This is a genomic window from Halomonas sp. SIMBA_159 (assembly GCF_046536035.1).
In the GTDB taxonomy this organism is placed as follows: domain Bacteria; phylum Pseudomonadota; class Gammaproteobacteria; order Pseudomonadales; family Halomonadaceae; genus Vreelandella; species Vreelandella venusta_A.
In genome coordinates, this window is record NZ_JAWJBT010000021.1 from 1 (window position 1) to 56,834 (window position 56,834).

52 protein-coding genes (1 of these 52 running past the window's edge) are annotated in these 56,834 nt (G+C 56.0%); 37 read left to right on the forward strand and 15 right to left on the reverse strand.

The genetic code is table 11. The annotated features are described in order from the left end of the window. Together R0J87_RS14260 and R0J87_RS14265 are read left to right on the forward strand one after the other, a co-directional pair. On the forward strand, positions 1–1,683 hold a 1,683-nt coding region (locus tag R0J87_RS14260), incomplete at its 5' end, for a type I secretion C-terminal target domain-containing protein (RefSeq protein ID WP_498886932.1). 103 nt (positions 1,684–1,786) lie between these two features. Next, positions 1,787–2,110, forward strand: a complete 324-nt coding sequence (locus R0J87_RS14265) for a tryptophan synthase subunit beta like protein (protein WP_498886933.1) — start codon at positions 1,787–1,789, stop codon at positions 2,108–2,110. A 60-nt stretch (positions 2,111–2,170) separates the two neighbouring features. Here the strand turns inward: R0J87_RS14265 and R0J87_RS14270 are convergent, their stop codons facing one another. The 5 genes from R0J87_RS14270 to R0J87_RS14290 form a co-directional block, all read right to left on the reverse strand. After that, a complete protein-coding gene (locus tag R0J87_RS14270; protein ID WP_498886934.1) occupies positions 2,171–4,078 on the reverse strand; it encodes an EAL domain-containing protein in 1,908 nt (635 codons plus the stop codon). A gap of 13 nt (positions 4,079–4,091) precedes the next feature. Then, on the reverse strand, positions 4,092–4,805 hold the full coding sequence (locus tag R0J87_RS14275; protein ID WP_404342620.1) for a transglutaminase-like cysteine peptidase: 714 nt from the start codon (positions 4,803–4,805) through the stop codon (positions 4,092–4,094). Positions 4,806–4,884: 79 nt separating this feature from the next. Then, positions 4,885–5,187: an addiction module antidote protein gene (locus R0J87_RS14280; RefSeq protein ID WP_044630743.1), complete on the reverse strand. Its 303-nt coding sequence runs from the start codon at positions 5,185–5,187 to the stop codon at positions 4,885–4,887. Further along, positions 5,184–5,483 carry a type II toxin-antitoxin system RelE/ParE family toxin gene (locus R0J87_RS14285; protein WP_498886937.1) on the reverse strand — a complete coding sequence of 100 codons (300 nt, stop codon included), beginning with the start codon at positions 5,481–5,483 and terminating at the stop codon, positions 5,184–5,186. Before R0J87_RS14285 ends, R0J87_RS14280 begins: the two co-directional genes overlap by 4 nt. Positions 5,484–5,565: 82 nt before the next feature. Beyond that, positions 5,566–6,186: an arylesterase gene (locus R0J87_RS14290; protein ID WP_498887003.1), complete on the reverse strand. Its 621-nt coding sequence runs from the start codon at positions 6,184–6,186 to the stop codon at positions 5,566–5,568. Between the two features lie 115 nt (positions 6,187–6,301). Between R0J87_RS14290 and R0J87_RS14295 the strand changes: the two genes are divergently transcribed. Together R0J87_RS14295 and R0J87_RS14300 are read left to right on the forward strand one after the other, a co-directional pair. Then, the gene (locus tag R0J87_RS14295) at positions 6,302–7,117 is read left to right on the forward strand and encodes an ABC transporter ATP-binding protein (protein ID WP_498886939.1); all 816 of its coding nucleotides are present in this window, start codon (positions 6,302–6,304) and stop codon (positions 7,115–7,117) included. Further along, entirely contained in the window at positions 7,110–9,674 is a 2,565-nt protein-coding gene (locus tag R0J87_RS14300) for an ABC transporter permease (protein WP_498886941.1), read from the forward strand. Before R0J87_RS14295 ends, R0J87_RS14300 begins: the two co-directional genes overlap by 8 nt. Positions 9,675–9,741: 67 nt before the next feature. Here the strand turns inward: R0J87_RS14300 and R0J87_RS14305 are convergent, their stop codons facing one another. Continuing rightward, a complete protein-coding gene (locus R0J87_RS14305) occupies positions 9,742–9,933 on the reverse strand; it encodes a DUF2283 domain-containing protein (RefSeq protein WP_058577243.1) in 192 nt (63 codons plus the stop codon). Positions 9,934–9,948: 15 nt separating this feature from the next. Beyond that, on the reverse strand, positions 9,949–10,131 hold the full coding sequence (locus R0J87_RS14310) for a hypothetical protein (protein ID WP_498886943.1): 183 nt from the start codon (positions 10,129–10,131) through the stop codon (positions 9,949–9,951). A 217-nt stretch (positions 10,132–10,348) separates the two neighbouring features. Here R0J87_RS14310 and R0J87_RS14315 point away from each other — a divergent pair, with 217 nt between their 5' ends. Beyond that, entirely contained in the window at positions 10,349–11,752 is a 1,404-nt protein-coding gene (locus tag R0J87_RS14315; protein ID WP_498886945.1) for an aq_1923 C-terminal domain, read from the forward strand. Positions 11,753–11,908: 156 nt separating this feature from the next. After that, complete coding sequence (glyA, locus tag R0J87_RS14320) at positions 11,909–13,174, forward strand: serine hydroxymethyltransferase (protein WP_188639408.1); 1,266 nt, start codon at positions 11,909–11,911, stop codon at positions 13,172–13,174. 109 nt (positions 13,175–13,283) lie between these two features. Here the strand turns inward: glyA and R0J87_RS14325 are convergent, their stop codons facing one another. The 3 genes from R0J87_RS14325 to R0J87_RS14335 form a co-directional block, all read right to left on the reverse strand. Continuing rightward, the gene (locus tag R0J87_RS14325; RefSeq protein WP_498886946.1) at positions 13,284–14,099 is read right to left on the reverse strand and encodes a glycosyltransferase family 32 protein; all 816 of its coding nucleotides are present in this window, start codon (positions 14,097–14,099) and stop codon (positions 13,284–13,286) included. A 79-nt stretch (positions 14,100–14,178) separates the two neighbouring features. Next, positions 14,179–14,763: a FlgO family outer membrane protein gene (locus R0J87_RS14330; RefSeq protein WP_498886947.1), complete on the reverse strand. Its 585-nt coding sequence runs from the start codon at positions 14,761–14,763 to the stop codon at positions 14,179–14,181. A gap of 5 nt (positions 14,764–14,768) precedes the next feature. Continuing rightward, positions 14,769–15,509, reverse strand: coding sequence for a hypothetical protein (locus R0J87_RS14335; RefSeq protein ID WP_498886948.1), 741 nt, complete (start codon positions 15,507–15,509; stop codon positions 14,769–14,771). Positions 15,510–15,613: 104 nt separating this feature from the next. Between R0J87_RS14335 and R0J87_RS14340 the strand changes: the two genes are divergently transcribed. The 3 genes from R0J87_RS14340 to R0J87_RS14350 all read left to right on the forward strand — a co-directional run bounded on the left by R0J87_RS14340 (position 15,614) and on the right by R0J87_RS14350 (position 19,313). Then, positions 15,614–16,684 carry an OmpA family protein gene (locus tag R0J87_RS14340; protein ID WP_498886949.1) on the forward strand — a complete coding sequence of 357 codons (1,071 nt, stop codon included), beginning with the start codon at positions 15,614–15,616 and terminating at the stop codon, positions 16,682–16,684. A 442-nt stretch (positions 16,685–17,126) separates the two neighbouring features. After that, positions 17,127–18,074, forward strand: a complete 948-nt coding sequence (locus R0J87_RS14345; protein WP_498886950.1) for an HAD-IIB family hydrolase — start codon at positions 17,127–17,129, stop codon at positions 18,072–18,074. 18 nt (positions 18,075–18,092) lie between these two features. Continuing rightward, positions 18,093–19,313: a glycosyltransferase family protein gene (locus R0J87_RS14350; RefSeq protein WP_404342512.1), complete on the forward strand. Its 1,221-nt coding sequence runs from the start codon at positions 18,093–18,095 to the stop codon at positions 19,311–19,313. Positions 19,314–19,378: 65 nt separating this feature from the next. On the opposite strand, the gene R0J87_RS14355 is transcribed toward R0J87_RS14350, so the two are convergent. After that, complete coding sequence (locus R0J87_RS14355; protein WP_498886953.1) at positions 19,379–20,980, reverse strand: methyl-accepting chemotaxis protein; 1,602 nt, start codon at positions 20,978–20,980, stop codon at positions 19,379–19,381. A gap of 199 nt (positions 20,981–21,179) precedes the next feature. Between R0J87_RS14355 and R0J87_RS14360 the strand changes: the two genes are divergently transcribed. The 8 genes from R0J87_RS14360 (at position 21,180) to R0J87_RS14395 (ending at position 27,048) form a co-directional block, all read left to right on the forward strand. Continuing rightward, positions 21,180–22,046, forward strand: coding sequence for an MBL fold metallo-hydrolase (locus tag R0J87_RS14360; protein ID WP_498886954.1), 867 nt, complete (start codon positions 21,180–21,182; stop codon positions 22,044–22,046). A 40-nt stretch (positions 22,047–22,086) separates the two neighbouring features. Continuing rightward, positions 22,087–22,278, forward strand: a complete 192-nt coding sequence (locus tag R0J87_RS14365) for a YgaP family membrane protein (RefSeq protein ID WP_285263532.1) — start codon at positions 22,087–22,089, stop codon at positions 22,276–22,278. A gap of 28 nt (positions 22,279–22,306) precedes the next feature. Then, on the forward strand, positions 22,307–22,759 hold the full coding sequence (locus R0J87_RS14370) for a YeeE/YedE family protein (protein ID WP_404346051.1): 453 nt from the start codon (positions 22,307–22,309) through the stop codon (positions 22,757–22,759). Further along, a complete protein-coding gene (locus R0J87_RS14375; RefSeq protein WP_404342506.1) occupies positions 22,756–23,178 on the forward strand; it encodes a DUF6691 family protein in 423 nt (140 codons plus the stop codon). The genes R0J87_RS14370 and R0J87_RS14375 overlap by 4 nt, the downstream gene beginning before the upstream one ends. A gap of 140 nt (positions 23,179–23,318) precedes the next feature. Further along, on the forward strand, positions 23,319–24,020 hold the full coding sequence (locus tag R0J87_RS14380; RefSeq protein ID WP_404342504.1) for a response regulator: 702 nt from the start codon (positions 23,319–23,321) through the stop codon (positions 24,018–24,020). After that, positions 24,017–25,357, forward strand: a complete 1,341-nt coding sequence (locus R0J87_RS14385; protein ID WP_498886957.1) for an ATP-binding protein — start codon at positions 24,017–24,019, stop codon at positions 25,355–25,357. The genes R0J87_RS14380 and R0J87_RS14385 overlap by 4 nt, the downstream gene beginning before the upstream one ends. Positions 25,358–25,366: 9 nt before the next feature. Further along, positions 25,367–26,029: a c-type cytochrome gene (locus R0J87_RS14390; protein ID WP_498886958.1), complete on the forward strand. Its 663-nt coding sequence runs from the start codon at positions 25,367–25,369 to the stop codon at positions 26,027–26,029. Further along, complete coding sequence (locus R0J87_RS14395) at positions 26,026–27,048, forward strand: c-type cytochrome (RefSeq protein WP_498886959.1); 1,023 nt, start codon at positions 26,026–26,028, stop codon at positions 27,046–27,048. The genes R0J87_RS14390 and R0J87_RS14395 overlap by 4 nt, the downstream gene beginning before the upstream one ends. Positions 27,049–27,107: 59 nt before the next feature. Here R0J87_RS14395 and dsbG read toward each other — a convergent pair whose 3' ends face one another. The 3 genes from dsbG to R0J87_RS14410 form a co-directional block, all read right to left on the reverse strand. Then, entirely contained in the window at positions 27,108–27,890 is a 783-nt protein-coding gene (gene dsbG / locus R0J87_RS14400) for a thiol:disulfide interchange protein DsbG (RefSeq protein WP_498886960.1), read from the reverse strand. Positions 27,891–27,942: 52 nt separating this feature from the next. Further along, a complete protein-coding gene (locus R0J87_RS14405) occupies positions 27,943–28,758 on the reverse strand; it encodes a TlpA family protein disulfide reductase (protein ID WP_498886962.1) in 816 nt (271 codons plus the stop codon). Positions 28,759–28,856: 98 nt separating this feature from the next. After that, complete coding sequence (locus R0J87_RS14410; protein WP_498886963.1) at positions 28,857–30,617, reverse strand: sugar phosphorylase; 1,761 nt, start codon at positions 30,615–30,617, stop codon at positions 28,857–28,859. A 268-nt stretch (positions 30,618–30,885) separates the two neighbouring features. On the opposite strand from R0J87_RS14410, the gene nrdR reads away from it, so the two are divergent. The 13 genes from nrdR to R0J87_RS14475 all read left to right on the forward strand — a co-directional run bounded on the left by nrdR (position 30,886) and on the right by R0J87_RS14475 (position 48,032). Beyond that, positions 30,886–31,383 carry a transcriptional regulator NrdR gene (gene nrdR / locus R0J87_RS14415; RefSeq protein WP_404342490.1) on the forward strand — a complete coding sequence of 166 codons (498 nt, stop codon included), beginning with the start codon at positions 30,886–30,888 and terminating at the stop codon, positions 31,381–31,383. After that, positions 31,383–32,531: a bifunctional diaminohydroxyphosphoribosylaminopyrimidine deaminase/5-amino-6-(5-phosphoribosylamino)uracil reductase RibD gene (gene ribD, locus R0J87_RS14420; RefSeq protein WP_498886965.1), complete on the forward strand. Its 1,149-nt coding sequence runs from the start codon at positions 31,383–31,385 to the stop codon at positions 32,529–32,531. The genes nrdR and ribD overlap by 1 nt, the downstream gene beginning before the upstream one ends. Positions 32,532–32,603: 72 nt before the next feature. Then, positions 32,604–33,770, forward strand: a complete 1,167-nt coding sequence (gene ribBA / locus R0J87_RS14425; RefSeq protein ID WP_404342486.1) for a bifunctional 3,4-dihydroxy-2-butanone-4-phosphate synthase/GTP cyclohydrolase II — start codon at positions 32,604–32,606, stop codon at positions 33,768–33,770. 4 nt (positions 33,771–33,774) lie between these two features. After that, complete coding sequence (ribH, locus tag R0J87_RS14430) at positions 33,775–34,263, forward strand: 6,7-dimethyl-8-ribityllumazine synthase (protein WP_404342484.1); 489 nt, start codon at positions 33,775–33,777, stop codon at positions 34,261–34,263. Further along, a complete protein-coding gene (nusB, locus tag R0J87_RS14435; protein WP_498886967.1) occupies positions 34,260–34,763 on the forward strand; it encodes a transcription antitermination factor NusB in 504 nt (167 codons plus the stop codon). The genes ribH and nusB overlap by 4 nt, the downstream gene beginning before the upstream one ends. 34 nt (positions 34,764–34,797) lie before the next feature. After that, positions 34,798–35,775, forward strand: a complete 978-nt coding sequence (gene thiL, locus R0J87_RS14440) for a thiamine-phosphate kinase (RefSeq protein ID WP_498886969.1) — start codon at positions 34,798–34,800, stop codon at positions 35,773–35,775. After that, entirely contained in the window at positions 35,772–36,245 is a 474-nt protein-coding gene (locus R0J87_RS14445) for a phosphatidylglycerophosphatase A family protein (RefSeq protein ID WP_498886971.1), read from the forward strand. Before thiL ends, R0J87_RS14445 begins: the two co-directional genes overlap by 4 nt. A 108-nt stretch (positions 36,246–36,353) precedes the next feature. Next, positions 36,354–37,610, forward strand: a complete 1,257-nt coding sequence (locus R0J87_RS14450; protein ID WP_498886973.1) for a DUF945 family protein — start codon at positions 36,354–36,356, stop codon at positions 37,608–37,610. A 143-nt stretch (positions 37,611–37,753) separates the two neighbouring features. Continuing rightward, entirely contained in the window at positions 37,754–40,213 is a 2,460-nt protein-coding gene (gene lon / locus R0J87_RS14455; RefSeq protein WP_404342478.1) for an endopeptidase La, read from the forward strand. A gap of 154 nt (positions 40,214–40,367) precedes the next feature. Next, complete coding sequence (locus R0J87_RS14460; protein WP_498886975.1) at positions 40,368–42,539, forward strand: methyl-accepting chemotaxis protein; 2,172 nt, start codon at positions 40,368–40,370, stop codon at positions 42,537–42,539. Positions 42,540–42,743: 204 nt separating this feature from the next. Next, positions 42,744–44,915, forward strand: a complete 2,172-nt coding sequence (locus tag R0J87_RS14465; protein ID WP_498886976.1) for a methyl-accepting chemotaxis protein — start codon at positions 42,744–42,746, stop codon at positions 44,913–44,915. A gap of 140 nt (positions 44,916–45,055) precedes the next feature. After that, a complete protein-coding gene (gene ilvD / locus R0J87_RS14470; RefSeq protein ID WP_498886978.1) occupies positions 45,056–46,900 on the forward strand; it encodes a dihydroxy-acid dehydratase in 1,845 nt (614 codons plus the stop codon). Between the two features lie 76 nt (positions 46,901–46,976). Further along, a complete protein-coding gene (locus R0J87_RS14475) occupies positions 46,977–48,032 on the forward strand; it encodes an oxidoreductase (protein ID WP_498886979.1) in 1,056 nt (351 codons plus the stop codon). Positions 48,033–48,093: 61 nt separating this feature from the next. On the opposite strand, the gene nudE is transcribed toward R0J87_RS14475, so the two are convergent. Next, positions 48,094–48,708 (reverse strand): ADP compounds hydrolase NudE, encoded by a 615-nt coding sequence (nudE, locus tag R0J87_RS14480; protein WP_498886981.1) that lies wholly within the window; start codon positions 48,706–48,708, stop codon positions 48,094–48,096. Positions 48,709–48,778: 70 nt separating this feature from the next. On the opposite strand from nudE, the gene yrfG reads away from it, so the two are divergent. The 7 genes from yrfG to gshA form a co-directional block, all read left to right on the forward strand. Next, a complete protein-coding gene (yrfG, locus tag R0J87_RS14485) occupies positions 48,779–49,456 on the forward strand; it encodes a GMP/IMP nucleotidase (protein ID WP_044630371.1) in 678 nt (225 codons plus the stop codon). A gap of 39 nt (positions 49,457–49,495) precedes the next feature. After that, the gene (locus R0J87_RS14490; RefSeq protein ID WP_404463385.1) at positions 49,496–49,885 is read left to right on the forward strand and encodes an RNA-binding S4 domain-containing protein; all 390 of its coding nucleotides are present in this window, start codon (positions 49,496–49,498) and stop codon (positions 49,883–49,885) included. A 54-nt stretch (positions 49,886–49,939) separates the two neighbouring features. Then, on the forward strand, positions 49,940–50,815 hold the full coding sequence (hslO, locus tag R0J87_RS14495) for an Hsp33 family molecular chaperone HslO (RefSeq protein WP_498886983.1): 876 nt from the start codon (positions 49,940–49,942) through the stop codon (positions 50,813–50,815). 307 nt (positions 50,816–51,122) lie between these two features. Then, positions 51,123–52,679 carry a phosphoenolpyruvate carboxykinase gene (locus R0J87_RS14500; protein WP_188640650.1) on the forward strand — a complete coding sequence of 519 codons (1,557 nt, stop codon included), beginning with the start codon at positions 51,123–51,125 and terminating at the stop codon, positions 52,677–52,679. A 137-nt stretch (positions 52,680–52,816) separates the two neighbouring features. Beyond that, positions 52,817–53,314: a peptide-methionine (R)-S-oxide reductase MsrB gene (gene msrB, locus R0J87_RS14505; protein ID WP_498886985.1), complete on the forward strand. Its 498-nt coding sequence runs from the start codon at positions 52,817–52,819 to the stop codon at positions 53,312–53,314. Between the two features lie 89 nt (positions 53,315–53,403). Continuing rightward, the gene (locus tag R0J87_RS14510; RefSeq protein WP_498886987.1) at positions 53,404–55,758 is read left to right on the forward strand and encodes a Tex family protein; all 2,355 of its coding nucleotides are present in this window, start codon (positions 53,404–53,406) and stop codon (positions 55,756–55,758) included. 142 nt (positions 55,759–55,900) lie between these two features. Continuing rightward, positions 55,901–56,834, forward strand: partial view of a glutamate--cysteine ligase gene (gene gshA, locus R0J87_RS14515; RefSeq protein WP_498886989.1) — the 5' portion only. The gene runs 707 nt beyond the window's last position; 934 of the gene's 1,641 nt are visible here — the first part of the coding sequence; the start codon lies at positions 55,901–55,903; its stop codon lies beyond the right edge, outside the window.

Genomic DNA, 56,834 nt, shown 5'->3' on the forward strand with positions numbered 1-56,834 from the left:
CTGGTCGACGGCACCATCACCGTGGTCGCCGACGTCACCGACCAAGCGGGCAACCCGGCCAGCGACACCGAAAGCGCAGTTCTTCAGCCACCAGCATCCTTACAAGTAGGTAACAATGATGATAATGAAATAGTTGGAGACGGCGGCGATGATGTTTTGATTGGTGACCGAGGGGGCAAAGAAACTATTATCGATCCCGCTGCTAACTACAATATTTCATTGATTGTGGATGTTTCAGGAAGTATGGCTTGGGATGTGAATGGAAATCGCATACCTGATGGAAGTACTACTCAGTCAAGGTTAGAGCTTACTAAGCAAGCTTTGATAAATCTTGCGGATCAGTTGAAAGATCACGAAGGGATGATTAATATTCAGTTGGTCGCTTTTGCTAGTTCGGCTTCTACACCTTTAACTATACAAGGGCTGAATGCTGGGAATGTACAGCAATTAATCGATGAGATTAACGGGTTGCAAGCTTCGGGTGTTACCAATTATGAAGCTGCATTCGGACAATCTGTGTCTTGGTTTAACGATCAAACTAGTTTGCAGCAAGTTGGTGGGATCGAGTTCGAGGATTTAACTTACTTTTTAACAGACGGTGATCCCACTGCTTACACTGGACGTGATGGCCAGGTCGTCTCAAATGGATTTGTGACTGCTGAAGTGTTTGAAACTTCTGTAACTGCCTTTGACGGCCTGTCTAATATTTCGGAAGTTAATGCAATTGGTATTGGGTCTGGTGTTTCAGAAAATTATCTACGTTTCTTTGATAACACTGAAGTCCAAGGAACAGGAGAGGAGAGTTTTGTAGTAGGGCGAGAGTATGTCGGGTTCTGGCCATTCGGTAGGTGGGAGGATACCGTAAAAACGGTTTCAGGTTCTGTTGGCGATGTCAATATTGTCAATACAGCACAAGATTTAGCAGCTGCGCTGGATGGAAGTTCTGAATTCGATCAACTGGCTGGGCTGGGTGACGATAGACTCATTGGGGGAGCTGGCAATGATATTATTTTTGCTGACTCGATTAACACTGATCACCTTGAATGGACTAATGAGGATACGGGAGTCTTTTTTGCTGAGGGTAGCCATGATGGTTTAGGTTATCAGGGACTTCGTGAATACCTAAAATGGGAAGTTAATGATGGCTCAGTCGCAGAAGATTCACAGATTCTTGATTACGTAAGAGATAATTTTGAATCGTTGATAGATACCACTCGGATTGATGGGGGAGATGATTATTTAGATGGTGGGGTTGGAGAAGATATACTTATCGGTGGTGCTGGCGAAGACACTCTTATTGGTGGTGCTGGCAACGATATCCTCTTTGGTGGTGAAGGTGAAGACACCTTCAAGTGGGAGCTTAATGATCAAGGCTCTACCGGTCAACCTGCCACTGATACGGTGATGGACTTCAACGCTAGTGAAGGAGATGTCTTGGATATCTCTGAGTTGCTTCAGAACGAAGAGAATGTTGCTGATCTGAGTACCTATATCGTTGCAGAAGAGGAGGGAGCGGATACGGTTCTGTATATCAGCTCGGACGGTAACTTGGCCGGCAATAAAGAGAACGCAGACCAAGTAGTTCGCTTGGAAGGGAAGAGTTTCTCTGATTTCGGTGGTGGAAGCGCCCAAGATGTTATTCAGCATATGTTGAATAATGATCAGCTGAAAATCGACCAGTAATATCTAACCCAACCCAAAGGCCGCCTCCGGGCGGCCTTGTCGTCTCTAACCCAGGTTTACTTTTCGCAACTAATCAGCGCGTTTACTTACAGAGGAAGCCGCTATGCTCTACATCAAACGAAATACCCGTGGGGAGATTGTGATGCTCAGCAAAGAGCCCTCGCCTGAGTGTAATGACACCATCGCGGCGGATTCGCCAGAGGTGTTTGCCTTTCTGGCCCAGCAAACGGGGCAGTCGGCGCAAATGATCGCGTCGGATTTAGCGTTTGTGCGGGTAGTGGAAGATATGCTGGAAGTGCTGCTAGAGAAGGGTGTGCTCAGCTTTACCGATTTGCCCGCTGCCGCTCAGAGCAAGGTGATGGAGCGTAAGTCGCTGCGTGCTAATAACGATGTGAATTTGATTAGTGATGATGGCGGGATTATCTGACGCGGCAAATGCCGCGTCGTGGTTTACCTGAACAAACTTACTACAGAGAAGCCTGAGCGATTAGCTCAAGCGTACGCCTGGTCCCGTCGCCCCATCCACACCTGTGCGGAACAGGCTTTCTAACTCCTCAGAGGTTGAGACTCCTTCGGCAATCACCTGAATCCCCAGCGAGTGGCACAGTGTGGCCATACCGCGCACGATGGTTTGCTGCTCGTTCGAGGTATGGATACCGCGAATTAAGCTGCTATCCAATTTGAGGTAGGCAAGCCCTACATCGTGTAAGTCGGCCAGCTTAGTAAATTCCGCTCCCACGTGCTCAATACCGAACTGGCAGCCCAGTGGCCGCAGTGCGCTGCACAGCCCGCGTAGGCTTCCAATGGAGTGCGCTGTCAGCGTAGCAGGCACTTCGAAGCAGAGCTTGCTAGCGAGGGCAGGCTGTTTCTCTAGCAGCAAACGAAGCTCGTTGACGAACTGCGCAGTGTTGATTGACGCAATCGAGAGGTTTACGCCAATAAACTGCCCGGGGTTTGCTTCCAACTGAATGAGTGCCTTTTTCACAACGGCGATGTCCAGTGCTGGCTCAAGCGCAAAGCGGGTAACCCAGGGAATGAACAGGCCTGCGGTTTGCCAAACGCTGGCTAACTCTAGTCGAGCCGGGCATTCATAGTGCAGTACTCGGTTCTGGGCATCGACCACGGGGAAATAAGCAAGCTGCGGGCCTAGGGCAATAGCCGCGGTTAGCGCGTTACGCCAATCGGTATGGTTACTGAACAATGAACCTTGTTCACGTTGGCGAAGGGCGATATTACTCGTACTGCTGTCACTTTCAGCTTCGGCCAGGGCATCGTCTAGCGTTGCCAGCAGTGGACCGCGCTCGTCGTCTGAGTGGTAAGCCACTACCGCCGTCGCTAGGCGTATGTCTGCCTCTGGGGCACTAGCAGCGACCTTTTTCAGTGCCTGTTGCAAACGGGGGAGTAGGGCGTCTGGCTGCTCTTCCAGCGGCAACATCAGCAGGAAGTCGCTGCCGTTTAAGCGCCCAATCATCGCTTCGTCGGCGCTGGTTTCCAGGGCGGCCAACTCTGAGACCAGGGTGCTAAGCAGTTTGTCAGTGGCTTGGTGGCCTAGCAGGTCGTTCAAACTCTCTAGGGCTTGCACGCGTACCATCACCATCAGGCCTGTGGCGCGGGCATCGTCGCTGCCTAATAGCGATGCCAGTTTGCCCATCAGAACATCACGGTTTAAAGCACCCGTGACGCGATCATGCTGCAAATGGCGGCGCAGTTCATCGAGCTTTTGGCTCTCTTGGCTGAGCATTTGGCGCACGTTGGCGGAAAGCACGTTCATCGCTTGGGCGACTTCACGCAGCTCTAGCGTGCGGGGTTCCTGGATGGTGGTAAAACGTCGCGCGCTGATATCTTTTGCCTGAGCGACAACACGTACCAGCGGATGTTTGATGCCTCGCACCATCACGGTGGCACTCGCTAAGCTAATAGCTCCAGCGAGTAAAAACCAGCCGGCGAGTTCTAGCATGCTACGCCAAAGCGAGGCGTAAGCGTAGCTGTGCTGGCTCTCTAGTTCCAGCGTGCCGAACTGCCGCCAGCCATCTTGAATCGTAGCGGTGCCAGTGGGTACATCGAACTGCACCAGGCTGCGAAACCATGCAGGAACATCGCCACTGTACTCACCGGCGCTGCGCTCAATCAATACCTCACCTTCGGCATCGCGCAGGATAATTGAGCGGTAGTAGCCGGTATCGAACTGAGCCGAGATCAGCAGTTCTAGAATCACTAAGTCTTTATCCAGCTGGCTCATGGAGAGCGCCAGAGTCGTGGCATTGTCTTCGTTCTTAATGCGCACTTCCTGCTCGATGTAGTCACGGCTGCTGGTAATACTGATCGCCAGGCTGCCGACAAACGACAACAGCAAGAGCGCAATAATGGCCAGCCAAAGCTGTTTAATCAGCGACATAGCGCCAGTCCTCTTAAATAAATCCTTGTGATTGCATCCGCCCGATCACGCTACGCCAGCGCGACAGCCGTGCCAGCGGGTCGGCGCGGGATTCTGAGCCGCCACCTGCCCAAAGGCCATCGCTGTTAAAACTGAAGACGGGGTCTAGGTCGTTGCGCTGAGAAGCCGGTGAAATAGAAGGCGCAATGTTGTCTAGTACCAGCGGTTCGGCATTTGGCGTTGAGTAGTAGCCTAGCACCATGTGAGCCTGGGTGATTTGGCTACGGCCAATACGGGCGCGAACGTAGATCATACGCAAACGCTCCCCCGGCACACCAAGTTGCTTCAGGGTAATGTACTTCGCGATGGAGTAATCCTCACAGTCGCCTTGCCCTTTACCCAGCGCCTCTAAGGGCGTTGCCCAAAAGTCCTCTTCTCCCCAAACGCGGATATCTTCTACCCAGCGCACGCGCCGGTTAAAAAAGTCGTTCACATCGCGAAGCTGTGCTTGCACGTCCTGGCCACGTAAGCGCTCCAGCAATGCAAACCACTCTTCTAAAACGTTGAGACCGCCTTGCCCATACAACTGCTGCATGCTTTGCCGCAGCTGTTGTGGATTGAAGGCCACCGCAGAGGAGGGATGTATCCCCAGCCCAGCACCCAATAGCAACGCGCCAGCAGCTGTTAAAAACTGCCGACGCGAAACGGTAGAAAGCGGGCGGGATGAGGAAGTAGACATGGACGCCATTAGCGTTGGTCAAATATCGCTCAAGACTACAAGCTAAGGCAAAAAAGCGCTATATCTCCTCAGTAGAAAGTATCAACGTTTACATGACTGGTTCTTCTTGGTGTGGTTTTGCCGTCAAGTCCATACCCAGTGCACGCATGACGGCCAACATCGTCTTCAGCGTTGGGTTGCCTTGCTCGCTGAACGAACGATAGAGCTGCTCACGGGAGAGGCCGGTTTCGCGAGCAAGCTCTGTCATTCCCTTAGCGCGCGCTACGATACCCATCGCTTTAGCAACATAAGTGGCATCTCCGGTTTCCAGCGCATCAGCGAGAAAGAGAGCGATGGCTTCATCGTTCTCTAATGCTGCTGCCGGGTCATAGTCGTAAATCTTATCGCTCATGATTCCTCCCATTCTGCTGCCAGACGCTGCGCTGTATCGATATCGTTTTGCTGCGTGCTTTTATCGCCACCACATAACAGGATGACAAGCTCGTTACCGCGTTGTTTAAAATAGACACGGTATCCTGGGCCATGATGAATACGCAGTTCACTGATGCCTTGGCCAACGGGTTTTACATCGCCAGCTAATCCGTTGGCCAGCCTGAAAATACGGGCAGCAATCAGTGCTTTTGCGCGCGAATCACGGAGCTTACGTTCCCACCATCGGTAAGTGTCGGTCTGTTTAATAGCGAGCATAAAAATATTGTAGTTCTTAGACTACATGCGTGCAAGTTATGAAAAACGGTGCTTAGCCAGTCAGTGCCGTGCGCAAAGTATACTACTGAGAAGAAGCCTGATACGTCTCTTCCAGCATGGGTTCAAGCTCAGGCCATACGTTATCTAGGATAATGGGCTGGGCTTCTGCCGTGGGGTGAATGCCATCGCTTTGCATCAGCTGTTGGTTGAGGGCGATATCTTCCAGCAAGAAAGGCACTAGCGAAAGGTCGTACTCCTCCGCCAGAGAGTGATAGACCCCGGTGAAGGCATCGCGGTAGGCTTGACCGTAATTTGGCGGGATATCGATACCTAACAGCAGCACCTCTGCGCCTGCTTGCTGGCTTTGCTCAATCATGGTGGCGAGATTGGCGCGCATTTGGGCGGGTGGTAAACCGCGCAGGCCATCGTTGCCGCCCAATTCTAACAGAACGATATCCGGCTCACGCTGTCCGATGATATCGGCAAATCGCTGGGCACCGCCTGAGGTGGTCTCGCCGCTAATGCTGGCATTTACCACCTGCGCTTCACCGTCAAGGCGCTCCGCCAGCAGCGTGACCCAGCCCTGCTCCTGCTCAATACCATACGCCGCGCTCAAGCTGTCACCCATCACGAGGAGCATCGGTAGGTTCTCTTCAGAAGTGTTGGCGTATAAAGGGGTAGCACCCAAGCATATGATCAGCATGACGGCGCTAAATACACCACGGCGGGCGGCCGATTGCCCCTGCTGAAGGGCCAGTGTCTGGATAAACAGTTTTTGAATTGCTTGTTTTTGAATTGCTAAAGGGAATCCACGTTTCATGCCTTACTCCTCTGACCCAACATCCAATACCACGACCGAAGATGCGCCTTCGCGCTCGCCCAACACCGACCCATCGGCTGCCCAGAAGGTTCCCCATGATGCGGTGAGCCAGCCAGTGCTTCATGCGGAAAAGCTGGCCAAACGAGTGACCAGCGGTGAACGCACGCTAACCATCTTACACGACCTGTCGTTAAGCGTAGCGGCGGGAGAGAGCGTTGCCATTTTGGGCAAAAGCGGCGCGGGTAAATCCACGCTGCTGGGCTTGTTAGCAGGGTTGGATACGCCCAGCGACGGTGAGTTGACACTCTTTGGCCATGCGCTGAGCCGCCTGGATGAGGATGGCCGCGCGGCATTGCGGGCAGGGCGAGTGGGGTTCGTGTTCCAAAACTTTCAGCTGCTGCCGACGCTCAGCGCGCTGGAAAACGTGCTGCTGCCGTTGGAGCTTTCGCCCCGCGCCGGAGAAACACGCACCGCCCAGCAGTGGTTGGAGCGTGTAGGGCTTGGCGAGCGTACTTCCCACCAGCCCAAACAGCTCTCTGGCGGTGAACAGCAGCGGGTCGCCATTGCGCGTGCCTTCGTGACGGACCCTGAGCTAGTGTTCGCCGATGAGCCGACTGGCAACCTGGACCCGGATACCGGTGCGCAGATTATCGACCTGCTTTTCACGCTGAATAAAGAAGCGGGCACAACGCTGATTCTCGTCACCCACGACCACGCCTTAGCGCGCCGCTGCGACCGCTGCCTGCGCCTCACCAACGGCCAGCTAGTCCCGTTCGAGCCAGCCCCAGCCAACAGCGGGGAAGACGATGAGTGATATTAATTGGCGTTTGGCCGCTCGGAGTTTAAAGCGCGACCTTCGCGCGGCGGATGTGCGGGCGCTGTTTGTCGCGTTGGTACTGGCGGTGGCCGCTTCAACCATGATTGCCTTCTTTCTTGATCGCTTGGAGCGTGGCCTTGAGCGCCAAGCCGGGCAGATGCTGGGTGGCGATTTAGTGCTCGAACAGCGCGACCCTTTCTCAGAAGAGTTACGCAATACGCTAGAGCTGGCGGGTTTTACGCTGAGCGATCAGGTGGACTTGGTCTCCATGATCAGCCAGGGGGAGCGCTTCCAGCCCGCCAGTCTCAAAGCGGTGGATGACGTGTACCCGCATTACGGTGTTTCTCACGTAGATAGGGGCAGCGGCGTCGAGCAAATCGCCTCTGGCCCACCTGCAGGCGAAGCCTGGGCAGACCCACGGTTAGCCGAGCTGATTGAGATAGAGATTGGTGACCGCGTGCAGGTGGGGCAAACGGAGCTGACCGTTAGCGGGATTATCGAGCGCGAAGCGGACCAGTCTGCAGGTTTTGGTAACTTCAACCCGCGCTTGATGCTCAATACCGCTGACCTTGAAGCTACTGGGTTGGTACAGCCAGGGTCACGCATTGAGTTTGAACTGCTGGCTGCCGGGCCGCCCGCCGCGTTAGAGCAAGTGCAGAGCTTATTGGCACAGCTACGGCGTGATGGGGTAGAAGTGCGTGATGTGCGGGTAGACCGCCCGCAGTTGGGTAACGCCCTGCAACGTGCGGAAAGCTACTTAGGCCTGGCCGGGTTAGCAGCGGTGCTGTTGGCTGGGGTGGCGGTTGCTATGTCGACCCGCCGCTACGTAGAGCGTCACCTGGATACCGCTGCGCTGCTGCGCTGCTTTGGGGCCAGCCAGTATCAGCTTGTGACGATTTTCAGCCTGCAACTCATTGGGCTGGCGTTAATGGCCTCCCTCATTGGCGCGCTGCTGGGCTTGGTCGGCCAAGCCGTACTGCTGTGGCTGTTGACCAGCTTTCTGCCCATGACACTGCCACCCCCTGGCATTATGCCGCTATGGTTGGGTATCTTCACCGCGCTAGCGGTACTGGTGGGGTTTGCAGGGCCAACGCTGCTGCGTATCAAGCAGGTGAGCGCGCTGAAAGTCCTGCGCCGAGAGCTGGACCCGCTGCCGCCCGCCGCTTGGCTGGTGGTGGGGGTGGCCAGCATCGTATTTGGCGGCCTGCTGTGGCTCTATTCAGGCAGCTTCTCTCTAGCCTTGGCGCTTCTGGTGGGGGGCTCGGCTTTACTGGCGCTGCTGTGGGGCGTGAGTTCTTTATTGCTGAATGGTTTGCTTCGCGCTGTGCAGCGCCTTAAGGGCGGCGGCGAGTGGGTGCAGGCGTTTCGCCTAGGCGGGCGTCAGCTGGCCCGCCGCAAGCAGGCGGGGCTTGGCCAACTGCTGGCATTTTCAGTCACGTTTTTTGCCATGGCGATGATCGTCCTGGTGCGTGGGGATCTGCTCACTACTTGGCAAGACCAGCTCCCAGAAGATACGCCCAACTACTTCGCCATCAACATTCAGCCCGGCGAGCGGGATGCGTTCGAGCAAGCGGTGGCGCCTCGGGTCGATACCCAAAGCACCCTTTATCCCATGGTGCGTGGGCGTATTACCGAGATTAACGGACAAGCGCCAAGGGATGCTGTTCCCGCCGATGCCCGAGGCGACAACTCGCTGCGCCGTGAACTTAACCTGACGTGGCAATCCGAACTGCCCGAAGGTAACCAAGTGGTGGCAGGGCAGTGGTTTACGCCTGCCAGTGAGCCAAAAGGCTGGATGAGCGAAGTGGACGCGACGCCTCCTAGCGACTCAGAAACTGTTCCCATTTCGGTGGAGGATGGTTTGGCTGAGCGTCTTGGCTTGGGATTGGGAGACGAAATCACATTCGCCGTGGGCAGCGACAGCATCACAACACGCATTGAAAGCCTGCGTAGCCTGAATTGGGACAGCTTTAACCCGAACTTCTTCGTGATCTTCCCGCCTGGCGTGCTGGAATCGTTCGGCCATAGCTTCATCACCGCTTTCCATCTGCCAGACGAAGAGCAGGGCTTGGTGCGTGAGCTGGTCAGCGACTTCCCCGGTGTCTCACTGCTCAACGTAGATGCCATTCTAGGGCAGGTGCGCGATGTGTTGACCCAGGTAACCCGCGCCGTGGAGCTAGTGCTTATTCTGGTGCTGTTAGCGGGCGTGAGTGTGCTCTACGCCGCGCTCACCGCCAGCCGCCCGGTACGCGCCCACGAGAGTGGCCTGCTGCGGGTGTTTGGTGCAGGCAACCGGATGATCTCCCGCGTACAGGGGGCCGAATATGCCTTGCTCGGGTTTGCCAGTGGCCTGCTAGGGGCGGTGCTTGCAGAGCTCGCCACCGCCGTGCTCTACCTCTACTGGCTCGACTTAACCCCGCGCCTGCATATCGGCCTATGGCTAACGCTCCCCATCGGCGGCGCGCTGCTAATAGGTGTCATCGGCCACGCGCTCTCCTACAGCCTGCGCCGCCAAGCCCCGGCTGCTAGCTTAGGATTATTAGGCGAAGCATAAACCTACCAGCAATAAAAAAGGCGGCTATTTATAGCCGCCTTTCCTATGCAAGAGCCACCCTTTATTATCATGCAGCATAGCTTTTCAATAGCGGCCAAGCGCCTTGTTTTGAGGCTTCAAGAACCACAATTTCGACGATGGTATTGTCATCAGCGTAGCTAATGTGGGTGTTCCAATCTTGAGAGACCTCTCTAGCAATCGGTTTCTCAGAAAGGTGGAGCACCAGGATATCATCAGCCTCATCGTAAGTGGTTCTCATGGCATGGCCTCCCAGTCAAAATGATGCATTACCGTCTTTACCACTAATAAATCTTCTAACACGATCGCCGCACACGAGATTATCGGTGCGCTTAGGAAGTGCTTTCGCAATCCAGAGTCGAGTGTCATCTTTAAAGCGGGTATCGCCCGTTTCGAGTAACTCGATCAATTGTTCTTCGCTAATGTTGCGCTCAAGCATTCGTTCTCGCGCGTGGCGAGTGATATGTACTTGGCGTTCAAAACGTCTGCAAAACATACCTAGATGCTCAAGTTAAGATTCATTGTTCGCACATCACTAATTTGGTGAGAATAGCATAACTCGTATGGCCTAACCCTCACCCATCTACACCTCAAATCGAGATGGCGGCGATGCAGCTTGGTGATATGCTAAAACCTTTCAACAGGGAGGTCGTGTCATGCAGGCGAAGGTGATGAAGTGGGGCGCTGCAGGGGTATCGCTTTGGCTAGTGGCGGGAGCCGCGCAGGCGTCGCTGCAACAGCTAGAGGCCGATTTACAAGCAGAGCTGGCAGGCGATGGCGCTAGTATGGTTATCGGGCAGCTTGTAGAAGAAGCCAACAGCTACGTGGCGGAAGATGTGGCGATTACCTACACCAACGGTGATTTGCTCTCGATTGATCGTTACCGCGTGGAAGGTCGTTACGCACGGCCAGCGTCAATTACCCTAGATGGCATCAGTATGACTGAATTGGGTTTCGACTCGCCGGTGTTGACCGTGGGCGAGCTGGTAATACGAGAGCCTGGCGCTGCCGTTCCCATGTTAGAAACCTTCGAAGCGGAAGGTAGCATCATCAACGCACTCAGCCTGAGCGATATTACCTTCCGGCTAGAGGGCAGCCTAGCAGATGAGTTAGCCGCTGAGCTTGAGAGCCAAGCACTAGCCGGTGTTCTCTCCATTGATTCCCTAGAGCTAGAAGACGCGAGCAGCAGTGCCGTTGGTCTCATCGCGTTACAAGGGGTTAGCGGTGAGCTGAACGACCTCGCCACCGGCATCTCCGCGACGTTGGCATTAGGAGATATGCGCATTGAAGCGCTGGAAGGGCTTGACCGCCCTGGTGAAGAGCGCCTTGAGCATGCCGAACTCAACGGTTTCAGTTTAACCGGCGAGCAGTGGAGCGTATTGCTGGACAACGCTTGGGTAAAAGGTAACAGCTACGTGGGCGAAGCGGGCTTTAGCGGTGCGGAGTTTGATCTTGGCGAGTTAATCCATCTAGTGCCCCCCGCCGAGCGTGAAGAACTACAAGCCTTGAATCGTGTGTTGACGGGCGGTACTGGGCGTTTAAGTGCCGAGGGTCAAAGTGCCTCCCAGTGGCATGACTCAACCTCTAATGAACCGAGCAGCCGCAACCGCCTTACCTCGGAAGGGTATTTGCAGCTGGACGGAGCCGGTGGCCTTGAGTTCTCCATAGATGTGCCCATCAGCTTGCCCAAAGGGGCCAGCTTAGAACAGTCCACACAAAACCCCGCCCTGTTTGAAGCGGCGACGCTGTATGGTGGTAATGTCACCGTGGCTTACAGTGATGAAGGCATGTTACCGCGCATTGCCACTGAAATAGCGGCTCAAGAAGGGATCAGCGAAGAGCAGGCGATCTCTCAAGCCTGGGCGCAGGCGCAGCAGTTAGGGCCGCTGCTTGGCCCGCAAATCACCAAGCTCATGGTGGGCATGGTAGATATTATGGCGGGCAAAGCCCAGTCGTTAACCGTTAATGTGGCGCTGCCCAATCCGTTTATGCTTAACCAATTCATAATGAACCCAATGGGCAGCAGCGAGCGCCTCACCTTCACCTTTGAGCTGAAGTAGCGTGGTTGTCCGGTCGGTCAGGTTTGAGGGTCGGCTGACAACATGAAACATGCTCATGCAGGACCTGACGCGGATGCGATGAAAGTCGCGTCAGGCTGCGGTATGATAGCCGCCTCGCTTCTCCATGATGATCCTTTTGTAACGAGGTTCCCGCCGATGTTCAGCCGCGATATGACAATTGCCGGATTCGATGATGCACTGTTTGATGCCATGCAAAAAGAAGTGGCACGCCAAGAAGCTCACATCGAATTAATTGCTTCTGAAAACTACGCCAGCCCCCGCGTACTAGAAGCGCAAGGCAGCCAGCTGACCAACAAATACGCCGAAGGTTACCCAGGCAAGCGCTACTACGGCGGCTGTGAGTTTGTCGATATCGCTGAAAATCTGGCCATCGACTACGCCAAGCAGCTGTTCGGCGCGACCTACGTTAACGTGCAGCCGCACTCTGGCTCTCAAGCCAACAGCGCCGTTTTCCAAGCGCTGGTTACGCCGGGCGACACCATCCTCGGTATGAGCCTGGATGCGGGTGGTCACCTGACTCACGGTGCCAAGCCCAACTTCTCTGGCAAGCACTACAATGCCATTCAGTACGGCCTGAATGAGCAGGGCCTGATCGATTACGACCAAGTCGCTGAACTGGCCCGTGAGCACAAGCCGAAGATGATCATCGCCGGTTTCTCTGCCTATTCTCAGATTGTGGACTGGGCGAAATTCCGTGAAATCGCCGACGAAGTAGGCGCTTACTTGCTGGTGGATATGGCGCACGTTTCTGGCTTGGTCGCTGCTGGCGTTTACCCCAGCCCGCTGCCCCACGCCCATGTGGTGACCTCCACAACGCACAAAACTCTGCGCGGCCCGCGTAGCGGCGTGATTCTCTCGGCAGAGAACAACCCGGATATCGAGAAGAAGCTGCAGTCGGCGGTCTTCCCCGGTGGCCAGGGCGGCCCGTTGATGCACGTGATTGCTGCCAAAGCGATCTGCTTCAAAGAAGCCATGGAACCTGAGTTCAAAACCTACCAGCAGCAGGTGGTTAAGAACGCCCAAGCCATGGCGAAGGTCTTCATCGACCGCGGTTACGACATCGTGTCCGGTGGCACCGAAGATCACCTGTTCTTGCTATCACTGATCAAGCAGGGCGTGACCGGTAAAGATGCGGATGCTGCCCTTGGCCGCGCCCACATCACCGTCAATAAAAATGCCGTACCGAACGACCCGCAAAGCCCGTTCGTCACTTCTGGCCTGCGTATCGGCACCCCAGCCGTGACCACGCGCGGCTTTGGTGAAGACGAGTGCACGCACCTGGCAGGTTGGATTTGCGATATTCTCGACGTCCTGGCCAAAGGCGAAGATACCAGCGCTATCGAAGCTCAAGTGCTGGATAAAGTTGCTGACGTGTGTGGCCGCTTCCCGGTGTATAAGTAAGTCACCATTAAGGGGCACTAGGCTGGGTAAAACCGCCTAGTAAAAAGCGCTAGCCTTGACAGGCTAGCGTTTTTTTTATGGCTCAGCGGTGAACGGCCAGCGCCGTGCATTAAGACGTGGAAGGAGGGTCTTGGCGAATAATGCTGACTTTTTGCTGCTCCTTGGTCCATTTTCCCGCTTTTTTATCAATGTACTGAAAGTGCTCATTAGTGAAACTGCCTTGGTTACAGGCATGGCGATAAGACACGGTCGGCACTTGCTCTTGGTCCAGCAGCTTAATGAACACTCCAGGCCCCGTTAACTCGAACACATTGGTAAGCTGATTCTCCTCAATGTTGCGATGTACCTGCTCAATTAATTTAAGCACATTGGGATTGCCAGGACGGCTGGCAATAAAGTAGTTGCTCAGCTCGCCCTTGCGAGTCGTCACATAGAGCTCCTCTAAGTCTGCTGATACGACTTTGCCCAGTGGCCAGATAGCATGAGCATCGATATCTAGGTACACACCACCATGATGATAAAGGGCCAATAGGCGCCAGAAATCCGCTTGAGCAGCACCGATTTGCAGCTTGGAATAGCTGTCCAGCCACGCAGAGTCAAAGTGCTGTTCTATAAAGTCATGGCGCGCTTGGGTAATCATGAAACGGTACTCAAAGCGTGGCGCCATTAAACGGTTAAACAGGTAATTGAGATACACCGGTAGGGTGACTTTGTTGGTGAAGTTGGTTTGCCAAATAATGCGAGGGATCACAGCGTCATGCTGCGAGGAGAGCCAAGGGGCGCCGCGCTCAGGCAGCGTAAAACGCTTGTTGGGAAAGAGTGCATGAAACCCATAGCTCAATACTTTGGCAACGTTAGCAACCAGTTTGATGACCCGGCTGACGGCCACAATATGTGGCTTACTTTTACGGCGACGTGCAGACATAGTCGTCCTTTCATTGAGCAAATGAAAAGCCTAGCGTATCGCTAGGCTTTCAGTCTGACATTGGCTCGGGAGCTTATGATTACCAGCCGCCCTGAGCCTCCAATAAGCTGCGCATATTATTATCCAGAGGAAGCTGGAAGTCTGCGCTGCCCAACACCATGGCATCGCCTGCGCGAACCACTCGGGCACTCACATATAGATAGTCCTGCCCTTGGGCATACGTACCCATCAAAATGGAGCGCGCATTATGCTGCGAGCTTAAACGTTGAACCTGACGAGAGAGAATAAGTTCACCCACGCTCTCTTCAATGAACATGCTGTCGCGCATTTTGACTTCGCGCACCTGCATACCCTGTTGAGCTAACGCCGATGCCATGATCTCAGAGCTGATACGGCCGAACGTAGATGATTGGCTTAGGTTATCAATACTCACAAAGGTTGCCGCAATCATCGGGCTGTATCGCGTCAGGTCTGGATTATTGGTGACCATTTGTAGAGCCGCTTCGTGGGCGAGCTCTGAGAGGTCCGGCTTGGGTTCTTGAGGTTGAGCGTTATTGCCCAGTGTCGTACAACCCGCTAGCAGCATCATAAGGCAAAAGGCCACGATGGCCCTGGCGCGAAAGGTGCAAGCCGATGGAAACATAAGCAGAGAGTGTAAAGACATAAATATTACCAAGTATCCGTGATAGAAACCGTTGGCGTGGTAGGAGCCTGGGGGACTCGGTGAGGCGCATACTGGCGGCGGTCACCCGAGTTAATGTAATAGATGTTGGAAGAGGAGTAGAGAATTTGATCCTGTTCCACAATTTGCGTGGTGACGATGATCTCTTCGTTACCTTTGTCTGTCCAACTGCCGTTGGTGGTGTCTGCCACCATAGCGGCTGGAATCAATGCAAGCGCTGGCTCACTCCAGTTTCCCAGAGGAATACTAGCAACGGCTATACCGCTCGCCAGGGCAGTAAACGCACCAAAGGGCGGACGGGTATAGCCCCTATCGCGATGCGCGACAACTTCCACGTCAATGTTGATGGTGGCACCGTTAGTGCGAGGCTGGGTCGTGACACTACCGCCACGAGAAACCAGTTCGCTGGTCAGTAGTGTTCTAAAGCCGCGTTCGAATTCGCCGCCGCTGTAGTAAGAGCCATACTGCTCATGTTCTGGTGCTGCAATATGCAGATCCCGAAAACGTACCCGTTCACTGCCTAAAATACCGGCGGCTTCATGCTGGGCAAGCACCTCCCAGTGCTGTGCGGCCTGCATTTTTTGCTGTTCCGTATAGGGGTAGGTCGTGGCAATGGGGGCTTGCGATGTGCTGGCGTAAAAACAGCCACTTAGCATCAGGCTAGCCAGTCCCAGGCCAACGGGGCGTAAAAAGTGGACAATGGGAGATGACATAGGTTGGATGCGCACCTGGTAGTTCCTTATCGCTACTAAACGGCTTTTTGATAGACTAGTTTGCCATGCTTAGCATAGATCGGCCACGAGGTTAAAAACTTGAATGAGTAATCACCCCAATGCTTGAAGACCATCGCAGCGGCCCGCGTCATGATTCTCTGCTCTCCAACTACCCCGAAGACGATAGCAACAACGGTTGGATGATCAGCTATATCGATATCATGACGCTGCTGGTGGCGCTATTTGTCATTATTATTGCCGCTGCCGGGGTGACCAGCCCTGATTGGTCGCCTGCCACGGCAGAGCCTGATACGGGTGACAGCATTGCTGCACCGCTGGGAGTACCGTTGCCCGCTGTGTTGGATGAGCGCCGCCAGCAGAGAAGCTCCACGCTGGCGGCCGTGCCCGGCACTCTTAGTCCGATGGCTATTAGCGCTGCGCTAGGGGTGGCAGGCTTACCGCCTCGTCCTACCACCGTTCCCAGCGTGCCGCCGCTGATAGCACTGCCCGTTCAACCTGAGCCCACTCCGGTGTCAGAGACGCCATTGGTGGCGTCGTTAGTGGAGCGCTTTCACGCTTCGTTACCCACTTCCACATTGTTACCGATCCCTACATTACCGACTCCGTTAGTGCGCATTGAAGAAGAGGTTGCCGCAGCGCCGTTGGCTGATTACATGGTGCTGTTGACCGATCGCCCCCCAGTAAACGTAAAGGAAGTCAGTGATGAGGCGATCAGCAGTGCGTTAGCAATCGATGCCCGTTTGGCTGAGCAGGTTGAAACATCGCCCTATTTACCCAACCTTGAGGGCGTAGAGGTCTCTCGAGTGGCGGAAGGCATCAGCCTGCGGGTACAAGATAGGCTGCTGTTTCCCTCTGCGACGGCAGAGCTAACCGAAGGCGGCTCATCGCTAGTGGGGAGCCTGCTGGAGACGATTCAGCGCTACGATGGCGAAGTGTGGGTAGAGGGACACTCCGATAGCCAGACCATTAATACCCCAGAGTTTTCATCTAACTGGGCGCTCTCCAGCGCACGTGCCATCGCGATTGTTGAAGCTTTAGAGGCCGCGGGTGTGGCCGCTGAACGTTTGCGAGCCGTAGGGTTAGCCGCCACTCAACCTTTGGAAGATAACAGCACCGCCGAAGGGCGTGCGCGTAACCGCAGGGTAGAGGTGGTCATTCACGCTCAATAGGCGGCAGTTAGCAATGAACAACGCTTTTGTATAAGACGATAGGCACAACATAAAAAAAGCCCGCCGGGGGAGGCGGGCTTGAAAGGGCTTGGCTCACTGCAGCCCACTGACATCAGGTGAGGGGGTGTACAAGGTTGCCAGTGGGTACAATTCGAGTATAGCTATTTGTGAGCATTTGCCAAGGGCTTGTGCAATTTTTTTGCGAATTTCTTGTACTTATTTTTATACATAAAACTGATTGAATAAAAAAGCGGGCGTTTTTTTGCACTGTTTTGGTGCTTTTTAAGTGCGCTTTTTTGGTGCTTGGTAGTCGGAGATTATTTTCTGTGGTTTAAGTAATTGATTTTTATTATCTAAACTTCATTGGCATGCATTCTGCTTTATTGCTTATCTGAGAACGACGCCCGCGTAACGTCTTTAAAGATTGCAATAAGGTGGTGCCATGACAGAACACACCCGCACTACAAGCACTCACTCTGAGTGGGTGAATCTCGCCCAGTCCCCTGGAAGCCCCGACCCGGCCCTTCAGCCGCGTTTAGTGGTTACTGACCTAGACGGTTCGCTGCTTGATCACCACAGTTACGACTTCTCTCCTGCAGCGCCTTGGCTGGCGCGCCTAAAACAGCTGGGCGTGCCCGTTATTCCAGTCACCAGTAAAACTCGTGCCGAACTGATCTCCCTGCGTGAAGCGTTAGGCCTAACGGCGACGCCGTTCGTGGCGGAAAACGGCGCTGTGATTGGCCTGCCGCCGGGCTGGTGTCACGCACGGTTAGATCGCCCTGGCAGCGGGCTAGACGGCGTGGTGGTGAAACACACCGGTGTTGACGTGGGGTTTATCCGCGCGCGACTGAACGTCTGGCGTAAGCGTTTGGGCGTGCGTTTTACCCGTATGAGCGAACTGAATGTTGCTGATGTGATGTCGCTCACCGGTTTAGACGAAACCCGCGCAAAAGCGGCCCGGCAGCGGGAAGGCAGCGAGCCGCTTATCTGGGAAGACGACGAGGCCGCGCTGGCTAATTTCCGTTTAGCGCTGGAAGGCGATGGCTTGATGCTCACTCAAGGCGGGCGCTTTTGGCATGTGATGGGCAAAGCCTCTGATAAAGGCAGCGCGGTTGACTGGCTCATCAAGCGCTTTACCGCTTTGCGCGGCCGTGAGCCGCTCTCATTAGGACTAGGCGACGGCCCGAACGATATATCCATGCTCGATGCCGTCGATCAGGCTGTTGTGATCAAAGGGTGCCACGACTTGACCGTCACGCCCACGAATACAGCGCTTTATCGCACTCAGGAAACCGGGCCAGCAGGCTGGGCCGAGGGGGTGGCCCACTGGTGGGGGCGAGACGACCGCCGGTTAGCGGCGGCTTCCACCCAAGCGTCCGTCACGGCCTAATCAACGAGGGATCAGCGTATGAGTGATTTTCATCAAAATGGCATTATCACCGACTTTCATAACCTCACCCGCCGTCCGGTAGAGGCGCTTGAGCAGGAACTGAGCCAATTCGCCAAGCGTCGTCCGATGGGGCTGATACTCCCGTCGCTGTTTTCCGAGTTGGAAGGCCCGGCGCTTTCAGCCATTGTTGATGAGCTGGTGAAGGTGCCTTATCTCAATGAGATTGTGATCGGCCTGGACCGCGCCGATCGTGAGCAATTCCTATATGCCCGCGAATTTTTCTCTCGTCTTCCTCAGCACACCCGCATTTTATGGAACGACGGGCCACGCCTGCGTGAGCTAGACGCCGAGTTGGAAAGTCACGGTTTAGGGGCCTTAGAGCCCGGCAAAGGGCGCAACGTGTGGTATTGCGCAGGATACGTGCTGGCCTCTGGACGCTCGTCGGCAGTGGGGCTGCATGACTGCGATATTCTGACCTATGATCGTAGCCTGCTGGCGCGGCTCATGTACCCCGTGGCTCACCCACGGTTTAACTACAGCTTCTGCAAAGGCTATTACCCCCGCATTGCCGAAGGAAAGCTCAACGGCCGGGTGTCTCGGCTGATGGTGACACCGCTGCTGCGAGCGCTCAAAACCGTGTGCGGGCCGCTACCCTATTTGGACTATTTAGATAGCTTCCGTTATCCGCTCTCTGGTGAGTTTGCGATGCGCAGCGATGTGCTGGAAGGCATTCGTATCCCCGCCGACTGGGGTCTGGAGATCGGGGTGTTGTCTGAACTGCAGCGTAACTACTCCCACCGCCAGCTGTGTCAGGTCGATATTGCCGATGCCTACGACCACAAACACCAGCCCGTTAGCGAGGATGATGCCAACGGCGGCCTGAATCGCATGAGTCTGGATATCGCCAAAGCGCTGTACCGCAAGCTGGCTACCCAAGGCGTGAGCTTTAGCAGTGAAGACTTCCGCACGCTAAAAGCGACGTACTATCGCTTAGCGCTCGATTTGATCGAAGCCTATGATCACGACGCCACCATGAATGGCCTGAGTTTGGATCGCCACTGTGAAGAGCAGGCGGTAGAGCTGTTTGCCAGCAACCTGCTGGAAGCAGGCAACTTATTTTTAGATAACCCCCGCGAACGGCCGTTCATTCCAAGCTGGAACCGCGTACAGGCTGCGGTGCCCGACATCCTGGCGCGAATGCACGAAGCGGTAGAGTTGGATAACCAGGGCAAGGTGTAGCTGGGAAGTGTAGCTGGGAAGTAAGGTGAGCAAGCCCCCGCCTAGTCGGGCGGGGGCAATGCCGATTAAAAGTCGCTGAAGGAGGAGGAGTGAGCCGCTGGCGCGGCAATAGCAGGCTGGTGCGCTTCTTTATTTAACTTAAAGTTAGTCACCAAGTGGCGAAGTTGGGTGCTCAGCTGTGCTAGCTGCTGGGTCGCGTGGTTACTCTGCTGTACCAGCCCCGCGTTTTGCTGGGTCATTTGATCCATCTGCGTCACGGCCTGATTGACCTGCTCGATACCGCTGCTCTGCTCGATGGTGGCTGCCGAGATTTCCTGTACCAGCGTACTGAGCTGCTGAATATCCGCCACCACACCGGTAATCATTTCACCCGTGTTTTTGACTTGGCGGCTGCCTTCTACCACTTGCGCATCCGCATTTTCGATCAACCCTTTGATCTCTTGGGCGGCGGACGCAGAGCGGCTGGCCAGCTGGCGCACTTCATTGGCGACGACCGCAAAGCCACGGCCTTGCTCCCCTGCACGGGCCGCTTCCACCGAGGCGTTCAGCGCCAGAATATTAGTCTGAAAAGCGATGGCATCAATGGTATTCACGATGCTGCTCATTTGCGTCGCGCTGTTGTTGATGTTGTCCATGGTGTTAATCACTGAAGCCATAGCGTCGCTACCGCGTTGGGCGCTTTCAGCGGTTTTGGTGGCCAGGGTGCGGGCATGGTCAGCGTGGTCGGCGTTCTGTTTCACCGTTGCTGTTAATTGCTCCATGCTGGAAGCGGTTTCTGCCAGCGAAGCAGCCTGTTCTTCGGTGCGGGTGGAGAGCTCTTCATTGACGCCGACGATCTGCTCCACGCCGTGATTCACCTGGTCCGCGCCGTGGTGAATGTCGCTGATGGTGCCCGCTAGCGTTTCGCGCATGCGGTTAATGTCATACAGCAAGCTGTGCTGATCCTTGTCGGAGAGTGTGGCGGCCTGGGTTAGGTCACCATCGGCAATATGGCGTACCACCGTGGCTGCATAGCGCGGGTCGCCGCCTAATCGACGGGCAACGTCACGAATGACCCAGCCCATTAGCAGCGTCACCGGCACGCCAATCACTAATAAAATAATCGCTGAGCGAATTAGACCGGTAATAAAGGCGGCATTGATGTCGTCGACATAGACGCCGGCGGCCAACGACCAGCCCCACTCTGGCAGGTGCGCGACATAGCTCACCTTAGGCACTTGGTCATCCCCGCTGATGCGGCGCGAGTAATAGTCCACATGACCGCCACCGGCTTGGGCAACGTCTAAGAAGGCAGCGTATAACCGCATGCCGCTAGCATCTTGATAAGCGCTCATATCCTCGCCCCTAGGGCGATTAGGGTGCGACACGATCGCCAGGTCGTTATCGAAGGCAAACACATACTCGTCCTCGCCAAAGCGTACGCTGGCAATGTTATCGATGGCCCGTTGCTGTGCTTCCTCCTCGGTTAGTTCGCCGCGCTCGGCGCGTGCCTGTAGTGCTTCCAGCTGTCCATGGATACTGCCCACGATATGTTGAATGCTGTCGCGACGTTCACTTTCGATGGTTTGGCGGTTCTCCCACGCCAACCAGCCCACTAGCAGTAGCATCGCCACCCAAATGATGCCGAGCGTGCTCCAAAGTTTCTGTGTCGTTGTCAAACGGTTCATGGTGTCCCTGTGAAAAATCCAATCAGTAAGTAAGCCCTTACTTTTATCGGCCACTATGGTTAATACCTTAGTCGAGTTAATAAAAAAATAGCGGTGTGGAGTGCTTGTAAGTTCCAAAATGATCTAAATATATAACTTAATTTGCGCTACACTCAGTAAACATACTCAGCGCTAGCAGGCCATCAGCAGGAGGCTCTCTATGCAACGCCCCATCGTGACCCACTTCTTCGACGAGCCCACCAATACGTTTAGCTATGTGGTGCAAGACCCTGATAGCGATGCGTGCGCCATCATCGACTCCGTACTCGATTTTGACTACGCCGCCGGACGTACCGACGTTCGTTCTGCGGAGCAGATCATTGCCTTTGTGCGCGGTAAAGGGCTGAAGGTGGAATGGATAATGGAAACCCATGTGCATGCGGATCACCTGTCGGCCGCACCGTACCTACATACCAAGCTGGGCGGCAAAACTGGCATTGGCGCCCATATCGTCGACGTGCAGGAAATTTTTGGTAAAGCCTTCAATGCAGGCACTGAGTTTGCGCGGGACGGCAGCCAGTTCGATGCGCTCTTTAAAGAAGGCGACACCTTCAACATCGGTGGGCTTGAAGGGCGGGTGCTGCATACGCCGGGTCATACGCCAGCCTGCTTGACCTATGTGGTGGGCGATGCCGCTTTTGTGGGTGATACCTTATTCATGCCGGACTACGGCACGGCGCGCTGCGATTTTCCAGGCGGAGACGCCCGCACGCTTTACCACTCTATTCAGAAAGTACTGGCACTGCCCGAGCAAACGCGGCTGTTTTTATGCCACGACTATAAAGCGCCGGGACGAAACGCTTATCAGCATGAAACTACCGTTGCCGAACAGCGCCAGGCCAACGTCCATGTGCACGACGGCATTAGCGAGGAAGAGTTCGTCAAGATGCGCACCGAGCGAGATGCCACGTTAGGCATGCCACGCCTGATTATTCCTTCTGTGCAGGTCAATATGCGGGCAGGCGAGCTACCGCCTGCCGAAGATAACGGCCAAGTATACTTAAAAGTACCGCTCAATCGGTTTTGAGCGGTGGGTGGCGCAACTTTAAATCGGCAGGTATCCAGCAATGAAAACGAATGTAGGTGGCTTTGACAAAATGGCGCGTATTGCAGTGGGCGCACTGCTCATTGTGCTAGCGCTAACAGGTACGATTGGCGCATGGGGCTGGGTCGGCGTGATTCCGCTGGCGACGGGGCTGTTTAGTTTCTGCCCACTCTACCCGCTGCTGGGGATTTCAACATGCAAAACCAAGCGTTAGATCGTACAAGGAGTTATTTGTGACTGCGATGGCGAGCCTGCAAGGGCTGGTAGGTGGCGTGCTGATTGGGCTTTCAGCGGTGTGGCTGATGGGCGCGCTAGGTCGTATTGCCGGTATTAGCGGCATTATTGGCGGCTTAATTACTCAGCGGCCTAAAGGAGACAGTGCTTGGCGGGTGGCTTTTTTAGCGGGGCTAATTAGTGGCCCGCTACTGGTAATGGCTGTTGGGGGTGGGCTTGGGAACGTGGCAGGTGTGCCCGGTGCGGTGATTGGTGAACCTGCAGGCGGCGTGCCGCTTATGTTGTTAGCAGGCCTGCTGGTGGGGGTAGGCACGGGGCTTGGCAGTGGCTGCACCAGCGGACATGGCGTGTGTGGCTTGGCGCGGTTAGCGCCCCGGTCGATGGCGGCCACTGGAACCTTCCTGGTCGCGGCCATCGCGACGGTCTATGTGGTACGGCATGTCATCGGAGGTGGGGTATGAGCACACCGGCCGTCAAAACCGCAGCGGGATACCTCGCTGGCCTGTTGTTTGGTTTGGGACTCGCGATTTCTGGAATGACCGACCCTGCGCGGGTACTCGGCTTTTTGGATATTGCCGGTGCCTGGGACCCGACGCTGATATTTGTACTCGGGGCCGCAGTGGGCACCACCTTTGTGGGCTATCGGTTAGTCTTTGCACGCGGTACGCCACTTTTTAGTACCAAATTCCAACTGCCGACCAAGCAAGAGCTAGATGCCAAACTGTTAGGCGGCGCGGCGCTGTTTGGAGTGGGGTGGGGCCTCTCAGGTTACTGCCCTGGGCCTGCGATTGCCTCTATTGGTGGGCTAACGCTGCCACTGCTGGCGCTACTGGCAGCGATGGTATTGGGTTGGTTTATCGCTCAGCGACTCTCCCGCTAAGCGCTCAGCGCTTACAAGATTGACGCCCTTGCCGCCCGGTAAGGGCGCTTTTTTTTGATCTGGCGCAATCCTTTTGCCTTGTGGCTTAACGCTTAGTTAATGCGCTTTTGCCATGCTGCCTCCATCACAAGGAAACCGCTATGCACGTCCTATTGATTGAAGATGATCCGCTGGTGGCCTCGGGTATTCGCTCTGGCCTAATGATGTACCACTTCGTGGTAGAGCACGTAACCTCGGTGCAGGCTGCGCGTCAGGCGATGCAAAGTGTCGCCAGCGACGTGGTGATATTGGACCGTGGCCTGCCCGATGGCGACGGCTTGGCGCTGCTGCACGCCTGGCGAGACGAAGGCGTAACGACGCCTGTGCTCATGCTGACTGCCAGGGATGCCGTGCGTGACAGAGTGGATGGGTTGCAAAGGGGCGCAGATGATTACTTGGTAAAACCCTTCGATTTAGATGAATTGGTGGCACGGCTACATGCGTTACTGCGGCGAGTGGCCGGGCGTAGCCAAGGGCTGACCGTGCACGGTGCGCTTACCCTAGACCCTGCCTCGCGAGAAGTGCGGGTAGCCGATGAACGGGTCGCGCTCTCACGCCGTGAGCTGGTGCTGTTGGAGGCTTTCCTTCACGCCCCGCGTAGCGTGCTCTCGGCGGACCAACTAAAAGATAGCCTCTACGGGCTAAGCGACGATGTCGAAAGTAACGCGCTCAATGTCCACATTCATCATCTTCGGCGCAAGCTAGGCAGCGGCATTATTGAGACCGTACGTGGTTTGGGCTACCGCCTAGGTAAGCCAGAAGCCGTGTTTGTGCCGGGGCAAATGCCCAAGGGGCAGCGATGAGTCTGCGCGCCCGCCTGCTACTCACGCTGGGGCTGACTTTGGCGCTGCTATGGGGCGTTGCAGCGGCTTGGCTGCTCAACGATTTGCAGAAAACCTTTGTCGCCACGCTTGACCAACGTTTGGCTCAATCCGCGCGCATGGTGGCGGGGCTGGTGCATCAATTGCCGGAAGAGGTGTGGGAGCAAAGCACAATGAACACGCTCTCTATTCCGCCCATCGAAGGCTTGGCCTGCCAGGTGCACTCGCCACGCGGTGAGATCATCGCCCGAACCCACGCCAATATGGATGAGGTCCTTGCGCCGGGGCAGCAGGGCCATGCTTATCGTCAAGAAGGCGATACGACGTGGCGTGTGTTTACCTACGAACGTGGTGGCTTGGTGATCACCACCGCGGACCGTATGGATGAGCGCAATATGCTGTTAAACGGCATGGTGCGCGTTGCCGTTGTGCCATTTGTGGTGGCATTAATCGGCAGCCTTATCGCGTTATGGATAGGCGTATGGCGCGGTTTGGCACCGCTTTCTCGATTGCAGGCGTCGTTGGCAAGCCGTCACCCGGAAGCGCTGGCGCCGGTCTCTACTTACGATGTGCCGAAAGAGATCAAACCTCTCATTGATACGCTCAACCATTTACTCACGCGGGTGCATCAAACCCTGGTGCGGGAGCAGCGCTTTACCAACGACGCTGCCCATGAGCTGCGCACCCCGCTCACTGCGATTAAAACTCACCTACAGGTCGCGCAACGCGCAGAGGGCCCTACGGCTCAAGAAGCTCTCAAACATGCCGAAGCAGGCGTCGTACGTTTGGCTCATACCTTAGATCAACTGCTTACGCTGGCCCGCGTTGAGGGCCGCATGCGCTTTGATGACGGTGAGCCAAGCGATGTGGCCCACGTTATCGAGCTGGCCGTTGCTGATAGCGCCGCTGCCCCAGGGCAGTGCCAGTGGCCGGATACGCTGCCTAATGCGTGTCTGGCCATGCCTAGAGAGCTGGCGATTACGGCGCTGCGCAATCTCGTCGATAACGCCTTGCATCATGGCCCCCAGGGCGGCGCTATCACTCTCCATACAGCACAAACGCATAGTGACATTACCTTCACCGTGCACGACCAAGGCCCCGGGGTGGATGAAGAAACACTGGCCCAACTGACCCAGCGTTTCTGGCGGGCTAGTAAACAGCAGGGCAGTGGGTTGGGATTAGCCATTGTTGCTGCGATTACGCAACGTTTTGGGGGGGATGTGCGCTTTGAAAACGCCACTTCTGGGGGCTTTCGTGCGCACTTAAGAGTACCCACCGTACCAGTCCAAACAAGTAAGACCATAACAACGGAAGCATAAGGGGGGAGTATGAAAACAGTGCATGGGGGCAGGCTCAGCCTGCTGCTAGGAGCCTGCATCATCGCGAGCACTAGCGTGGCGCAAGAGGGGGATATCGCGCGGGGTGAAACGGCATCGACAACGTGTGTGGCCTGTCACCAAGCCAACGGTGGAGGCATGAACATCCCAGGTGGTGAATCCTGGCCGCGCTTGGCCGGTTTAGATGCCAACTACATCGCGAAGCAGCTACATGACTTCAAATCAGGCGATCGCCAGAACGCCACGATGATGACGTTCGCCAATATGCTTAACGATCAGCAAATTGCCGACGTGGCGGCGTATTACAGTCAGCTACCCGCGACGCCAGGCCAGGGCGGTGACAATGCCGATGAAGCGCTGCTAGCGCGCGGTCAGCAATTAGCGGAACGCGGCGACTGGAACGCTTATATCGTTTCCTGCCAGAGCTGTCATGGCCCTGGTGGCCAGGGCGTCGGTGAGACATTCCCAAGCATCGCGGGGCAGCATGCGGGCTATATCAGTGCGCAGCTTAACGCTTGGAAGAACGACACGCGTCGTAACGACCCCCAGAATCTCATGGGGGCTATTGCCGATCGTATGAGTGAAGAGGATATCCAGGCGGTGTCGGCGTGGTACGCCACTCAGCCAGCCGCTGAAGGGGAGGCCACACAATGAGCACTGTCCGTCGCCATAAAATGATCGCGCTATCTAGCACTGTTTTGGTAGTGGGTACCGGGTTGAGCCTCTATGCCGCGCATGCGTTTGCTCAGCAAGAGGAGCGGGCGGATGCCGCGCTGAATCAGTTGGTGCACGAGCCACCTACTATGGAAGACCTGGAAGCCTCTGACCTTCACCCAGAGCTTAAAAAGGTCATTCGCTACGGCCATGACCTCTTCACCAATACCCAGCAGCTAAGAGGCGAGTACGTTTTTAACGATATGAACTGCTCAAGCTGCCATCTAGGAGAGGGCCGCGTACCGTTTAGCGCGCCGGTATGGGCAGCTGCCATCACCTTGCCCGATTTTCGCGGCAAAAATCAGCATGTGAATAACCTAGAAGAGCGCATTGCAGGCTGTTTTGCCTACTCCATGAACGGCACACCGCCCGAGTACGGCAGCGACGAAATGCTGGCGCTTAGCGCCTACCACCAGTGGCTCGCCACCGGTGCGCCGATGTACCCCGATAAGCCGATCTATGGCCGTGGTTTCCCTGCGCCTGAACAGCCTGAGACACCCAGCTATGCCAGAGGCGAGGCGGCGTACCAGGAGAACTGCGCCATCTGCCACCAGGAAGATGGTTCTGGGCACTATGAAAACGGCGAGTATGTGTTCCCCGCCCCTTGGGGTGACGGCTCGAACAACTGGGGGGCCGGTATTGCACGGGTAGAAACCATGGCTGGGTTTATCTATCAAAACATGCCACTGGGCCAGCCGCGCTCGTTAACCGGCCAGCAGGCGTGGGATATTGCCTACTACATCAATAGCCAAGAGCGCCCCCAAGACCCGCGCTACACCGGCGATGTCGTGGAAACCGCCGAGCGATTCGGCCCCACATTCCACAACCGCTCGCTCTACGGCCAAACCCGCGAGCATGACGGCCATGTGCTAGGCGACCACGCTAATTTTGGCGAGAAAGGTGACATCCAACCCTGGAACGTTGGCATGCCACGGTTCCAAAATCTCTCTGAAGAGTAAAACGCGTTAAGACACACCAAAAGGGCGGCTATAAGGCCGCCCGTTTAGTAAAAGCCTACTTAAGGCGCTTCGCTACCCATCATCTCAATGAGGCGTTCTTGGCTGGGGAGGCCTTGGATGCGGTCAATGCGCACAGTGCCGCCTTCAGCCTCACGTTGGAAAGCGCTGGTAGGGGTGGCGTAGAGACCTAGCTCTTCAAAGAGTTGGTTGTTGGCGTAGACCTGCTCTTCGATATCCCGTGGCTGTGCGCTGGGGGAGAGTTCATCGCCTTCACTGTGGCGGTGCAGGGCGGCGGAGGGGTCGTCAGCGCCGAGAAGCGTGGCGGCTAACGCAGGGCTATTAGGGGCGAGAATACCGACCATAATATGGCGCAGCTGAACCTCGCCAGCCTCTACCCAGGGGCGGGTTTGTTGCCACAGCTGGCGGCAATAAGGGCAGTTGGCGTCGGTGAAGGTGTAGATGACGCGTGGGGCGTCCGGATCGCCATCCTGAATCCAGCGGCTCTCTTCAAGCAGCTCCCAAGTTTCGGCTTCCAGCGGGGCTCGCACATGCTCATCTAGCTGTGCCTCAGTCAGGTCGCTGCCTTCGCTGTCTACTAGCGTGCCAATAATGGCGTGCTCTCCATCAGGCGTTAGATAAATCGCCATATCTTGCCCTTGCACGCTGGCCCCAAAGCCGCGCATTCCACCTGGCGCATCAAACTGCCCATGAATCGTTAAGCCCTGGTTGGCCAGCGCCTGCACGGGGGCTGGCAGCTCGTCGGCATGGCTGGCTGCCGCTGCGCCACCCAGCGCGGCAAGTAAAGCGAAACGGCCAACATGGGGTAATAAAACACGTTGCATAGCACTATCCTTATGAAAACGGCTTGGTGTGGGTGCCGTGAGGCAAAATATATTAGCGAATACGCGAAAGGCCATCTTGCAAAGTGGCGCGTGAAAGCTCGCCAAAATGGGTGCTAACGAGTTGGCCATCCGCGTTGTAGTAAAGCGTTGTGGGCATGGCATGGGCTCCGGTGGCTTGGCCCAGGGCATTGCGCGGGTCCTGCCATACATTATTCAAATCAAAGCCGTGTTCGCTCATAAAAGCTTCGATTTGCTGAAGGCTTTCACCTTGGTTAACGAACACAAAGGTGATGTCTTGCGCTTGTTGCTGGGCCTCTTCAAACACCGGCATTTCTCGAATACACGGCGGGCACCAGCTTGCCCATAGGTTAACCACCATGGGCTTTCGCTGCTGCTGAGCAAGTTCGGTCAGGGTGATTGGCTCGCCGCTGAGCGTAGTAAGTGGGGTAGTGGGCAGTGGGCGTGCCTGCTGTTCGATCAGTAGCGTACTGCCAGCCATCAAGCCCCAGGCTAAACCGCCTACCAAAAGCGCCCCTGCCAGCGGCACTCGTTGGCGAGGCGAGCGCCATAGTGCCCATCCGGCGTAGCTAAGGCCCGCCACTATGCCACCGAGTATATCGAAGCCGCCATCGCGAATATCTAGGCGCGACAGCAAGCCGTCATAGTCGCTCCAGTAACGCACAACAAAGACGAGGCGTGCGGCCACCATCGCCACAAATAGAAGGGTAAATAACGTATCGCTGACCGCCACGCGATGCCGCTGGCCAATAAGCGCACCCGCTAGCAGGGCCAGTAAAAAGGCAAATCCAATCATCAATTGATGCAGACTAAACCCCATGGGGCCAATCGCAACGCTTTGCTGCAACATAGTCACTCACGCTTTCACCAGTGGTTTAGCGTGAGTGTGTCAGAACAAGATTATTTAACGATTATCTCTCGCTACCCTGAGTCGTTATGTCGCAAGCCTTACGCTTCAGCAACCAGCCAGCGTACCGCATAGGGCGGCAGTGTTTCCTCGTGATGAGCTGTCAGCGGGTCAAGCGGCTGCCAGTGGTGCTGAGTGAGCGCTTGGTTCAGGGCATCGCCTGCGTGAGCGAGGTCAAACTTACCATCGGTGACGTTATACAGCGCGAGCAGGCGTCGCCCGTTATGGATTGGCCCGCGCTCAATGGCTAGCAGTTCGGGTGGCGTTTCTATCACGCGCTGCGGGGCGTTGGGGTGGAAGCAGGGCTCTTGGCGACGCTGTTCCAGCAGCCGGTGAAGCGCTCGAAAAACGTCATGGGTTGGGGTGGAAGGGCTCTCCAGCAGCAGTGCCAGCTCATCAAGCTGCCAGCGGCGACGGTTAATCGAGCGTAAGCGGCCGCTGCGCTCCACGCCTTCGACATCGTTTAGCGTGCCGGTGAGCGTATGGATATAGAGCGCGGGTATTCCTTGCAGGCTGAGCATGATCGCTTGGCTGCATAGAAAACGCGCAATTTGCCACGGGTCTGGCCCGCGGCGGGTGCCGCGCATGGCCTCAAACCAGGTAATGTTGATTTCGTAGGGTGTGTCGCTGCCATCAGGGTTGCTGCGCATGCTGACAAAGCCACCAAAACGATGCATCAGTTCCAGCAGCGCGTCGCGCTCATGGTCAGGCAGCAGGCCTTCTAACGGCCGTACGCCAATACCATCGTGGCTCGCGGTGAAGTTTAAGTAGGTGCACTGTTCAGGCAGCACCGGCAGGCTGTTTAACCACGTTTGTATCGTCGTCGCTTCGCCACGGGTTAGGGTGTGCAGCAGCAGGGGTGGCAGGGCGAACTGGTACACCATGTGGGCTTCATCGGGCGCGCCTTCCGCTAATCGCTCTAAGCCAAAGTAGCTGATGTTTTCAGCATGAGGCACGTTAGTTTCGGTAATGAGCAGCGTGCCTGGGGCTATTTCATCCACGATGGCGCGAAGTAAGCGCACCACCGTATGGGTTTCCGGCAGGTGAATGCAGGAGGTGCCCAAGCGCTTCCACAAAAAAGCCACCGCGTCCAAGCGAATAATGCGCACCCCTTGCTGTAGGTAGAACAGCAAAATACCCACAAACTCTAGCAGCACATCCGGGTTTTCGAAGTTGAGGTCTATTTGGTCTTCCGAAAAAGTCGCCCATACGTGGCGCGTACCTCGGCGCGTAGAGATCGGCACCAGTAGCGGGCTACTGCGCGGCCGGGTGACCTGGGAAACATCGGTATCCGGATCGACTTCAATAAAGTAGTCGCGGCCAGGCAAGCTACCGGTCAGGTAATCCACAAACCAGAGCGACTCCCGCGATACATGATTGAGCACTAAATCGGCCATCAAGTCGTAGTGGCTGGCCAAGTTTTGGATATGCGCCCACTCGCCCAGCTCGCTATTGACCTCGCGATAGTGAATCACCGAAAAGCCGTCGTCACTGCTCCATGGGAAAAAGGGCAGCACGTGAACCCCGCTGATGGCATCCCCTAGGTAGCGCTGCAAAAAGGTGTCCAGTACCGCTAATGGTGGCGTGTCATCTTCTACAATGGAGTCACCGTAACAGATGACCCACTGATCTTTTTCGCTCCATGTTGGTGCGTTTTTAGATGTCGCGCTCGCCGGTAGAGCAGCTGTCGAGGCGGTGCGAAAATGCTCAATATGCTGGCCTATGCGCCGCTGTACCTCCCCCGCACGGGGGCCATATAGGTGGGTTAGGTAACGGTGAACGGTCTGCTCGAAAATGGTCATAAAGGGCGTCCTATCAATCAACCTTCGACAAACGCTGCAGCTTGTGTGCCAAATCGTTACAATACGATGTGATACGCGTTGTATAACATCGCTACGCCTGTTGTCGGCCTGCTGTTAGTGACATGATGGCCTTCAGCAACAGGCGATAAAATAGTTTATAAAATGGCGAATAACGGCAGGGCGTTAAGCCTTGTAAAGCGGTTTATTCGTACAGGCTGACACGCTGCACGCACAGCTTCTAGTGCGTACTGATAATAGGTTGACTGCCATGCATTGCCCTTTTTGTGGTGCAAATGATACGAGAGTGACAGATTCAAGGCTGGTGGCAGAAGGCGATCAGGTGCGCCGCCGCCGCCAGTGTGCCAATTGCCATGAGCGCTTTACGACTTACGAAACCGCTGAGCTTATTATGCCGCGGGTCGTAAAATCCGACGGCTCTCGCGAGAGCTTTAACGAGGCGAAATTGCGGGCAGGTATGCTGAGGGCGTTGGAAAAGCGCCCTGTCAGCGCTGAAGCGATTGAAGCGTCAGTTGAGCGTATCCGCCAAACGCTGCGCGCCCGTGGCGACCGGGAAGTCAACGCTCGGGAAATTGGGGAAGCGGTGATGAAAGCGCTGCGTAGTCTAGATCAAGTGGCCTATATTCGCTTTGCCTCGGTCTATCGTAAGTTTCAAGATTTAGATGAGTTCCGCGCTGAGATTGACCGGCTTTCTCAAGAGCCTTCTGATGAGTCTTCTGGTAGTGGCAACCAGCACGGAGCCTCGTAATGAGTGAATTTTCCACCGTCGACCATCGCTACATGGTGCATGCTATTCAGTTGGCCAAACGAGGGCTCTACACCACAGACCCTAACCCAAGAGTGGGCTGTGTGGTTGTGCGCTTTGATGGTAGCGATGAAGGGCGCGTGGTGGGGGAGGGCTATCATGAGCGTGCAGGAGAGCCCCATGCAGAAATTCACGCGCTGAAAGCGGCAGGCAGCGCCGCCCAGGGTGCTACTGCTTATGTGACCCTAGAGCCGTGTTCCCACACCGGGCGAACAGGCCCCTGCGCGGTGGCGCTGGCGCAGGCGGGGGTTGCGCGCGTAGTAGTGGCCATGAAAGACCCCAACCCTCAGGTTAGTGGCGGTGGCATTGAGCATTTAAAAACAGCGGGCATTAAGGTGCAGGTGGGCTTGCTAGAAGCAGATGCCCGGGCGCTAAACCCTGGTTTTATTTCCCGAATGGAGCGCCAGCGCCCCTTTGTGCGGCTGAAAATGGCCATGAGCTTAGACGGCCGCACGGCCATGGGGTCGGGGGAGTCTCAGTGGATTACCGGCCCGCAAGCACGTACCCAAGTACAGCGTTTACGTGCGCGCTCTAGCGCGATTTTGAGCGGCGTAGAATCGGTGATTATGGATGACTCGCGCTTAACGCTGCGCGCTGAGCAGCTGGCGCTGGCCAATGCCGACGATATCGTTCAGCGCCAGCCGCTAAGGGTAATTCTGGATTCACGACTACGATTACCGCTCGCTGCGGCTTGCCTGCGCGAACCAGGGCGCACGTTGATTATCACGACAGATCAGCATAGCGAAGAGAAACGGCGTAAACTGGCCGCCGCTGGCGCTGAGATTAAGGTGCTGCCTGCTGATGCCGATCGCATTGCGCTTGCGGATATGCTGCTTTGGCTGGCAGAAAACGAGCAGGTAAATGAGCTGTTGGTGGAAACCGGTGCAACGCTGGCGGGAGCGCTACTGGAGGCGAATTTAGTCGACGAGCTGCAGCTATTTGTCGCTCCTACGCTGCTAGGCGGTGAGGCGAGGCCACTCTTTGCACTGCCCGGGATTACCCAGATGGCCGATCAAAAACGTTTAACGATTAAAGAGTCGCGAACCGTTGGGCAAGATTGGTGGATCATCGCCACCCCTCACGCTGACTAGCGCAAACTGCCATTGCAAGGTACCCTGACGCCCGAAATCGCATACGATGCGACCACATTTTTTGGAGATTCCATGGCGCACTCCTCTTCTGAGGGTTTATCCCCAATCGCTGAGCTGGTGGACGATATCCGCCAGGGCAAAATGGTGATTCTCATGGATGATGAGGATCGCGAAAATGAAGGTGATATCATCATGGCCGCCGAAATGGTGAAGCCTGAGCATATCAACTTCATGGCACGCTATGCGTGTGGCCTCATTTGTATGCCCATGACCCGCGAGCGCTGCGAGCAGCTCAATCTGCCGCTGATGGTACGCGATAACGGCTCTGGCTTTGGCACCAAATTTACACTCTCCATCGAAGCAACCGAAGGCGTGACAACCGGTATTTCAGCCGCTGACCGCGCGCGTACGGTGCAGGCCGCGGTAGCCGCGAATGCGAAGCCGTCCGATATCGTGCAGCCAGGGCATATTTTCCCGCTCATGGCAGAGCCCGGCGGCGTGTTGCGCCGTGCAGGCCACACCGAAGCCGCCTGTGATTTGGCGGCGCTGGCGGGCTTTGATCCCAGCGGTGTGATCTGTGAAATCATGAACGATGACGGCAGTATGGCGCGTCGTCCGGAACTGGAAGTGTTTGCGAAGGCGCACGGCATTAAGATGGGCACCATTGCCGATCTGATTCACTACCGTATTGTGAACGAGCAAACCGTAGACCATGTGGAAACTACCCAGGTGTCTACCGTTCACGGTGAGCTTGCGCTGCACGTGTTCCGTGACCGTATTCAGGGCGCTCACCATTTAGCGCTGGTCAAAGGACAGCCAACGCCCGAGCAAGCCACCACCGTGCGTGTGCATCTAGCGGATACGCTGCGCGATGTGATGGGCTTGATGAAGGGTGAGCAGTGCCGTTGGGATGCACATCGCGCGATTGACCAAATCGCCCAGGCACCGGCTGGCGTGTTTGTGCTGATTGATGACGGGCGCCCGAATCAAGATTTGAAAGACCAGCTGGATATCTATCTGGATCGTGTGCGCCAACCGCGCACTAGCGATTCAGACGGTTCCGGTAACTACTTAACGATTGGTACTGGTTCGCAGATTCTGCGCCATTTAGGCGTGGGTAAAATGCGGCTACTCAGCTCTCCGTGGAAATTCTCAGCGCTTTCTGGGTTTGACCTGGAAGTGGTTGAGCGCCTGGGGCCAAACGACACGGCCGACGAGCCAACTTTTCAGCAGGAATAAATTGATGCAATCCCTTTCGCAAATTGAAGGCACTTTTGTAGACGTCGATGGGCGCTACGTGATCGTGGTGGGCCGCTTTAATCACCACGTGGTCGATAGCTTGGTGGAAGGTGCCATCGACAGCCTGACGCGCCACGGTGTTGATGTGGAAAATATCCATATCGTTCATGTGCCGGGCGCGTGGGAACTGCCCCTGGCCGTGAAGCGTGTACTGAAGGTCATGAAACCAGACGCGGTAATCGCTCTTGGTGCGGTTATTCGTGGCGGCACGCCGCACTTTGAGTACGTTGCGGGCGGCTGCAATACGGCCATTAACCATCTTCAGCTTGAGTTTGATACGCCGGTCGCCAATGGCGTACTGACTGTAGAGTCGATTGAGCAAGCCATTGAGCGTGCAGGCACCAAAGCTGGCAACAAAGGCACTGAAGCTGCCATGGCCGCGATGGAAATGGTGTCGCTGCTGCGCGCGCTGCCGGTAGGAGATTCTCAATGAGTGAGCGTCGTGAGCGCAAGCCCTCTGCGGCACAGCAGGGGCGTCACGCCGCAAGGGAGTTAGCGGTACAAGGACTTTACCAGTGGCATATGACTGGTAAATCCATTATCACGATTGAAGCTGAATTTCGTAGCCAAGTGGCTGACGATGACTTAGAAGATCATGAAAACTGGGTCAAGGTCATGGAAATCGCGGACAAAGCGCTGTTCCATGAGCTACTGCACAACACGGTGCGTTTCAAAGCCGAACTAGATCGCGATATCGCGCCGCTGCTGGATCGCCGCTTAGAAGATTTGGACGCGGTGGAATTGGCTATTCTTCGTCTGGGGGCCTATGAGCTTTCTCGACGAATGGAAGTGCCGTACCGCGTAGTGATTAACGAAGGCGTTGAGCTGGCAAAATCATTTGGCGCCACCGACGGCCATAAATACGTGAATGGCATCCTCGATAAGCTGGCAAACCGCTTACGAAGTGCCGAAGTCAGCGCCCGTCGCTTATAAGCGCACGGTCTGATCAAGCGTTTAAGGGGCCTTTGTGCTTGCCGAATTTGATCTGATTCGACGTTACTTTATGTCGCCGCAGGAGGCGCAAGCGACAGATGGCGTTGCCCTAGGATGCGGCGATGACGCCACGTTATTGATTCCCCAGGTGGGCCAACAGCTGGTGGTCAGCGTTGATACCTCTGTGGTGAATGTGCACTTTCCCCACGATGCGCCTCCCCATGCGGTAGGCCATCGTGCGCTGGCGGTCGCGCTCAGTGATTTGGCCGCCATGGGGGCAACGTCGCGCTGGTGTCTTATGGCGCTTACCCTTGATCAGCGTGTTTTCAAGGAAGAAACCGCCGCCGAGCAGTGGTTGGCAGGCTACGCCCGTGGCTTCCATGCGTTATGCCAACAGCACGCCACCACACTCGCCGGAGGCGATGTAACCTCTGGCGCACTCAGCATTAGCGTGACGGTAATGGGGGAAGTGCCTGCTGAGTTAGCCATGAGGCGTTCAGGCGCTCAGCCAGGTGATGTAGTGGCCGTGACCGGCGCGTTAGGCGGTGGTGCTGGCGGGCTAGCGTTGTGGCAACAGGGTGAGCGAGACCTTACACACCCATTGCTACAGCGCTATCTTATGCCTCAGCCACGGCTGGCGGCGGGCATTGCCTTGCGTGGACTTGCTACTGCAGCCATGGATATTTCCGATGGCCTGCTTGCGGATTTAGCCCATCTGCGCGAAGCCTCTCAGGTAGGCGTCGTGCTTGAGCCTGAAGCGCTACCTTTGGTAGAAGGATTAGCGGATGCGCTGGGCCGTGAGGCGGCATTGTCCGCTGCGCTGTCGGGGGGAGACGACTATGAGCTTTTAGTGACGCTGTCTCCTGACAACGTCGCACAAGCGCGAGCGCAATTGGCTGAGTGTGGGCTTTTACTGAGTGTGATTGGTCACTGTAGCGAAGCGTTAGGGGTAACCGGTGTGCCCGCTCAAGCCGCCACTGGCTGGCAGCATTTTTGTGGAGGCGCCCAATGAATCGAGCACCGGCGAGCGTTTGGCGACGCCCCACCCACTTTTTTGCCTTTGGCCTGGGTAGCGGCATAGTGCCCTGGGCACCGGGTACCTTCGGTACGCTAGCCGCTATTCCCTTTTATTGGATGATGGCCGACCTTAGCTTGGGATGGTACCTCGGCATCGTGCTGGTCGCTTTTGTGGTCGGGGTATGGCTGTGCGACAAAACTTCCCATGACCTAGGCGTGCATGACCATTCCGGTATTGTCTGGGATGAGTTCGTCGGCTATTGGATTACCATGGCGGCCGTGCCATTCTCCTGGGAGGCGGCGCTGTGGGGGTTTGTGGTCTTTCGTATTTTCGATGTCTTCAAGCCCTGGCCCATTCGCTGGGCAGACCGCCGAGTAGCCGGTGGTTTTGGCATTATGATTGATGATGTGATGGCAGGTATTTATGCCTGGAGCACCATGCACCTGTGGTTTTGGCTGCATTAATCAAAAGGATGACTTGAAGCCAGCACATGGCCTGTTATGTTGAACCGCTAGCCGCCATCAGAGCGGCAGGGTGCAAGGTGACGCAAGGAGGCTATTCAAGGAGATAGCATGCGCAAGGAACGTTTGATTGTGCCTATTCTCGCGACGATTGCCGTCGTGTGGATGGTCGCGCAATTGCTATCCAGCGTTCTATTTGAACGCAGTCTCCGCCAAGCGCTGGAGGATCTGGAAGCGCGGGGTGAGTGGCGTGTAAGCCGGTTAGAAAGCCGTCAGGGGTGGCTGAGCTCCCGCGGGCGGCTCATGCTGTCTCCGTTGTTGGGTCGCCCTTGGCGACTGGAGCTAACCTACCGCGCTCGTCATGGTGTGCTAAGTACGGATGTGGAAGGCACGCTGCTACCGCGTCTGGATAGCGTGCTTCAAAAAGCGGTTGGTGAAGTCTCCGCGCCTTCCGTACCTCGTTGGCAGGGCCGCTATCAAACCTTGAGCGGTCACACGGAGCTGCGTTTGGCGCTTGCCCCCTTTGTCATACAGCAAAATGGTCGTGAACTGGACGTACGTGGAGCCCGTGTACGCCTAGAAGGCATGTTTGGTGACTGGCGTTTGCGGGGGCTGTTGGATCAACTTACGCTGACGGATGGCCTATCCCAGCTAACGTTGGGGCCGACCACGTTGGAAAGCCGCTACACCTACATTGACGATGCCTACCACTTTGCCCAGCGCGATCACCTGCATATCGAGCAGTTAGCGCTGCATTATCCCGCTTACGATATTCACGTTGCGCCTCTGGATATACACAGCCACATGGAGTTGGATGAAAGCGAACTGCGTTTAAAAGGCGAGCTCGTGGTGGGAGAAGTGCGCGTGCCTAGCGAAGCCCCTGATACGCCTCTGCTCAGTGGCCGAATAGAAGCCGAACTTTCCCGTCTCAACGCGGATGCCGTGCGCCAAACCATCCTCCGTTTGCGCCAAGAGGCTGCCTGGGGGGATGCCAGCTTACCGATGGCAGAAGGTCTGTTAGCCCGTTTAGAACCTGACTTACGACAGGTGTTGAGTGACTCCCCTCGGTTAGACGTGACCACCATCGCGCTGGATAGCCCACTGCTAGGGCTACAAGTAGAGGCTGATGGCGCACTGTTTTTTGACGCGCGACGCTTAGATGAACTAATGATTACGGCGTTGGATAAACCTGAAGAGCGCCAGCGCTGGCTAGAGCGCATCGACGGCGACTTTATTTGGCATGATGCGCCGACTGTCGCTGCGTTATGGCTGGGGCTTCCCTTAGGCACTCGGGAACTACAGTTTGATGTGATTCGCGGCGTTTGGCGCGTGAATGGCCGTCCTATGCCCCCGTTGCTACAGCCTTAACGGTAAGCCCATCATGACGGCGATTGCTGATGGCCTGATGATGAGCTAAATCACGTTTAGGGTTGAAGTTTTCGCTCTATGCCCACATTCCTTTAACAATGCTAAGCGACGAAAGCCGCTGACCACTGTTAATGGGAGGGCGCATGAGCGACCAGGATTACGAACGCGATCACGAACACCATGAGTGGCTTACCGACAAAGAGCCACAAGACGCCCGCGAAGAGAGCGCTGAAAGCGATCATTATCGCTCTGATGGTGAGCGCGTTAACTCATTAGTGCCTGCCAGTGAAATGCTGCCCGAGCGCATTTACCTGCTGCCGATTCATAACCGCCCCTTCTTTCCTGCCCAGGTGCAGCCGCTGGTCATCAATCGCGAGCGCTGGGAAGAGACCATGCGCCGCGTTGGTAATACGCCGCACCACACCATTGGTGTGGCCTTTGTGGGCGAGCACGGGGTGGAATCCCTTGATCACGAAGGTTTTCCTGAGATTGGCACCGCCGTAAAAGTGCACAAGCTGAAAAGCGAAGACCAGCAAATTCAGTTTATTGCCCAAGGCCTGCAGCGTTTTAAAATCCAGCGCTGGCTTTCTAAAGAGCCGCCTTATCTGGTGGAAGTCACCTACCCCAAAGAGCCCGTGAATGCTGAGGATGAAGAGACCCGGGCGTACGCCATGGCGATCATCAACGGCATTAAAGAGTTACTGCCTATTAACCCGCTGTATGGGGAAGAGCTAAAGCATTACCTCAACCGTTTCAGTCCTCATCAACCGGGGCCACTGACGGATTTTGCCGCAGCCATAACCTCTGCCAAAGGCCCCGAGTTGCAGGACGTGCTGGCCACGCTGCCTGTTGCTGAGCGTATGCACAAAGTGCTGCCGCTGCTGCGTAAAGAAATCGATGTGGCACAGCTGCAGAGCGAAATCAGCGAGCAAGTGAATGCGCAGATGCAGGAGCGTCAGCGGGAGTTCTTCCTCCGCGAGCAGCTCAAGGTGATTCAGCGTGAGCTGGGGATCTCCAAAGACGACCGCGAAAACGACGTGGATACCTTTAGGAACCGGCTTGACTCCCTAGTGGTGCCCGAACGCGTGCAGGCGCGCATTGATGATGAGCTCAATAAGCTCAGCGTCTTGGAAACTGGCTCGCCGGAGTACGGCACAACCCGCAACTACCTGGATTGGCTAACATCACTACCCTGGGGGGTAACCAGCCAAGATCAGTTGGATCTTCCACACGCACGGGCCGTGCTCGACCGCGACCACGATGGCCTAAAAGACGTCAAAGAACGGATTATCGAGTTTCTCGCCGAAGGCACGTTCAAGGGCGATGTAGGTGGCTCGATTGTGCTGTTAGTGGGCCCGCCCGGGGTTGGTAAAACCTCCATTGGCCGTTCCATTGCTGAAGCGCTGGGCCGTGAGTTCTACCGTTTTTCGGTGGGCGGTATGCGCGATGAAGCCGAAATCAAAGGCCACCGGCGCACTTATGTAGGAGCAATGCCCGGTAAGCTAGTGCAGGCATTCAAAGAAGTGGAAGTCGAAAACCCGGTCATCATGCTGGATGAGATCGACAAGCTGGGCCAATCCTTCCAAGGTGATCCCGCGTCAGCGCTGCTTGAAGTCCTTGACCCCGAGCAGAACGTTGACTTCCTGGATCACTACCTCGACGTGCGGATGGATCTTTCCAAGGTGCTCTTCGTGTGCACCGCTAACACGCTGGATAGCATCCCTGGGCCGCTGCTCGACCGTATGGAGCAGATTCGCCTGTCGGGCTATATCGCTGAAGAGAAGCTGCAAATCGCCAAGCACCACCTATGGCCCAAGCTGCTCAAGCGCGACAACTTGCCGAAGAAGCGCATCAACCTAAGCGATGCGGCACTGAAGCAGGTGATTGACGGCTATGCCCGTGAAGCAGGCGTACGTCAGTTGGAAAAACAGCTGCACCGCATTGTGCGTAAAGCTGCGGTAAAACTGCTGGAAGAAGACGTCGAAACTGTCAAGGTTTCGGTCAAGAACCTGGAAGAGTTCCTGGGGGCGCCGCTCTTCCGTAAAGAGAAAGTCCTGAAAGGCGAAGGCGTCGTCACAGGACTTGCTTGGACCTCCATGGGTGGTGCCACGCTGCCTATTGAGGCAGGCAAGGTGCATTCGCTCGATCGCGGATTCAAGCTAACCGGCAAGCTGGGCGATGTGATGAAAGAGTCGGCTAATATTGCCTATAGCTACACCCTTGGGCATTTGGCGGAGTACGGTGCGGATGCAGATTTCTTTGATTCCGCCTTTGTTCATCTCCACGTGCCAGAAGGGGCCACGCCGAAAGATGGCCCCTCTGCCGGGGTAACCATGACCACCGCGCTACTGTCGTTGGCTAAACATCAAGCCATCACGCGCCCGCTGGCGATGACCGGTGAGTTAACCCTCACCGGCCAAGTGCTACCGGTAGGCGGTATCCGCGAAAAAGTGATTGCCGCACGGCGCAGCGATATTTTTGAAGTGATCCTGCCTGAGGCAAACCGCCGTGATTACGAGGAGCTACCGGACTATCTGAAAGAGGGGATGACGGTGCACTTTGCTAATCGCTATCGGGATGTGGCTAACGTAGTCTTCAAGTAGTCGGTCAGCACGATGGGCTTAGACAAACAATAAAATCATTACCAGCGCCGCTCTGAAGAGAGCGGCGCTTTTTTACATCTGTTTACTGGTTAAGTGCACCGTTAATTCTGGATAATAAAGAAAAATCAAATTACTAAAATAAAGGGGAGCTTCTATGCGCAATAACCAGCCCGTTACCCAACGTGAATACGTGCTCGATGAAGAGACCGTGCTGATTTCACGCTCTGATTTAAAAGGTAACGTGACCTATGCCAACGCAGCCTTTGTGGAAGTCAGCGGCTATTCAAGGGATGAGCTGCTCGGCGCGCCGCATAATTTAATTCGCCACCCCGATATGCCTGAGGCCGCTTATGCCGATTTCTGGAAAACTATCCAATCAGGTAATACTTGGCAGGGTACGGTAAAAAACCGCCGCAAAAATGGTGATCACTATTGGGTCAACGCAACGGTGGCTCCCCTGAGAGATGGCGACCGTATTGTGGGGTACACGTCCCTGCGTCGCAAAACCTCGGATAAACAGATCGCCTTGGCAGAGCGGGTGTATGCGGAAATACGTGAAAAGGGTAAATCCCGCCGCTATGGCTTGCATCAAGGGACGTTAAAGCGCCGAGGCTTAGGCGGCATTGCAGCGCGTTTTCAATTCACCAGCTTAAAAGCCAAACTAACCGGCATGGTCGTCGTTGCGGTTATCTTGTTAGGTTTATCGGGCGGGCTAGGGCTGTATGGTTTGAATGCCTCCGGAGAGCGGCTTGAAACTCTCAACCGCGCAGGGCTTGAGGCAGTGGCTGACCTGCAATTAATTGAGCGCCATATTGGTTTGGCGGTGGAGCAGTTGGAGCCCGCGGTAAGAAACCCACGGCGGGTGGATATGGAGGCCGTGTCGGCGAGTTTAACGAGCAGCACGCAGACCGCCCAACAGCTATGGGAAGAGTATCGACAGACCAGCAGTGCCCCCGCAGAGAGTATCGCAGCGTTTAATACGGCCTTTGACACTTGGCGTGGCGGTGCCAGCAGCGCCATCGAGGCCGTCGACCAAGCGAACGGGTTTGCGGCGTTTGAGGCGCTCAACAGCGTGGTGCTTCCTGCCACAACGGAAATTCGCGAGCTTAATAGCCAGCTAGTGGACTACGAACGCGCTGGCGCGGCTGCTCTGATGAACGATGCCCGTCAGGGCCGCCAGCAGATGTTTATTGCCCAGCTGGTACTGATGCTGATTGGCCTGTGTGTGCTGGTGGCCCTCAGCGTATTTATTTTGAAATCGGTTTTTCGCAGCTTGGCTGGGGCGCGTTATATGACGTTCCAAATTGCGGCGGGTAACTTAGCGGCACGGGAGCGTCGTCAGAGCAACGACGAGCTAGGGGAGCTGCTCTATTCGCTGGATACCATGCGCTTCAGTCTATCCAGCATTGTCGGCGATGTGGAAAACCGCGTGTCGGTCGTCACCCCTGCGATTCAGCAAATTGCCGCCGAAAACGAGGAGCTGGCGTCGCGTACCGAACAGCAGGCATCGTCGTTGCAACAAACGGCTTCCAGCATGGAAGAGATGACCTCCACCGTTCAGCAAAATAACGATAACGCCCGCCAAGCGACAGAGCTGGCGCAGCAAAATGCCACCAGCACGCGGGATACTCGTCAGCAGATGGAGCAGTTGGTTGAACGTATGCAGCGCATTGCAAAGAGTGCCGAAAAGATGACCGAAATGATCGGTGTCATCGATGGTATTGCGTTTCAAACCAATATTTTAGCGCTTAATGCGTCGGTAGAGGCTGCTCGGGCCGGCGAGCATGGCCGCGGGTTTGCGGTGGTGGCTAGTGAAGTGCGGATGCTGGCAAGTCGTAGTGCGGATGCGGCGCAAGAAATCCGCAAGATGATCGACAGCACCACGCAAGAGGTGAGCGGTGGTCGCAGTGCGGTTGAGCAAGCGGAAAAAGCTATTGAGAATGTCGTGACACAGGTCAGCCGTGTGAGTGAATTGATGGCATCCATCAGTACCGCCTCCAGTGAGCAGAGCAGCGGTATCGGACAGATCAATGCGGCGATTGCCGAAATGGATAGCGTCACGCAACAAAATGCCACCAAAGTCCAGTCAATTGCCGCATCGGCAGACAACCTTGCGCTGGAAGCGTTTGAGCTGGCGAACGTCGTTGACGCCTTCCGTTTAGAAGGCGCGCAGGCAGAAAGCATTAATACCGCCCGTGAAAAGCTGGCGCGTGCCCAAAAAGCCGTAAAGCAGGGAGCCCCCGGATTGCCAAGCGGCAAGCCGTCACAGCCCAGCGCACAGCAACATCGTCAGCCTGCTGAGAGCGATGAGTGGGATGCCTTTTGATGGGTGCGTTTAATCACCATTAGTCACCACCACGCTTTACCATTTGAATATGCCACCCTTTGGGTGGCATATTTTTTGCTCATACTTTCTATTGGTATCCATAGATCAGGTAGTGGAGTGATTAAATTCAACGGCTTGGTAAAAAGGACATCACTGGGTCATTAGGCAAAACAGGCCTTTTTCAAAATAACAGGTGGGGTTCTTATGAGCATATCCAGCCAGGCAGCGTTTGAACTGTCAGATGATCAGGTGTTGATTTCACGCTCTGACCGTCAGGGGAAGATCACCTATGTGAACCAGACATTTATCGATGTTAGTGGTTACTCACAGTCAGAGCTAATGGGTGAACCCCATAGCATTTTTCGTGACCCGGAAATGCCCTCATTGGTCTTCAAGAATATGTGGAGCACCATCGAGAAAGGGAAAACCTGGCAAGGGGTGGTGAGAAATAGTACTAAGAGCGGCACTACCTACTGGGTACACACAACGGTGGCTCCGCTCTTGGATGGCAACCGCGTGGCAGGCTATACGGCGATACGTCGTAAGGCGGGACAGAAAGCCATTGCCCGCGCGGCCAAGGGGTATAGCGCTATGCAGCAAGGGCGCAGCCGTGGCTTTAAGCTCCATAATGGTGCATTGCGCCGTACCGGAGTACGCGGTTGGGTGCAGCGTTTCAGTTTCAGCAGTATGCAGGCCAAGCTGATGGGGATGGTGGTCGCGGCAATAGTGCTGCTTGCCGTGGCTGGAACCGCTGGTGTGTACGGCATTACCAGTTCAGCAGAACGTTTGCGCACCCTCAATCAAACCGGGCTTGAAGGCGTTGCTGATCTCCAGCAAATAGAGCAGGGTGCCGCACAGCTATTGCAGGCACTAGAGCCTGCAGTACGTAACCCGCGTCGAGCTGACTTAGACCTACTGGAAGAAGAGTTAACGACGCTCCAGGCGGATATCAATCAAACGTGGCAAGAGTTCACCGCTGAGCGCAGCGAAGCCAGCGGTGTGCAGCAGGGGTTAACAGCGCACTTAGCCACATTTTTAACCGGTGCTGAAACGGCCTTCACCGCCATGCGCGATGGCAATGGGTTTGCCGCGTTTGAAGCCTTCAACGATGTGGTGAAGCCGACCTCCGACAGCATCAGCGCCACGATCAATTTGCTGGTGGATAACGAACGCGCCGCTGCGCAAACCTTAATGGCCAATGCGGAGCGTCAGCAGCAATGGCTACTGTGGGGGCAATTAGGCGTTCTGTTGTTCGGCATTATGTTAATGGTTTGGCTGAGTGTGGCTGTCCTGAAATCGCTGCTGAAGTCGCTGAACGAAGCTCGGCGTGTCACGTTCCAAATTGCAGCGGGTAACCTCGCTAACCGGGTGACTCTCAAGCGCGATGATGAGCTGGGTGAGCTGCTGGCGTCGTTAGAAACGATGCGAGCGAGTTTGTCTGGGTTAATCACCGAAGTGGGCAATAAGGTCGACGTCGTGACTCCTGCTTCTGAGCATATTAAGCAGCAAAATGAAGAGTTGGCTTCTCGCACTGAGCAGCAGGCCTCTTCGCTGCAGCAAACCGCTTCCAGCATGGATCAAATGACCGCGACGGTTCAGCAGAACACGGAAAATGCCCGCCAGGCCAATCAGCTTGCCATGCAAAACGCCACCACCAGCCGCGAGACAGGCGAACGCATGCAGGCACTGGTAGAGCGTATGGAGCGCATTGCCGCGAGCGCCGATAAGATGAACGACATCATTACGGTTATCGATGGCATCGCCTTCCAAACTAACATCCTTGCGCTGAATGCCTCGGTAGAAGCCGCTAGAGCAGGTGAGCAGGGGCGGGGGTTTGCCGTGGTCGCCAATGAGGTGCGTAACTTGGCTGGCCGCAGTGCCGATGCCGCGGGGGAGATTCGTCGCCTGATCGACACCTCCTCCCAGGAAATTGCCGGTGGTGCTGACGCCGTGAAAGAGGCCGAGCAGGCCATCGATCAAGTGGTCAGCCAGGTGATGCGGGTTAGCGACATTATGGAAGAGATCAGCACCGCCTCTGATGAGCAAAGCAGCGGCATCGCTCAGATCAATACGGCGGTCTCAGAAATGGATAATGTGACTCAGCAGAATGCTGGCAAGTTGCAGTCTATTTCCAGTGCCGCGCAGCAGTTGACGAACGAAGCGCAGGACCTGGCGAATGTGATCGCTGCTTTCCGGTTAGAAGGGGCAGAAGAGGAGAGCAGCGAAACGGCACGGCTACGGCTGCTGCGCCATGATGCTAAAGCGCCTAGCCTACCACTCCATGAGGCTCAGCCAGAGAGTGACCAGCCTAAGCCTCGTCCGGCACTCAAACGGCCGGCAACAGCGAGCACGGAAGAGGAGTGGGAGACCTTCTAGCCGTTAGACGGCCTCACAGGCCTTTGGTTGCCCTCTACATCTAGTCTCGGCGGTGCGCTCATGCCACAATCTAAGGCCGCTGGATTCAACTGCCTGCTGCCACGTATGCGGCAGGCCATGATAAAGATGTAGAGGACACCATGCCCGAGTATCGCTCCCGTACCACTACTGCTGGCCGCAATATGGCTGGCGCCCGTGCCCTTTGGCGTGCCACAGGTATGAAAGAGGACGACTTTCATAAGCCGATTATTGCGGTCGCCAACTCCTTCACCCAGTTTGTACCCGGTCATGTGCATCTAAAAGACATGGGCCAACTGGTGGCGCGTGAGATTGAAAAAGCGGGCGGCGTAGCCAAAGAGTTCAACACCATCGCCGTGGACGACGGCATCGCCATGGGCCACGACGGCATGCTCTACTCACTGCCGAGCCGCGATATCATTGCCGACAGCGTCGAGTACATGTGTAACGCCCACTGCGCCGATGCGCTGGTGTGTATCTCCAACTGCGACAAAATCACCCCAGGAATGCTGATGGCCGCGATGCGCCTCAATATTCCGGTGATCTTTGTATCAGGCGGCCCGATGGAAGCCGGTAAAACCAAGCTGCTCAACCACGGCCTAGACTTGGTAGATGCGATGGTCATGGCGGCCGATGACAGCGTGGATGATGAAACGCTGGCGGAAGTAGAGCGCAGTGCTTGCCCCACCTGCGGTAGCTGTTCAGGTATGTTTACCGCCAACTCCATGAACTGCTTAATGGAAGCATTGGGATTGGCGCTGCCAGGTAACGGCACCGTGCTGGCAACCCACTCAGACCGTCGTCGGCTGTTTGAAAATGCCGGTCACCGCATTGTCGAACTTGCTAAACGTTTCTACGAAGGTGAAGAGGCTCACCTGTTGCCCCGTGCGATTGGTAACAAGGCAGCGTTTAAAAACGCCATGACGCTCGACATTGCCATGGGCGGCTCTACCAATACCATTCTTCACCTATTAGCAGCGGCGCAAGAGGCGGAAGTCGACTTCTCCATGTCGGATATCGACCGTCTTTCTCGGGAAGTCCCGCAGCTGTGTAAAGTGGCTCCTAATACCCAGAAGTACCATATTGAAGATGTACACCGCGCGGGTGGCATTATGGCTATTTTGGGCGAGCTGGACCGGGCAGGCGTGCTGGATACCTCGGTTCCCACCGTCTACGGCGACAGTTTAAAAGAGGCGCTTGATGAGTGGGATATCATGCGCTTGCCAAGCCCTGAAGTGGTTGAGTTCTTTAAAGCAGGCCCGGGTGGCGTGCCAACGCAAACAGCGTTCTCGCAGAGCACGCGCTGGCCAAGCCTCGATGGCGACCGCGCCACCGGCTGTATCCGCGATTTGGAGCACGCGTTCTCCCGTGAGGGCGGCTTGGCCGTGCTTTACGGCAATATCGCGCTGGATGGTTGCGTGGTGAAAACCGCAGGGGTCGATGACTCCATTTTGGTATTTGAAGGCAAAGCCCACGTGGTGGAGTCCCAAGACCAAGCGGTGGCCAACGTGCTAGATGGCAAAGTGAAAGAGGGCGATGTGGTCGTCATCCGCTACGAAGGCCCCAAAGGCGGCCCCGGTATGCAGGAGATGCTGTACCCGACCTCTTACCTGAAATCGAAAGGGTTGGGTAAAGCCTGTGCGCTGCTCACCGATGGTCGTTTCTCTGGCGGTACATCGGGCCTATCGATTGGGCATGTATCCCCGGAAGCGGCGGCAGGGGGCGCGATTGGTTTGGTCGAACAAGGCGACACCATCTTGATCGATATCCCCAACCGCACCATCAACGTTCAGCTTAGCGATGCAGAGCTGGCCAAACGCCGTGAAGCCATGGATGCCAAAGGCAAAGATGCCTGGAAGCCGGTCGAACAGCGCCCGCGTAAGGTTACCCCTGCGCTCAAAGCCTATGCGCTACTTGCCACCTCCGCCGATAAAGGCGCGGTGCGCGACCTCTCTAAGCTAGATTAATCTCTTCATCAAACAGCCCGTCTCGTACGGGCTGTTTTTTTGCCAACCTGAACCGTCATATCGACTAAGGATTGTAATGAAGGCGATCATCAACGTTGGCCTTGTTGGCTATGGGTTTGCAAGCAAGACGTTTCACGCCCCTTTGATTCAAGCGACCGAAGGGCTGGATTTAGTGGCTGTCTCCTCCAGCGATGCGGCCAAGGTGAAGGCGGACCTGCCTAACGTGGAAATAGAGAGCCAAGCGCTGGCGCTATGTAAGCGCCCAGACCTTGATCTCATAGTAATTCCCACGCCAAACGATACCCACTTTCCTCTAGCCAAAGCGGCGCTCGCTGCGGGCAAACATGTAGTGGTGGATAAGCCCTTTACTGTCACGCTCTCAGAAGCAAAACAGCTAAAAGCCCTGGCGGTGGATAAGGAAAGGCTGATTTCGGTATTTCATAATCGCCGCTGGGATAGCGACTTCCTGACCATTCAAGCGCTCTTAAAGGAAGGCACGCTAGGGCGCATGACCGGCTTTGAGTCGCGTTTTGATCGCTTTCGTCCTGAGGTGCGCGACCGATGGCGTGAAAAAGCCACCCCAGGCGGCGGTATTTGGTACGACCTAGGCCCGCACCTGTTAGATCAGGCTTGCGAGCTATGCGGAACGCCCAACGCCATATTGCTAGAGCTAGGCGTACGCCGTGACGGCGCCAAAGCGGATGACGACTTCCTCGCCTTACTGGAATACGACGGTTTCCGGGTGAGTTTGAGTGCCGGTACGCTTGTGGCAGAACCCACGCCTCGTTACCGCATCCATGGCACCAAAGGCAGCTATATCAAGTACGGTTTAGACCCGCAGGAAGATCGTTTGAAAGCCGGGGAAACGCCGTCGTCTGCCTGGGGAGAAGATAGCCCTGGAACGCTTACCCTGCGTGAGGGAGAAGGCGAAGACGCACCGCTCGTCCGTTACGACCACCCCACGTTGCCAGGCGATTATCTCGCCTATTACCAAGGGGTAAGCGCGGCGATTCGTGATAAAACACCGCTTCCCGTGGATATTGATGACGCCCTGCGTTGCATGGCACTGCTGGAGGCAGGATTGGATAGCCACCGCCAGCGCCGTTGGATAGCGTTGAAGCATCATTTTTAATGTCTTCGCTTTCTAAGCCTTAAGGGTGCCGGGTGGGCACCCTGTCTATTTATCCCATGATTTACAGCAAATCCATCCCGCCACGGCGCTTCTCTTCGCGCAGCTTATCCCGCGCAATATAGAGCGCAGCGATGGCGCGGGCTTCGTGGAAGTCTTCGCGCAGGAGTAGGGCAGGCAGCTCTTCGATGGCATGGGTCTCTACAATCAGCGGTTCGGGCTCGTCACCCGGTAAGCGCTTGGGGTAGAGGTCGGTGGCCATCAATACCTGCATACGGTGGCGCATATAGTTCGGCGCTAGTGACAGCTCCACCAACGGCTCAATGCGGTGCGCACCGAAGCCGCACTCCTCCATCAGCTCTCGGTTGGCAGCGGTAATGATGTCTTCGCCCGGGTCGACTAAGCCTTTTGGCAAGGTCAGTACATAATCCTCAAACCCCGCAGCATACTCCCGAATGAGCAGCACGTGGTCCGGGTCGGGCATGGCAATAATCATCACCGCGCCGCGATCAGCACCGGTTAAACGCTCAAACTGTCGCTCTTCGCCATTAGAGAAGCGCAAATCCAGTGACTCAATTTGAAATAAACGGCTTTGGGCGACGCGCTGGCGGCCTAAGATTTGCGGCTTGCGCGGATAGCCGGTTGGCGTATCGCCTGTTGCTGTGTCGTCGCGTGACATCATGCCTCCGTGGCTGCAAAAAACGGGTTACGCTACAATAGCACGCTTACTCTTTAAGACTGGAGCGGCAATGATTGATTGGCGCGAGATCGATACCGTCCTACTCGACATGGACGGCACGTTGCTAGACCTTCACTTCGACAGCCACTTTTGGCTTGAGCACCTGCCGCGGCGTTACGTAGAGCTGCACCAGCTAGACCAAGCCAGCCAGGATGCGCTCAAAGCACGCATTATGGGTGAGCAGGGCACGCTGAACTGGTACAGCCTTGCCTACTGGAGCCGCGAGCTGAACGTGGATATCGTCGCCCTCAAGCGCGAAGTGCAGCACTTGATTGGGCTACGCAGCGATGCTTTGGATTTCCTCACATGGCTCAAGCAAGCTCATCCCCGAGTGGTGCTTGCTACGAATGCCGACCGCGCAAGCCTCGCATTAAAACTCCCGCTCACGGGGTTGGAAAACTACCTAGACGCCATCATCTCATCCGAAGATGTGGGTGCAGCAAAAGAGGAGCAGGCCTTCTGGTTTGCACTGCAAGAACGCGAGCCATTCGACCCCGCCCGCACCCTGTTTATTGATGATAATGCCCGGGTGCTCGAGAGTGCTCGCGAATTTGGCATCAAGCATCTGTTAGGGATTAAACAGCCCGACAGCCAGCGCCCCGAAAAAGAGCTACAGGAATTTATTGCCCTAGACCGATTTGCCCAACTGCTACCCGCAGAGTTGCCAGGGCAACGCTCACACATCTGAGTTCACCGACCTGGGCTCACACACATTAGGAGAGCGTGAATGAGTGACAGCGTTCGCTTGGATAAGTGGCTATGGGCCGCGCGGTTTTTTAAAACCCGCGCCCTAGCCAAAAAAGCCATTGAAGGCGGCAAGGTGAATTACGACGGTGCCCGAGTGAAAACCAGTAAAACGGTGGAGCTTGGGGCGCTGATTCGTGTACCTCAAGGCTGGGATATCTTTGAGGTGGAAGTCACTGCGCTATCCGACCAGCGCCGAGGCGCACCGGAGGCGCGTAAGCTCTATGCGGAAACCGAAGAGAGCGCCAAACGTCGTGCCAAAGAAACCGAAGCACGTCGATTAACTAACGAAGCCATGCAGCACCCGCTCAAGCGCCCTGATAAGAAACAGCGGCGCGATATCCAGCGATTCCAGCGCCAGCAAGGGGAGTAAGCAGCCGCTTGCTCCGTTGCGCTCTCCTATTACTCTTTCTCCTATGGTCCTTTTATGTCTGATCAAATCCAACGTTTCCTGTTTGATGACACCAACGTGCGTGGCGAAATTGTGACGCTCAGTACGGCTTACCACGAAGTGCTGGATCGCCATGCCTACCCGCCAGCGGTGAACCAACTGCTGGGTGAGCTGCTGGCAGCGGTAGCACTATTAACCGATACCATCAAACTGGATGGCACGCTCAGTATTGAAGTGCGTGGCCAAGGGCCGCTAGCGCTACTCATGGCTGAATCTAACCCCGGCGGCGAGCTGCGGGCGATTGCGCGTATTGCTGAAGAGGCGGCGTTGCCCAGTGAACACGCGGCCTTCCGCGAGTTAGTCGGGGACGGCCAAATCGTGATTACCCTAGATCCCAAAGAAGGGCACCGCTATCAGGGCATCGTCGCGTTAGATCACGACACCCTGAGCGGGTGCCTGGAAGCCTACTTTGGTCAGTCTGAGCAGCTGCCTACCCGGCTGTGGCTTGTGGCTGACGGTGAACGAGCAGGCGGGCTGTTGCTCCAGCGTCTGCCAGATGCATCGCAAAACCAAGATGTCGACGCCTGGGAGCGCAGCGTGCACCTGGCCGATACGATCAAAACCGAGGAGCTTCTGGGCTTAGAGCAGCGCGAGGTGCTGTATCGTCTCTATCATGAAGAGACCGTGCGAGTCTTTGAGCCTAAAGCGCTGCGCTTTGGCTGCACCTGTTCGCGGGAGCGAATGAGCCACGCGCTGTATACGCTGGGCAAAGAAGAACTGCTGGATATTCTGCGTGAACAGGGCGCAATCGATACACAATGCCACTTTTGTCATACGAAATATCACTACACCGCAGCGGATATTGAAATTTTGTTGGAAGACCCAGGCGCACCGCCGCCGGTGATTCACTGAATGTGTAGTCGGCGCTTGCCCCACGTGCTTTTTGGGCGGGCGGCTGTACCCCACACCCTGTACCGCTTGACGGCGAAAAGCCAAACAGGTGTTTGAAAATATACTGCACTGCAACACAAAATGTAGTGTCATTGTAGTAGTTTAACTACAAGATATTTGGTTAAAGCTCCCGTTTCCCGGGGGCTTTCTTTTTGCCATAATGCGCCGGACTTCAGCGCACCTAGCCTGCTGTGACCGCAATGCCACAGGCTAGGATGATTCTCAAGGCGTCGGTGACGCCCGGTAAATTAGAGACCCAGGAATCGACATGACCACGACTCAAGCCGCTCCCCAAGCCCACGTTAATCTCAGCAGCGCCGAACTGATCGAGCGCGCCGTGGCCCGTGGTGAAGGCCGCCTGTCCGCCAATGGTGCTCTGGTGGTAAACACCGGACTGCGCACTGGGCGTTCACCGAAAGATCGTTATATTGTCGATGAGCCCTCCACCCGTGACAGCATTGATTGGGGCAGCGTTAACCGTCCTTTTGATGCCGATAAATTTTCCGCACTGTGGGCGCGTGTGGAAGACCACCTGGGCGGCGGCGAGCACTTCGTCTCTGAACTGCATGTCGGCAGCGATGCTACTCACTATCTGCCGGTACGTGTGACCACTGAAACGGCTTGGCAGAACCTGTTTGGACGCACCATGTTTGTACGCCCTCAGGCCTACAACCAAGCGGCCAAAGAAGAGTGGACTATTCTTAACGCCGCAGGCTTTGAGTGTGACCCGAACCGCGACGGCACCAACTCCGATGGTTGTGTGATCATCAACTTTGCTGAGCGTAAAGTGCTGATCGCTGGCATGCGCTACGCCGGCGAAATGAAGAAAGCCATGTTCTCCGTACAGAACTTCCTGCTGCCCGCTTCCGACGTGCTGCCGATGCACTGTTCGGCCAACGTGGGCGAAGATGGCGAAACCTGCCTGTTCTTCGGCCTCTCAGGCACCGGTAAAACCACGCTGTCTGCTGACCAAGCGCGCTTCTTGATTGGTGATGACGAGCACGCCTGGGGCGACGGCATTGTCTTCAACATGGAAGGCGGCTGCTACGCCAAGTGCATCGACCTTTCTGAGAAGAACGAGCCGGTTATCTGGAACGCGATCAAGTTTGGCACCGTGCTGGAAAACGTCGTACTCGACGACCGCCGCGAGCCGGATTACGCCGACGACAGCCTGACGCAGAACTCTCGTGCTGCCTACCCGCTGGAGCACGTTGAGAAGCGCGTCGCAGAAAACTTGGCAGGCGAGCCGAATGCCATCGTCTTCCTGACCTGCGATATGTCTGGCGTTTTGCCGCCGGTCTCCGTGCTGTCCAAAGAAGCCGCGGCTTACCACTTCCTGTCAGGCTACACGGCGAAAGTCGGCTCCACCGAAATGGGCTCTTCCGAAGGCTTGGCGGCGACGTTCTCTACCTGTTTCGGCGCTCCGTTCTTCCCGCGTCCGGCGCGTGAATACGCCGATCTCCTGATCAAGCGCGTAGCGAAGAAAGATGCCCAGGTTTACCTGGTCAACACTGGCTGGACCGGCGGTGCGTACGGTGAAGGCGGCTCGCGCTTCTCTATCCCGACCACTCGCGCCATTATCAGTGCTATTCAGTCAGGCATTCTGCGCGATGTAGAAACTCAGCACATCGAAGGCCTGAACCTCGACGTGCCGGTAGCGGTTCCGGGCGTAGACTCTAGCCTGCTCAACCCGCGTGAAACATGGGCGGATCGCGACGCGTATGACCGCCACCTGCAAGAGCTGGCCACTAAATTCGTTGATAACTTCAAGAAGTTTGAGGGCGTTAACGAAGCGATCATCAAGGCAGGCCCGCAACTGACATAATTTTTACACCCCAGTGTAAGTTTTCGAACGTACGGACAACTAAGTAGTCAGAAAGGGACAGCGCCACGGCACTGTCCCTTTTTCATATCTGCTTGTTTCTCTTTACTATCCAACCGTTGTCGATGGGAGTTACGCCAATGAAACGTCGTCACTTTTTAGGCTTAGCCGGGTTAACTGGTTTAGTGGGTGTGCTGCCGGGTGTCTCATTTGGCTTTCCGCGTCTTGATCTTGAGGCCGCCCCAGATTTAGAAACACTAGAACTGAGCGAAGATGAATGGCGCGAGCGCCTATCCGATGAGGCGTTTTACGTACTGCGCGAAGAGGGTACAGAGGCAGCGTTCTCAAGCCCCTTGGATAAGCAGTACGATGAAGGCGCATACCACTGTGCAGGCTGCGATTTGCTGCTGTTCACCAGCGCCATGAAGTACGACTCTGGCACCGGCTGGCCTAGCTTTTTTGAGCACGTGGAAGGTCACTTGCTTACTAAACTGGACTTCAAACTGGTGTGGCCGCGCACCGAATACCACTGCGCCCGCTGTGGCGGCCACCAGGGCCACGTGTTTGAAGACGGCCCAGAACCCACCGGACTGCGTTGGTGTAATAACGGCGTTGCGCTGCGCTTTGTGCCCGCCTAACGGTGGGGGAGAAGGGCAATTCATGCCAGCCTAGGTGGTTTGTGGTACCTTGTCGGCACCTCGAATGCTGCATGAGTTAGTTGCACGTTATGGATGTCAAACAACGCATTACTGCACGCTTAGCCGAAGAGCTAAGCGTTCGGCCTGAACAGGTCGCCGCAACGGTAGAGCTTCTGGATGGGGGCGCTACCGTTCCTTTTATTGCCCGTTACCGTAAAGAAGTCACTGGCGCGCTGGATGATACGCAGCTTCGCCAGCTTGATGAGCGTCTGCGCTACCTGCGCGAGCTTGAAGAGCGCCGCGAAGCGGTACTCACCGCCATCGATGAGCAGGGCAAGCTGGACCCCGCACTCAAAGCGACGATTCAAGCCGCAGACACCAAGCAGCGCTTGGAAGATTTATACCTCCCCTTCAAGAAAAAGCGCCGCACCAAAGCCCAAATTGCTCGTGAAGCCGGGTTAGAGCCGCTGGCGGATGCGCTGTTAGCGAACCCAACGCTTGACCCCGAAAGCGAAGCCGCCCAATACCTGCTTGAAGCCGAAGGGGATATTCCCGCTATTGAAGATGCCAAGGCGGCACTCGATGGCGCCAAGCAGATTTTGATGGAGCGCTTTGCAGAAGACCCCGAGCTGATTGGTCAACTGCGCGAGCGGCTATGGCAAGAGGGTGAACTCAGTGCCCGCGTGCTGGATGGCAAACAGCAGGAGGGCGCTAAGTTCTCCGACTATTTTGAACACGATGAAAAGCTGGCGAAAGTACCGTCGCACCGGGCGCTGGCCATGTTCCGTGGCCGCAACGAAGGCATCTTAAGCCTAGCGATCCGCTTGCCGGGCGAAGACGACGCGCCGATTCACCCCGCTCAAGTGGCGATTGCCAAGCAAGTGGGTATTAGCGATGAAGGTCGCGCGGCGGATAAATGGTTAAGCGAAGTGGTGCGCTGGACCTGGCGTGTGAAGCTTTACACCGCGCTGGAAACCGAACTGCTGGGCCGTCTGCGCGAACACGCCGAGCAGACCGCCATCGACGTATTTGCCGCTAACCTGAAAGACCTGCTACTGGCAGCGCCTGCCGGGCAAAAAGTAACGCTGGCGCTAGACCCCGGCCTGCGTACCGGCTGTAAAGTAGCGGTGATCGACGCCACCGGTCAGTTTATTGATCAAGCAACGATTTACCCCCACGCGCCGCAAAACCGCTGGGATGAATCCCTCAACGTGCTGGCCAAGCTAGTGAAACAGCACGGCGTGGAGCTGATTGCGGTGGGTAACGGCACCGCCAGTCGCGAAACTGACAAGCTGGCAGGGGAGCTGATTAAAGCGCTGGCACCAGAGCACCGTGCCAGCAAAGTAATGGTCTCTGAAGCGGGCGCTTCTGTTTACTCGGCTTCAGAGTATGCCTCCCGCGAACTGCCCGATCTGGACGTGACGATTCGCGGCGCTGTCTCCATCGCTCGCCGCTTGCAAGACCCCTTGGCCGAGCTGGTGAAGATTGAGCCCAAATCCATTGGTGTGGGCCAGTACCAGCACGATGTTTCCCAAGTGCAGCTCTCACGTAGCTTGGAGGCTGTGATTGAGGATTGTGTTAACGCCGTGGGTGTGGATCTCAATACTGCCTCCAGCGCGCTGCTTTCTCGTGTGGCAGGGTTAAGCGCCGCCATTGCCGAAAATATCGTTGCTCAGCGCAACCTGCAGGGGGCGTTCAAGAGCCGTAAAGAGCTGCTCGAAGTGAGCCGCCTTGGCCCGAAAACCTTCGAACAGTGCGCAGGCTTTTTGCGTATCAGCAATGCTGAGAACCCGCTGGATGCCAGTGCCGTTCACCCCGAGGCGTATACGCTGGTGGAGCGCATCGCCAAGCAAAACAGTCGTGATGTGAAAGGCCTGATTGGCGACAGCGCCACCCTGAGGGTGCTCAAGCCCGCCGATTTCGCCGACGAGCGTTTTGGTGTGCCCACCGTGAGCGATATCCTCAAAGAGCTGGATAAGCCCGGCCGCGACCCGCGCCCAGAGTTCAAAGCCGCTGAATTTCGCGAGGGCGTTGAAACCCTCAAAGACCTCAAGCTCAGCATGGTGCTGGAAGGCACGGTGACCAACGTGACCCACTTTGGTGCGTTTGTGGATATCGGCGTTCACCAAGATGGCCTCGTGCATATCTCCGCACTCTCCGACCGCTTTATTGATGACCCGCGCAGCGTGGTAAAAGCGGGCGATATCGTCACGGTCAAAGTGATGAGCGTGGACATCCCGCGTAAGCGGGTAGGGCTCTCGATGCGCTTAGATGACGAGCCGGAACAGCCTGACGCAACGGGCAGTACGGACTCGGCAGCGCCGCGCAAACCCGCTCGCAGCCAGCGCCAAGGCGGGCAGCGCCAGGGCAATCAGCAGAGCGAAGCCCCTGCTCCCATGGGTGCGCTTGGGGCTGCCTTAATGAAAGCCAAGCGGGGCAAATAGTCGCGTGTCTTGAATATTTAACCATTGCCGCCATATCCTGCTGTCTATTCTCGATTAGAAAGCAGGGTAATGGTTATGGCAATGCCAGCTGATTTCAACAAGGCCTGCTTAACGCAGGCCTTACTAACAAGGAGTGTTCACCTTGTCTGAACCACTCACTGTGCCATCTTCGCTCACCGCCCAGGTAGAGCGGCTGCTGCCGAGCGCGCGACTAGGGCGTTTAGGGCGCTTGCGTCGCGGGCTAGAGAAAGAGGGGCTGCGGGTCGATGCTAATGGCCATATTGCCCAAACAGCTCACCCTAAAGCACTGGGGTCAAAGCTGACGCATCCTCATATCACGACCGATTACTCTGAAGCGCTGCTGGAGTACATCACCCCGGTCTACTCTGAGCCCAAAGAGGCATTGGCCTTTTTATCCGACCTGCACACCTTTACCTATCACCACTTGGAAAACGAGTGGATTTGGCCGGGTAGCATGCCCTCGCGGCTTTCGGGTAACGATAGTGTGCCGATTGCGGATTACGGCAGCTCCAACGTGGGCACTATGAAGCATGTCTACCGTAAAGGGCTGGATATGCGCTACGGGCGTATTATGCAGGCCATCGCTGGCGTGCATTACAACGTGTCGCTGCCGGAAGATATGTGGCACGCCCTGCGGGAAATGGAAAAAGCCACCAATATTCCCTTTAACGACTACCGTTCGACGCGTTACTTCGGGATGATCCGCCACTTCCGCCGCCATAGCTGGCTGCTGCTCTACCTGTTTGGCGCGTCTCCTGCGATAGATAAAAGCTTCCTGCCCAACGGCCAAGTGCCGGATAAACTGCAGCCGCTCAGCGACGACACCTACTACGCGCCTTATGCCACCACGCTGCGCATGTCGGATCTGGGCTATCAGAACAAGGTGCAGTCGCAGCTTAAAATCTGCTTCAACTCGCTGTCGAACTACGTCAACACGCTGCGCCATGCCATTTCCACTCCCTGGCCGGACTACGAAGCGCTGGGCGTAAGAAATGGAGACGAGTGGCAACAGCTGAACGCTAATATCCTGCAGATCGAAAACGAGTACTACAGCG

Excerpts from the sequence above, each read along its gene's own strand:
- nrdR (WP_404342490.1), top strand. The coding sequence starts at position 30,886 with ATGCATTGCCCTTTTTGTGGTGCAAATGATACGAGAGTGACAGATTCA.
- ribBA (WP_404342486.1), top strand. The coding sequence starts at position 32,604 with ATGGCGCACTCCTCTTCTGAGGGTTTATCCCCAATCGCTGAGCTGGTG.
- R0J87_RS14360 (WP_498886954.1), top strand. The coding sequence starts at position 21,180 with ATGCAACGCCCCATCGTGACCCACTTCTTCGACGAGCCCACCAATACG.
- R0J87_RS14290 (WP_498887003.1), bottom strand. The coding sequence starts at position 6,186 with ATGCTGATCATATGCTTGGGTGCTACCCCTTTATACGCCAACACTTCT.
- R0J87_RS14285 (WP_498886937.1), bottom strand. The coding sequence starts at position 5,483 with ATGCTCGCTATTAAACAGACCGACACTTACCGATGGTGGGAACGTAAG.
- R0J87_RS14510 (WP_498886987.1), top strand. The coding sequence starts at position 53,404 with ATGGATGTCAAACAACGCATTACTGCACGCTTAGCCGAAGAGCTAAGC.
- R0J87_RS14445 (WP_498886971.1), top strand. The coding sequence starts at position 35,772 with ATGAATCGAGCACCGGCGAGCGTTTGGCGACGCCCCACCCACTTTTTT.
- R0J87_RS14270 (WP_498886934.1), bottom strand. The coding sequence starts at position 4,078 with ATGTCGCTGATTAAACAGCTTTGGCTGGCCATTATTGCGCTCTTGCTG.
- R0J87_RS14390 (WP_498886958.1), top strand. The coding sequence starts at position 25,367 with ATGAAAACAGTGCATGGGGGCAGGCTCAGCCTGCTGCTAGGAGCCTGC.
- R0J87_RS14355 (WP_498886953.1), bottom strand. The coding sequence starts at position 20,980 with ATGAACCGTTTGACAACGACACAGAAACTTTGGAGCACGCTCGGCATC.
- R0J87_RS14450 (WP_498886973.1), top strand. The coding sequence starts at position 36,354 with ATGCGCAAGGAACGTTTGATTGTGCCTATTCTCGCGACGATTGCCGTC.
- R0J87_RS14280 (WP_044630743.1), bottom strand. The coding sequence starts at position 5,187 with ATGAGCGATAAGATTTACGACTATGACCCGGCAGCAGCATTAGAGAAC.
- R0J87_RS14305 (WP_058577243.1), bottom strand. The coding sequence starts at position 9,933 with ATGAGAACCACTTACGATGAGGCTGATGATATCCTGGTGCTCCACCTT.
- msrB (WP_498886985.1), top strand. The coding sequence starts at position 52,817 with ATGAAACGTCGTCACTTTTTAGGCTTAGCCGGGTTAACTGGTTTAGTG.
- R0J87_RS14325 (WP_498886946.1), bottom strand. The coding sequence starts at position 14,099 with ATGTCTGCACGTCGCCGTAAAAGTAAGCCACATATTGTGGCCGTCAGC.
- R0J87_RS14295 (WP_498886939.1), top strand. The coding sequence starts at position 6,302 with ATGCCTTACTCCTCTGACCCAACATCCAATACCACGACCGAAGATGCG.
- R0J87_RS14265 (WP_498886933.1), top strand. The coding sequence starts at position 1,787 with ATGCTCTACATCAAACGAAATACCCGTGGGGAGATTGTGATGCTCAGC.
- R0J87_RS14375 (WP_404342506.1), top strand. The coding sequence starts at position 22,756 with ATGAGCACACCGGCCGTCAAAACCGCAGCGGGATACCTCGCTGGCCTG.
- R0J87_RS14310 (WP_498886943.1), bottom strand. The coding sequence starts at position 10,131 with ATGCTTGAGCGCAACATTAGCGAAGAACAATTGATCGAGTTACTCGAA.
- yrfG (WP_044630371.1), top strand. The coding sequence starts at position 48,779 with ATGATTGATTGGCGCGAGATCGATACCGTCCTACTCGACATGGACGGC.
- R0J87_RS14500 (WP_188640650.1), top strand. The coding sequence starts at position 51,123 with ATGACCACGACTCAAGCCGCTCCCCAAGCCCACGTTAATCTCAGCAGC.
- R0J87_RS14385 (WP_498886957.1), top strand. The coding sequence starts at position 24,017 with ATGAGTCTGCGCGCCCGCCTGCTACTCACGCTGGGGCTGACTTTGGCG.
- lon (WP_404342478.1), top strand. The coding sequence starts at position 37,754 with ATGAGCGACCAGGATTACGAACGCGATCACGAACACCATGAGTGGCTT.
- dsbG (WP_498886960.1), bottom strand. The coding sequence starts at position 27,890 with ATGCAACGTGTTTTATTACCCCATGTTGGCCGTTTCGCTTTACTTGCC.
- glyA (WP_188639408.1), top strand. The coding sequence starts at position 11,909 with ATGTTCAGCCGCGATATGACAATTGCCGGATTCGATGATGCACTGTTT.
- R0J87_RS14275 (WP_404342620.1), bottom strand. The coding sequence starts at position 4,805 with ATGGCGTCCATGTCTACTTCCTCATCCCGCCCGCTTTCTACCGTTTCG.
- R0J87_RS14370 (WP_404346051.1), top strand. The coding sequence starts at position 22,307 with ATGGCGAGCCTGCAAGGGCTGGTAGGTGGCGTGCTGATTGGGCTTTCA.
- R0J87_RS14405 (WP_498886962.1), bottom strand. The coding sequence starts at position 28,758 with ATGTTGCAGCAAAGCGTTGCGATTGGCCCCATGGGGTTTAGTCTGCAT.
- R0J87_RS14465 (WP_498886976.1), top strand. The coding sequence starts at position 42,744 with ATGAGCATATCCAGCCAGGCAGCGTTTGAACTGTCAGATGATCAGGTG.
- nudE (WP_498886981.1), bottom strand. The coding sequence starts at position 48,708 with ATGTCACGCGACGACACAGCAACAGGCGATACGCCAACCGGCTATCCG.
- ribD (WP_498886965.1), top strand. The coding sequence starts at position 31,383 with ATGAGTGAATTTTCCACCGTCGACCATCGCTACATGGTGCATGCTATT.
- R0J87_RS14340 (WP_498886949.1), top strand. The coding sequence starts at position 15,614 with ATGCTTGAAGACCATCGCAGCGGCCCGCGTCATGATTCTCTGCTCTCC.
- ribH (WP_404342484.1), top strand. The coding sequence starts at position 33,775 with ATGCAATCCCTTTCGCAAATTGAAGGCACTTTTGTAGACGTCGATGGG.
- R0J87_RS14300 (WP_498886941.1), top strand. The coding sequence starts at position 7,110 with ATGAGTGATATTAATTGGCGTTTGGCCGCTCGGAGTTTAAAGCGCGAC.
- R0J87_RS14350 (WP_404342512.1), top strand. The coding sequence starts at position 18,093 with ATGAGTGATTTTCATCAAAATGGCATTATCACCGACTTTCATAACCTC.
- R0J87_RS14380 (WP_404342504.1), top strand. The coding sequence starts at position 23,319 with ATGCACGTCCTATTGATTGAAGATGATCCGCTGGTGGCCTCGGGTATT.
- nusB (WP_498886967.1), top strand. The coding sequence starts at position 34,260 with ATGAGTGAGCGTCGTGAGCGCAAGCCCTCTGCGGCACAGCAGGGGCGT.
- R0J87_RS14410 (WP_498886963.1), bottom strand. The coding sequence starts at position 30,617 with ATGACCATTTTCGAGCAGACCGTTCACCGTTACCTAACCCACCTATAT.
- hslO (WP_498886983.1), top strand. The coding sequence starts at position 49,940 with ATGTCTGATCAAATCCAACGTTTCCTGTTTGATGACACCAACGTGCGT.
- R0J87_RS14315 (WP_498886945.1), top strand. The coding sequence starts at position 10,349 with ATGCAGGCGAAGGTGATGAAGTGGGGCGCTGCAGGGGTATCGCTTTGG.
- R0J87_RS14365 (WP_285263532.1), top strand. The coding sequence starts at position 22,087 with ATGAAAACGAATGTAGGTGGCTTTGACAAAATGGCGCGTATTGCAGTG.
- R0J87_RS14395 (WP_498886959.1), top strand. The coding sequence starts at position 26,026 with ATGAGCACTGTCCGTCGCCATAAAATGATCGCGCTATCTAGCACTGTT.
- R0J87_RS14490 (WP_404463385.1), top strand. The coding sequence starts at position 49,496 with ATGAGTGACAGCGTTCGCTTGGATAAGTGGCTATGGGCCGCGCGGTTT.
- R0J87_RS14475 (WP_498886979.1), top strand. The coding sequence starts at position 46,977 with ATGAAGGCGATCATCAACGTTGGCCTTGTTGGCTATGGGTTTGCAAGC.
- R0J87_RS14345 (WP_498886950.1), top strand. The coding sequence starts at position 17,127 with ATGACAGAACACACCCGCACTACAAGCACTCACTCTGAGTGGGTGAAT.
- R0J87_RS14460 (WP_498886975.1), top strand. The coding sequence starts at position 40,368 with ATGCGCAATAACCAGCCCGTTACCCAACGTGAATACGTGCTCGATGAA.
- ilvD (WP_498886978.1), top strand. The coding sequence starts at position 45,056 with ATGCCCGAGTATCGCTCCCGTACCACTACTGCTGGCCGCAATATGGCT.
- R0J87_RS14330 (WP_498886947.1), bottom strand. The coding sequence starts at position 14,763 with ATGTCTTTACACTCTCTGCTTATGTTTCCATCGGCTTGCACCTTTCGC.